Source organism: Helicobacter pylori (assembly GCF_011175115.1).
GTDB lineage: Bacteria > Campylobacterota > Campylobacteria > Campylobacterales > Helicobacteraceae > Helicobacter > Helicobacter pylori_DF.
Genome location: NZ_SHOW01000004.1, coordinates 55125 through 112795, shown reverse-complemented (window position 1 = coordinate 112795; position 57671 = coordinate 55125). Strand labels below are relative to the sequence as shown.

The following is a 57671-nucleotide window of genomic DNA, read 5'->3' as shown; positions in this document are numbered from 1 at the left end:
CATTTTAATATCAGGCAAGCCTTCAATCTCCAAAATACGCCCGTTAAAGACATTGATTTTACCCTTTTTCTCCACCGTGAGTAACCCTTTTTTAATGGCATAATAAGGGATCGCATTCACTAAATCCCTTAAAGTAATCCCAGGATTCATTTCCCCTTTAAAACGCACTAACACCGATTCTGGCATGTTCAAGGGCATCGTGCCTGTAACCGCTGCAAAAGCGACTAACCCGCTCCCTGCCGGGAAACTAATGCCTAAAGGGAAACGGGTGTGGCTATCCCCCCCTGTGCCTAAAGTGTCAGGCAATCCCATGCGATTCAGCCATGTATGGATCACGCCATCGCCCGGATGCAACGCCACACCGCCTCTTTGAGTGATAAAGCTGGGCAAGGTTGCATGCAAACTCACATCGCTAGGCTTTGGGTAAGCGGCGGTATGGCAAAAACTCTGCAACACAAAAGGCGCATCAAATTTCAAACTCGCCAATTCTTTAACCTCATCTCTAGTCATCGCCCCTGTGGTGTCTTGACTGCCCACGGTGGTAACCTTTGGCTCACAATAAGCGCCAGGTAAGATCCCTTTTACCCCACAAGCATGGCCTACAATTTTTTGGGCTAAAGTGTAGCCTTTAGCGTCGCTTTTAGGAGCGGATGGCTTTTTAAACGCTTCAGATTCGCCTAGCCCTAAAAATTTACGCGCTTTATTCGTCAAACCCCTACCAATGATTAAAGGGATACGCCCAGAAGCCCTGACTTCATCTAACAAAGTTTCAGGCTCTAGCTTAAAGGTGCTAACCACCTTATCGTTCAGCGTGATTTCGCCTTTATAAGGGTAGATTTTAATCAAATCGCCCTCTTTTAGATCCTTAACATCAGCCACAATAGGTAACGCTCCGCTATCTTCACAAGTCGCAAAGAAAATCGGAGCGATCACCCCCCCAATCACAATGCCTCCACTCCTTTTATTAGGCACAAAAGGAATGTCCTTACCAAAATGCCACATGATAGAGTTTGTCGCGCTTTTTCTAGAGCTTCCTGTGCCAACCACATCGCCCACATACGCCACAGGAACGCCTTTAGTTTTAATGGCTTTTATGCGTTGTTCGTAATTTTCAATCCGGTTTTTTAGCATGGCTTTGGCGTGTAAAGGAATATCGCTTCGTGTGAAAGCGTCGCTCGCTGGGCTTAAATCATCGGTATTGGTTTCGCCATCAATCTTAAACACGCACGCTTCAATGCATTCATTCAAAGGCTCTTTATTCAAAAACCATTCGGCATTCGCCCAAGACTCTAGCACTTCTTTAGCCAGAGCGTTAGTTTTGCTCATTGCAGCGATTTTATCAAACGATCCATAGACTAAAAGAGTGGTTTTTAAAGCTTTCGCGCTCTCTTTAGCGATGTTTTTGTCTTGACTTTCTAAGCCCACAATCAAAGGCTCTACATTATACCCCCCAAGCATCGTGCCTAAAAGAGTAGTCGCTTCTAAAGCACTAATATGTGCACATTCTAGTTTTTTTTGAGACAATTGGGCTAAAAATTCCGCTTTCACTTTCGCCCCCTCATCAACCCCAGGGCTTACCCTGTGAATGAGTAATTCTTTAGCGAAAGCGGCGTTTGTAGGATCTTTCATTAAAATTTCAACGACGGCTTCCACTTGTTTATCGTTTAAGGGGAGTGGCGGGATATTCTCACTTTCTCTTTCTAAAACGCTTTTTTTATAATCTTCTAAAAAATCTTTCATCATTTCTCCTTATTAAATAGCATTATTTGCTAATGCTCTAATCATTTGCTCCATGATAACAAAACTCTTTTTACTTTTAGTTAAGTTGTAAGAAATTTTAGCTACCATGCGATACAAAAAAGGATTTTAAGTGCGTTTTGGTAAAATTGATTATTTGAACATGCTCCCTTTTGATGTGTTTATCAAATCCTACCCCACCCCTTGTTATTTCAAACAATTCTTACGGCTTAAAAAAACTTACCCCTCCAAACTCAATGAGAGTTTTTTATTCAGGCGCATTGATGCGGGGTTTATTTCTTCTATCGCTGGCTATCCATTCGCTCTTTGTTCTTATTCTTTAGGCATTGTCGCTTATAAGGAAGTTTTAAGCGTGCTGGTTGTAAATAGAGAAAACGCTTTTGACAAAGAAAGCGCTTCTTCAAACGCCCTCTCTAAAGCGCTAGGGTTAAAAGGCGAAGTGCTAATCGGCAATAAAGCGTTGCAATTTTACTATTCCAACCCCAAAAAAGATTTTATAGATTTAGCCGCTCTGTGGTATGAAAAAAAACGCTTGCCGTTTGTTTTTGGGCGTTTGTGTTACCATAAAAACAAGGATTTTTACAAGCGTTTGTCTTTAGCCTTCAAACGTCAAAAAACAAAAATCCCTTACTACATCCTTAAAGAAGCCGCTTTAAAAACCAACTTGAAACGCCAAGACATTCTAAATTACTTGCAAAAAATTTACTACACTTTAGGCAAAAAAGAACAATTAGGCCTTAAAGCGTTCTATCGTGAATTGTTGTTCAAACGCATCCAAAAACCCAAGCGTTTTTAGTGATTCGCTGAGAATGTAGGCTTAAAATTTAGAAAGGGTGTTTTTAAGCAAGATTAGGTTACAATCAAAAGTTTTATTATATGGATTAAGAGGATTAAGAAGGGATCATGCAAGCAAAGATAAAAAACAAACGGGTTTTGGTGAAATTTTCTGGGGAAGCGTTAGCTGGGGACAACCAGTTTGGGATTGACATTCATGTGTTAGATCACATCGCTAAAGAGATCAAAAGTTTAGTAGAAAACGCTATTGAAGTGGGTATTGTGATTGGTGGAGGCAATATCATTAGGGGGGTTAGCGCGGCTCAAGGGGGGATTATCAGGCGCACCAGTGGGGATTATATGGGCATGTTAGCCACCGTGATTAATGCAGTAGCCATGCAAGAAGCTTTAGAGCATATCGGCTTAGACACAAGAGTGCAAAGCGCGATTGAAATCAAAGAGATTTGTGAAAGTTACATTTACAGAAAAGCGATCAGGCATTTAGAAAAGGGTAGGGTGGTGATTTTTGGCGCAGGCACGGGAAACCCGTTTTTCACTACGGATACGGCTGCCACTTTAAGAGCGATTGAAATTGGATCGGATTTAATCATTAAAGCGACTAAAGTGGATGGCATTTACGACAAAGACCCTAACAGGTTTAAAGACGCTAAAAAATTAGACACTTTAAGCTATAACGATGCCTTGATAGGGGATATTGAAGTGATGGACGATACCGCTATTTCTTTAGCTAAAGACAATAAGCTCCCCATTGTGGTGTGTAACATGTTCAAAAAAGGGAATTTATTGCAAGTGATCAAGCACCAACAAGGCGTATTTTCTATGGTAAAATAAGCCCTTTAAAATTGGATAGAACTCTAAAATAAAAGGATCAGTTTGAAAAAAGAGAGAACAGAGAGTTTAGTCGCTCAAGCCTTAAAAAATATTGGGAACGACCGCTACATGCTAGATAATTTAGTTTTCGCTCGTGTGAAGCAATTAAACGCCGGAGCCAAAACTTTAGTGAATATGGACCCTAAACGCCATAAATTAGTGGATATTGCTATTAGAGAAATCGCTGAAGGGAAAATTGATATAGACAGGATAGATGAACGAAATTGATAAATCCGTTGATATCGGATTCTTACGGATTTTGGATGTCATTAAAAAAGTTACGACCCCAAAGGGCGGCATTGAAATCTTAAGGACTTTAATTGATTTCACGCCCAAAATTGAAAACGCCCTAAATTTAGCGGCCAAAAGCCATAAGGGGCAGTATAGAAAAAGCGGCGAGCCTTATATTGTCCATCCTATTTGTGTGGCAAGCTTGGTAGCGTTTTGTGGGGGCGATGAGGCGATGGTGTGTGCTGCACTTTTGCATGATGTGGTAGAAGACACGCCCTGTAAAATTGAAACGATTGAGCAAGAATTTGGGCAAGATGTGGCTAATTTAGTGGATGCACTCACTAAAATCACTGAAATCAGGAAAGAAGAGTTAGGGGTGAGCTCTCAAGATCCCAGAATGGTGGTTTCAGCGCTCACTTTTAGAAAGATCCTAATTAGCGCGATACAAGATCCAAGAGCCTTAGTGGTAAAGATTAGCGACAGGTTGCACAACATGCTCACCTTAGACGCCTTGTCTCACGACAAACAAGTGCGTATTTCTAAAGAAACTCTAGCGGTGTATGCCCCCATAGCGAGCCGATTGGGCATGTCTTCAATCAAAAATGAATTAGAAGACAAGAGCTTTTATTATATTTATCCAGAAGAGTATAAAAATATCAAGGAATATTTGCACAAAAACAAGCAGTCTTTACTCTTAAAGCTCAACGCTTTTGCGAGCAAGTTAGAAAAAAAACTTTTTGATAGCGGGTTTAGCCATTCGGATTTTAAACTCGTTACAAGGGTGAAACGCCCTTATTCTATCTATCTTAAGATGCAACGAAAGGGCGCGGTTAATATTGATGAAATTTTGGACTTGTTAGCCATTAGGATTTTATTGAAAAACCCGATTGATTGCTATAAAGTTTTAGGGATTATCCATTTGAATTTCAAACCCATTGTTTCTCGTTTTAAAGATTACATCGCTTTACCCAAAGAAAATGGCTATAAGACCATACACACGACCATTTTTGATGAATCTTCTGTTTATGAGGTGCAGATTCGCACCTTTGATATGCATATGGGGGCGGAGTATGGTAATTCAGCCCACTGGAAGTATAAAGCTGGGGGCGTGGATAATGACGATCATCATGAGGGCATGAGGTGGTTGCAAAATTTTAAATACCATGACAGCGACTTGAAAAACGACCCTAAGGAATTTTACGAACTCGCTAAGAACGATTTGTATCGTGAAGACATTGTCGTTTTTTCGCCCCATGGGGACACTTACACCTTACCGGTAGGAGCGATTGCTTTAGATTTTGCTTACATGGTGCATAGCGATTTAGGCGATAAAGCCACGGACGCTTATATCAATAGTAAAAAAGCCTTACTCAATCAAGAATTAAGGAGTGGGGATGTGGTTAAAATCGTTAAAGGCGATAAAGTAATACCTCGTTTCATTTGGATGGATCAGCTTAAAACTTCTAAGGCTAAAAACCATTTGCGTATCCAAAGAAGAAACCGCTTGAAAGAAATTGACACTAAGAGCATGATCAATATCTTAGCGACTTTTTTTGGGCGCTCTGTTTTTGAAGATGTGGATTTGAAAGATTATAAAAACTTTGAAGAAAAATTAACAGATTGTGGGGTGGAAACCACCTTAACAGAAGCGATGAAAAGCTTTGAAAATTTAACCAAACTCACTGAAGAAATTGAAAATAAGGTGTTTTCTTTAAAAGAAGATGCGATTTTAGAATACCAAGAGATGAGTTTATGGACTCGAGGTTTAAGGTATTTGGGTTTTAAAACCAGCGTTTTGAATTTTTTAACCCCAAACCGGCAGTGGCAGTGTAAGGAATTAGAACATTTTAGCGTTTGTTCAAGCAACGCTTTAGAGATCAAACAGGTGTTGTTGAATGATTGTTGTTATCCTAAATATGGCGATGAAATCATTGCGATTGTAACGGATTTAAAAGATCCAAAAGCGATCGCACACCATAAATTTTGCAAAAAAGCGATGGCGGAAGTGGATGCTAAAGTGCCGATGGTTCATATAGAATGGCACAAGCGGGATCGAACGATTTATAAAATGATGTTTTATTTAGGCGAAAAAAAGTCGGTTTTAGCAAGTTTATTGACTTTTTTAAACAGGAATGAATGCAATATTGTGGGCGTGTCTTACTTAGGCTATAAAGACAAGTATTCTAGCCATTGTGAAGTGAGTTTTGAAATAGCCACGGATAAGGCGGATTGGATGAGGGCTTTAATCAATCGCAAATATCAAGATAGGATTGTAGAATTATCCAGTCTGGATGATGCTTATGAATTATAATAAGCCCTAATTAAGGAATGAATATGGAACAAAAAATCGCTATCGCCTTAAAAGAGATCGCTAGAGGCGCTAATGAAATCATTGGATTAGAATATATTGAAAAATTGGTGAGAAAATATTACGAAACCAATGAACGCTTTATCGTTAAGGCCGGGTTTGATCCTACCGCTCCAGATTTGCATTTAGGGCATACGGTATTGATCCAAAAATTAGCTTTATTGCAGCGATATGGGGCTAGGGTTAAGTTTTTGATTGGGGATTTTACCGCTATGATAGGCGATCCTACAGGGAAAAATGAAACCAGAAAGCCCTTAAACCGGGAGCAAGTCTTAGAAAACGCTAAAACTTATGAAGAGCAAATCTATAAAATTTTAGATCAAAAACACACCGAAGTGTGCTTTAATTCCACTTGGTTGGATGTTTTAGGCGCAAAGGGCATGATAGAATTGTGTGCGAAGTTTTCAGTCGCTAGAATGCTAGAAAGGGACGATTTTGCTAAACGCTATAAAGAAAACCGCCCCATTAGCATCGTGGAATTTTTATACCCTTTGTTGCAAGGCTATGATTCAGTGGCGATGGGTGCGGATATTGAGCTTGGGGGCAATGATCAAAAGTTTAATTTGCTGGTGGGGCGCTTTTTGCAACGGGCTTACGGCTTGAATAAAGAGCAGGCTATCATCACCATGCCTTTATTAGAGGGGCTTGATGGGGTGCAAAAAATGAGTAAAAGCTTGGGGAATTATGTGGGGATCACTGAAGAGCCTAATGCGATGTTTGGGAAGATCATGAGCGTGAGCGATGATCTCATGTGGCGTTACTACACCCTTTTGAGCGCTAAGACTTTAGAAGAAATTGAAGACTTAAAACATGGTATTTTAAACCAAACCTTACACCCTAAAGCCGTTAAAGAAGATCTCGCTAGTGAAATCGTGGCTCGTTATTATAACAATGATCAAGCATTCAAGGCTAAAGAGCAATTTTCTAAAGTGTTTAGCGCAAACCTTTTGCCTGAAATTTTATCAGAGAGCGATTTTGATGAGGGGGTTGGGATTTTAGACGTTTTAAAACAGATTGGCTTTTGCCCATCCACTTCACAAGCCAGGCGCGATATTCAAGGAGGAGGGGTAAAGATTAATCAAGAAGTGATAAAAGATGAGAGTTATCGTTTTGTTAAAGGAAATTATGTTATACAGCTTGGTAAGAAAAGATTTATGAAATTAAATATTAACTAATATTAAGGAAAGAGCTATGGTATCAACACTCAAACCGCTAAAAATCGGTAAGCACACCATAAAATTCCCCATTTTTCAAGGGGGCATGGGTGTGGGGATTAGCTGGGATGAACTAGCTGGAAATGTTGCCAAAGAAGGGGCTTTAGGAGTGATTTCAGCCGTAGGGACTGGTTATTATAAAAACATGCGTTTTGTAGAAAGGATTGTGGCTAAAAAACCCTTTGAAGCCTTGAATTTTTACTCCAAAAAAGCGTTGAATGAGATTTTTGCAAACGCTAGGAAGATTTGCGGGAACAACCCTTTAGGAGCGAATATTTTATACGCTATCAATGACTATGGCCGTGTTTTAAGGGACTCTTGTGAGGCGGGGGCGAATATTATCATTACAGGGGCTGGTTTGCCCACTAACATGCCTGAATTCGCTAAGGATTTTAGCGATGTGGCGCTCATCCCTATCATTTCTTCAGCGAAGGCTTTAAAAATCCTTTGTAAAAGATGGAGCGATCGCTATAAAAGGATCCCGGACGCATTCATTGTGGAAGGGCCTTTGAGCGGGGGGCATCAGGGCTTTAAATACGAAGATTGTTTCAAAGAAGAATTCCGATTAGAAAACTTAGTGCCTAAAGTCGTGGAAGCTTCTAAAGAATGGGGGAATATCCCTATCATCGCCGCTGGGGGGATTTGGGATAGGAAGGATATAGACACCATGTTAAGCCTTGGAGCGAGTGGGGTGCAGATGGCGACTCGTTTTTTAGGCACGAAAGAATGCGACGCTAAAGCGTATGCCGATCTTTTGCCCACGCTCAAAAAAGAAGATATTTTACTCATTAAATCGCCTGTAGGCTATCCGGCTAGGGCTATTAATACGGGGGTGATCAAGCGCATTGAAGAGGGTAATGCGCCCAAAATCGCATGCGTGAGCAATTGTGTAGCGCCTTGTAACAGGGGTGAAGAGGCTAAAAAGGTGGGCTATTGTATCGCTGATGGTTTGGGGCGCAGTTATTTAGGGAACAGAGAAGAGGGGCTTTATTTTACTGGGGCTAATGGCTATAGAGTGGATAAGATTATCAGCGTGCATGAATTGATTAAAGAGCTTACAGAGGGTTAATTTGTAGTGCTTGTGAGGTTAGGGGTTGTTGCATGTCTTTTTTGGTTGCATTTTGCTTATGCGACAACCCTTAAAATTATCAATATTGTGCCTTTTGGCTCTAGCAGTGTCAAAATCTCGTTCAATCAAGAAATTAAAAAATTCAAAGAAGTTCCGCTCAAAAATTTCAAGAGCTATTTGGAATTAGAAGCCGTTTTAACCATTCCTAAAAAGCATTACCAATTTTCCAAGCAATCTTTCATTACGATCGCGCAATTTAGCCCTAAATTAGCGCGAGTGGTTATCGGCTACGCTCCTAAGATGACTTATGAGATTAAAATCCTTAAAGACAAGCTCTATGTTTCTATCGTGGAGAAAAAGCCCTTAATTAGGCATCAAATGGCGCCAAAACCACCCAAACACCATGCACCCAAACACCAGACGCTAAAACCAGCCCCTAAACCCATTAAAAAAGAGACTAAAGAGAAAACAACTAAGCATGCACATTCAAAGCATGCGCACTCTCCATTGAACGAAAGGAGCGCTAAAAAAGAAATTCCTAAAAAAGAAGCAGAAAATGATAATAAGAACCCAATTTTTATAATAGAAAAAAATGATACTTTCATCAAAACCAAACGCAAAAAACACAAAAAGATCGTTTTAGACGCCGGGCATGGGGGGAAAGATTGCGGGGCGATGAGCGCGAATTTAGTGTGTGAAAAAGACATTGTTTTAGAAGTGGTGAAGTTTTTGCATAAAGAGCTTAAAAAAAGAGGTTATAGCGTTTTATTGACAAGGGATAAGGACATTTATATTGATTTAGTGGGGCGCACGGAATTAGCCAACAAAAAAAGCGCGGATTTATTCATCTCAGTGCATGCCAATTCCATCCCCAAACGCTCCACCTCTAACGCTCATGGCATAGAAACTTATTTTTTATCCACCGCAAGGAGCGAAAGGGCTAGGAAAGTGGCTGAGCAAGAAAATAAAGACGATGTGAATTTGATGGATTATTTTTCTAAAAGCTTGCTTTTAAATTCATTAAACACGCAGCGATTGATTGTTTCTAACAAACTGGCGATTGATGTGCAATACGGCATGCTCCAAAGTGTCCGCAAAAATTACCCTGATGTGGTGGATGGGGGCGTGAGAGAGGGGCCTTTTTGGGTGTTGGCCGGGGCTTTAATGCCTTCAATTTTAATAGAAATTGGTTATAATTCCCATGCGATAGAATCTAAACGCATCCAAAGCAAACCGTATCAAAAAATCTTGGCTAAGGGCATTGCTGATGGCATTGATAGTTTCTTCAGCAAGAATGATTAGGCAATGATTAGGTTGTAGATGAATTTTTATCAAAAAATACACACGCATAAAGTCGTTTTTTCTTCATTGTTTTTTTTGTTGTTTTTGTTCAATGTGGAAACTTTGTTGTTTTCGCATTTTAGCGATGATTTTTCCCAATTGTTTTTTTTGTTTGAAAACCATGTTTATGATTTCATTATCAAATTAGATTACTTGGGGCTAATAGGCGTTTCTTCAATTTATTTGCTTGCGCTTATTCTAAAGCCTTTCACCCTCACGCGCCAAAAATGCGCTTGTATAGGGATATTATGCCTTTCTTTTTACGCTTGGAATTTTCCTGTTAAACATTCTCTAATCGTGCTTTATCTTTTCTATTTTGCACTGTTAGGGACTTTATTGTGGCGTTTTTTAGGGGCTAGCATGAAGCAATCTTTCTTGCCCTCTATGAATATTTGCATCGTGTGGGTTTTTGCTTCTTCTTTACAGAGCTTTAGATTTTTAAGCGTGTCTGATTGCGTGGATTTTTCGCTTTTTATACTCGCTCTTTTTTTATTGATACTGGTTTTAATCTATCACAAACGCCTTTTTGGGCTGTATGAATACGCTAACACGCTTATTTTGATCGTGGGGCTTAGCGTGGTGGTGCTGTGTTCTAGCATGTTCATTCAAACTAAAGAATATTATGGCATGCGGTTGGGTTTTTATTTTTTAGGCTTGTTAGGGTGGCTTTTAGAATATGTGCATAACACTTTAAGGCGTTTGGAGCATAAGATTTAAAGGCTTGGCTCTCATTCAATAGGGATTGTTAAAGTTTTTTGGTTGAGTATCCTTGATTGAGTGTCTTTTTGGGGCTTAAAAGCGGTTTTACAAAAATCTTAAAGAGGTTTGATGATCTTTTGTTTTTGGCGTTCTTGCTCTAGTTTAGCCACTTGAGCGAAGACAATCGCCACCGCTTCAAACAATTCTTCTGGTATGGTGGCGTTTAATTTCACGTCTCTATAAAGCTCTCTGGCGAGCGTTTTATTTTCTATAATTTCTATATCATGCTCTCTAGCGATACCCTTAATCCTAATGGCTAAATAATCCGTGCCTTTAGCCACCACCACAGGCACAGGGTGTTCTTCATCAAATTTGAGAGCGACGGCGTAATGGGTGGGGTTAGTAACCACAACATTAGCTTTAGGGATTTCTTGCATCATTTTATTCGTGGCGTTTTTTACCATCATTTGGCGGATTTTGGCTTTGATCTCTGGGTTTCCTTCTTGCTGTTTGTATTCGTCTTTAACTTCTTGTTTAGTCATTTTTAAAGAGTTAGTGTATTGGCGGCGCTTGATCACTAAATCTATAAAAGCCAAGACAAAAAATAAAAATAAAAGCGAAGAAATGAGCCATAACGCCTTGCTTTTAAACCACAATAACTGGCCTTGCAAATTCAAAAGAGCCGCATGGTTTAATTCCCCTAAAAACAAGGAAAAGATAAAAAACCCCAGGAAAAAAGCTAAAAAAACTTTTAAAGTGATCAAACTCCCATCAAGGAGCTTTTTTAAAGAAAAAAGGTTTTTGACGCCATTGATAGGGTTGATTTTAGAAAATTTAGGCTCAATGACTTTAGGGGCAAAGAGCCAGCCAAATTGCAAGACATTAGATAAAAACGCCACCACCACTAAAATGATTAAAACAGGTAAAAGCAATAAAAAAGTGTCTTTAGCCAGTTGGTTAAACAGCTTTTGAACGCTTTCTTTATTAAAATCTAGGGAAAAATCTTTCACTACATGGCGATACATCTCGCTAAAGCCATCCACCCACCATATAAAAAAAACAAAAATACTGAGTAATCCAGCTAATAACCCTAAAAACCCCACCACTTCCATGCTTTTAGGCACATTGCCTTCTTCTCTGGCTTTTTGGATTTTTTTCGCGCTAGGGAGTTCGGTCTTTTCTTCTTCAGCCATTTGATCCCTCTTTTAAAATTTGAACGGCTAATTCATAGTCTTTTAGGGTGTTGAGGTTTAAAAACTCTTCTTCTTTATCAAAATGGATAGCGGTTGAAGAGGCGTTTTTGATAAGATCGCTCAAGCGATAATTTTGCGTTTTAAGAGCGTAATTAAGGGCGTTAAGGATACTTTGATGCCACAAAGAAATCAAATAATGTTCTTTTGTGGGGCTTTTAGCATAGACTACGCTAAAGTTTTGAATCCCACAAAGAGCCTTAATGCTTTCAAAGGACACTAAAGGCGTATCTATGGCGATAAAAAAAATATAAGGGGTTTGCAGCGTTAAAAAAGCGTTATGAATGCCAAAAAGGGGTGAAAAAAGGCCGCTCTCTTTTTCTAAAAGATAGGGAGCGTTTAATGCGTAAGATTTTTTCGCGCTGATAATGACTTGTTTGAAAAGTTTTAAAAGGCGCGAGTATTGGTATTCTAAAAGGCTAGGATACGATTTTAAAGGCATGAGAGCCTTATTGATTTGAATATTACTGATGATGAAACGAGAGCTTTTGCCCCCAGCCAGTAAAACGCAAGGAATGTTATCAATGATAGGGTTTTTCAAAAGATCTATCCTTGTTTAATGTTGTTAAGTCATTGTTTTATTATGTTACACTAAAAGCTTAAATAAAGGGCATAAGGGATAAAGGGAGTGTTAGTAGATAGTTTTAATAGGGTTATTGACTATATTAGGGTTTCTGTAACCAAACAATGTAATTTCAGGTGTCAGTATTGCATGCCTACCACGCCATTAGATTTTTTTGATGATGAAGAATTATTGCCTTTGGATAATGTTTTAGAATTTCTTAAAATCGCCATTGATGAAGGCGTTAAAAAAATTAGAATCACCGGTGGGGAGCCACTATTACGCAAAGGATTAGATGAATTTATCGCCAAACTGCACGCTTACAATAAAGAAGTGGCGTTAGTTTTAAGCACTAATGGTTTTTTACTCAAAAAAATGGCTAAGGATTTAAAAAATGCCGGGTTATCCCGAGTGAATGTTTCATTGGATTCTTTAAAAAGCGATAGGGTTTTAAAAATCTCTCAAAAAGACGCTCTTAAAAATACGCTAGAAGGGATTGAAGAGTCCTTGAAAGTGGGTTTAAAACTCAAATTAAACATGGTTGTGATAAAAAGCGTTAATGATGATGAAATCTTAGAGCTTTTAGAATACGCAAAAAATAGGCATATCCAAATCCGCTACATTGAATTTATGGAAAACACGCATGCTAAAAGTTTGGTTAAAGGCCTGAAAGAGCGAGAAATTTTAGATTTGATCGCTCAAAAATATCAAATCATTGCGACAGAAAAACCTAAACAAGGGTCTTCTAAAATCTACACGCTAGAAAATGGCTATCAATTTGGCATTATCGCTCCGCATAGTGATGATTTTTGCCAATCTTGCAATCGTATCCGTTTGGCTTCTGATGGCAAGATCTGCCCATGTTTATACTATCAAGACGCCATAGACGCTAAAGAGGCGATTATAAATAAAGATACAAAAATGATGAAAAGGCTTTTAAAACAATCTGTCATCAATAAACCAGAAAAAAACATGTGGAATGATAAAAACAGCGAAACTCCCACAAGGGCGTTTTACTACACAGGGGGGTAGGGAAAATATTTATTATTTTAAACCTTTGATAGATTAGAAGAGATCTCAAAAAGGAAGATAAACCCTAACTATATTAAACAAAATATCAACCAACAGGCGGGGTATTCTGCTGAAATCAAAGAGCAAGCCCGTGTTAATGCGCATAATATCCTTGCAAAAAAAGGGGAAAGGATAGTGCAGTATGATGATCTTTTTAGCGAGAAAAAGGCTCAGGTTAAAAAGCTTTTCCCAAACTATGCCACGCCCAGTAAGAACCACGAAATCGTGGATTATATCAGTGTGGATGAAAAGGGGAATGTCATTCCTGGCACGGCTGTGCAGAGTAAATTTGTGGGCAGAAATGGTGAGGAGTGTTTTAAAAAACTCTTATCTAAAGACTATGAAAAATACTTTGAAAACGGTGCGAAGATGAAAATCGCTAGGAATCATTATGGGGATTTTCAAAGAGCGGTCAATACTAGGATCAAGAGCCTAGAATCTCAAATCGCTAAACAAAAGGGGCTTGGTGATTTTCAAAAAGCCGCTCATTTAGAGGAAAAACTCCAAAAATGCAAAACAATCAAAGCCCATACAAGGCCTGCGAGCGCCACTAAAGGAGAGGCGATTGAAGCCAGATTGAACCCAAAACTCTCCACTGCCAAAGATGTTGCCAGCGTTTCGCATCAAGCAGGAATGAACGCCGCACAAACCGGTGCGTGGATAGGTGGTGGGGTCTCACTCGTAACGAATGTTTATGAATGTGTCGCAAATGGAAAGGATCCTATAAAAGCGCTCAAGCACACTGCCATTGCAACCCTAAAGGGTGGAGCGCTTAGTTATGGTAGCGCGTTTGCAAGCTCCTCTTTGGGAGGTTGGATGCAAAGCAGCACTAATAGAATCATCCAAAGCCTTGGCAAAGGCTCAGCACCTGCGATGATTGTGGGTGCTTGTGTGGCAAATGCTACGGTTTTAACTCGCTATTTTTCTGGAAAGATTGATAAAACAGAGCTTCTTAAACAGCTTGGGAAAGCCAACACCACTCTTATAAGTAGTGGGGCTATGGCAGTTGCTGGGCAAGCGCTCATCCCCATTCCTGTGGTTGGAGCGTTGATTGGGGGTTTTGTGGGTGCAGCGTTGAGTGAAACTTTTTTTAACGCTTTTCTAAAGGCTCGAGAAGAGGTTAAATTGGCGCGCCAAAGGCGTATTGAGATTGAAAGAGAATGCCGTGAAATCATCAAGCTGTTAGAGGCGTATCAAAATCAATTTAAGGAGGTGTTTGAGCGGTATTTTCATGAAACCACCAAGTTTTTCAATCAGAATTTTGATGAGCTTGAGCGGGCGCTTTATGCAGGCGATGCGGATTTGGCCATAGGAGTCAATAATAAGATCCAAGAAAGACTAGGCCAAAAGCCGTTGTTTAATAATACCCAAGAATTTTGGGAATTGATTACCAGTAATAAAGACATAAGAATGTAAAGGAGAAAAACATGCCATTACCATTCATTTTAGGAGGGCTAGCCCTAGCGGCAGCAGGATACGGAGTCAAAAAAGGGATTGATGCAAAGGATACTAACGACAAAGCCAAAGACCTACTCAAAAAAGCAGAGGAACTGTTAGAAGAGGCAAAAAAGAGGGTTGAGCTTGCGGAGTCTGATTGTAAAAATGCTTTTATGAGATTTGGCGAGAAAAAACTCCATGTTTTAAGCCATACGGTTTCAAACTTTTTGGATCACTTCCACCAATTGAAGGGTCATGAGTTTGTCATCAGTAATATTGATATGCAAAATATTCAAGAGCAAGTCTTAGAAGCGCTAAATATTGTCAATAAGTATAAAGAGATGGGCTTGTTGGATCTTTCTAGTTTGGGTGGCGTGGGTGCAGTTGGAGTTCTTGCCACTTATGGTGCATACACTAGTATAAATGCGGCGGTTGGTAGCACGGTGCTGTCTCATATTGGTGGCGCTCTTGCTTGGATGAGTGGTGGGGCGATTTCTTTGGGAGGTGGGTTGGCTGCTGGGAGTATGGCGTTGATTGGAGGGGTTGGTGCTGCACCCGTGATCGCTATCTTGGGGGCTTTTAGCGCTTCTAAAATGGAAAAAAAGCTAGAAAACGCCAAGGCTTATTGCTCTCAAGTTGAAAAAGCCGCCAAAAAAGCGGATGTGGTGATTGATAATCTCCAAGCCGTTAGGAAAATGGCAGATCTTTTCACCAGGCAAATCACAAAATTTGATGCGCTGTTTTTCTCGCTTTCTCAAGAGGCCATCGCCACGATGAAAAAACATAACTACGATATTTCTCGTTACAATCAAAAAGAAAAAGATCAACTCTGCGTTACCGTTTCAACGCTCTTTAGTTTGAGCACTTTTTTGAAAGCGCCTATCATGGACAAACACCAAAAACTTAATAAAAAAGCACAAAACGCCCTCAATCTCATGCAAAATCAGATAAATGCCCTCCAATCAAAAAGGTCTTGAAAACCTGTGAAAAGGGATCGCTTGGGGGCTTGAAAGATGAAGGGCTTAAAGGTGAGAATATAAAAAGATGAAAGGATCACAAGAAAATCCTGATCGTTTCCCTTGCACCTCTTGTGGGCTTTGCTGTAAAAATATCGCTGGGATTATTGAGCTTATTGAGTTTGATGCTGGCAATGGGGTGTGCAAGTTTTTGGATTTAGAAACGAATCTGTGCAAGATTTATGAATCGCGCCCGTTAATTTGCAGGATTGATGAAGCGCACAAAAAGCTTTAAGCTTTATTCCCATATTCCGCTGAAGGAATTTTATGCCAAAAACGCAGAGGTTTGTAACGCTTTGCAAGAAGCGAATCATATGGATAAGAGCTTTAGGGTTATTATTGCAAAATAACATAGTTTTTAGAAATTTAGCTAACGATCGCTATGGCTTGCAAAAATATCTGATTAAAATCAGTTAAAAATGAGAAAATAAAGCTAAATTAACCATTTTGCCCCTCAATTTTGAGCCAAAAATTAAGCGAATTACCCCTTATAAAAATACTAAAAAGCCGTTTTTTATAATCAATAATAAAAAAGCTTGAAAAAACAAGCGGTAGCTTTTAAAAAAGCGGTCTTTTGGAGTTAGTGGGGTTAGGGGTTTTTAATTTATTGTTCCACAAACACCGCATCAACCAAATCTTCTATAAAGCGTTCTTCATCAAAAGCGATCAAATCGTCTTCTTTTTCGCCCATTCCTAAATAAAGAATGGGTAATTTCAACTCATACAGCACGCTTAAAATCGCTCCGCCTTTAGAAGTGCCATCAAGCTTAGTCATAATCACGCCATCTAGCACCAAAGTCTCATGGAAAATTTTCGCTTGCGTGAGCCCAGAACTCCCTTGCGTGCCGTCTAAAATAAGGAATTTATAAAAGGGGGCGTCTTTTAAAACTTTAGAGCAAGTGCGTGCGATTTTAGAAAGCTCGTTTTTAAGGTTGGTCTGGTTGTGTAACCTCCCAGCGGTGTCTATAAAAACTTCATCTATATTTTTAGCGATCGCGCTTTCTATGGTGTTATAAGCTAAAGAGCTTGGATCGCTCCCTTCTTTAGCACTAATGACTTGAATGTTAAGCTTTTCGCCCCATAGTTGGAGCTGTTTGACTGCGGCCGCTCTAAAGGTATCGCCTGCCCCAAGAAGCGTTTTTTTATGCTGTTTTAAAGAGAGCTTGGCTAATTTAGCGATCGTTGTGGTTTTACCCGCCCCATTAACCCCCACGATCAAGTGCACTAAGGGTTTTGTGGTGATGGTTTTTAAGCGTGTTTTATCATAATAGCTTTCCCCACGCACGAAACGCAACAAAGCGACTTCTAATTGCTTGGGCGTAACTAAATCGCCTAAATGATTTAACAAGCTCTCTATCAAATCGTATTGGATGTCAAAGCCAATCAAAATTTCTTCTAACTCCTCTTTAGGAACGCTTTGGCGTTTTTTTTCTTTAGCCTCTTCTTTAACCTCTTCACCCTTAATTTTATTGACAATTTTTTTGAAAAAATTAAACATGGTTTTTTAATCCTTTAAATTGGAAATATCAAATTGGAGCATTTCTATTGGCACGATCCCCTGATACATTTTAATCAATTGGTGTTTGTAATATAAGAGCATGTTAAAAGAATGGTTTAAAGAGTCAAGCTTTAAATGATCAAAAAGAGCGGTATCTTTAGGGTTTAAAATCATAAAATCAGCTTGAGAATGCGTATTAAAGTCTTTGATTTCATCGCTTGAATAGGGTTTATTGAGTAAAATAAGCACCCTCAAACGATCTTTAAAAGTTTTTTTTAAGATGTTAAAGCTGGGGGTGTAATCTTTTAAAAAATTATCTAAAGCGCTTAAAACTAATAGGGTAGGGGTGTTAGAATCCGGGCTGATATTTAGAGAATCTAAATCGCCTGTGATGGTGTATTCTTGGTTATTCAAATCCATAGCGGTGTAGGTTTTAGGGCTATCTTGTTGGGTGGTATTGTTTTGAGAATCTTGAGATTTTTGAGAATTTTTACAAGCGCTAAAACCCAACAAAACGATCAAAACCAGCGCGATAAAACGCAAAAAATAAGCCTTAATTCTCATTATAAACACATCCTTAAGAATAATAAAATGGTAACTAATAACCTAAAATTATACTATAATGTAAGTCTAAAATTTAAGGATTATAACCATTAAAACGATTTTTAGAGATTTTTGTAAAGAACGCTTGAAAAGGGCTAAACCAACCAAAAATAAAGCAGTCAGGGATAAACTGGCTTGCAAGCTTTTATTTTTGAAACTCAAAGATTATCAAAATATTTTATTGTATAGCCCATTAGGGCATGAGCTTGACATTAGGTCTTTGATTTTGAAGTTAAGACAAAAAAATAAGCGCGTGTGGTTGCCTAAAAGCATCAAAAAAGGTGCTAATTTTTCTAAAGAGGGTTTCACTATCGCGCCCTTTAGGTTGCCCTTAAGGCGTTTGGGGTGGTTTGATGAGCCGAGCTTGTCGCACTATTATAAGCGGGAATTAGATTGTATTGTCGTGCCGATTTTAGGGATGGATACAAGCTTTAGGCGCGTGGGTTTTGGGCTAGGCATGTATGATAGGAGTTTGCCCCAATTATTCAAAAGGCGGCTAAAACGCCCCTTAATCGTGTTTGTGAGTAGGGAATTAGCTCTAGCTAATGGTGTTCTTACAAACGCTTATGACATTGAAGCGGATCTTTATATGAATGCTCGTATCGTTATGAAGAATAATAAAAGGAAACATTATGAGCAGCGGGTTAATTTATATTTCATTAGAAGTCTTAGTAGCGTGTTTGATTACCGCTCTAATCATGTATTATGTGATGAAAAAGATTTATTATGCTAGAGGGCAAACCATTTTAAAAGGCGCTTCAGCTAAAGCCAAATTAATGGAGTTTCAAGCGAAATCTTTTGTGGAAGCTGAAGAGATACGCATGAAAAGCCGAGAATGCAAATTGCAGAAACAATACGAAAACAAAAATTTGCAACTTCAAACCCATTTTGAAAAAAAAGAAGCGCATTTGAAGCATTTAGAAGCGCAGCACAAAGAATTTGTAAGAGATGAAAAACGCTATTTGGAAAAAGAAAAACAAGAGCTTGAAAAAGAACGCCAAATTTTAGAACAAGAAAAAGAAAATTTTAAAAAACAGCGTGCTATTTGTAAAGAAGCTCAAGCCAAAGCGCTAGACGCGATGCTCAATTACATGGCTTACACCAAAGATGAAATTAAAAACATGATCTTAGAGCAATTAGAAGAGGAACTAGAAGCGCAAAAAAGCGCCTTAATTAGGCGCTATGAAAAAGAAGCCAAAGAAGGGGGTAAGAAAAAATCGTATGCCATTTTAGCGGAAGCGACAGCCCGTTTTGCGGGCGATTATGCGACAGAGAATTTAACAAGCCGTATCGCTTTGCCTTGCTCAGATTATGTGGGTCGTGTGATAGGCAAAGACGGGAAAAATATTGAAGCGTTTAAAAAGGTCAGCGGGGTGGATATAGAATTTAGCGAAGACAGCAGCGAATTGTGTTTGTCCAGTTTCAATCTTTATCGGCGTGAAGTGGCGAGTGAGACGCTTAAAATTTTAATAGAAGACGGCCGTATCCAGCCTAACAGGATTGAAGAGGTTTATCACAGAGTCGCGCGCAACATGGAAAAAGAACTGCTTTTTGAAGGAGAGAGCGTGGTGCTAGAATTAGAGCTTGGGGCTATGGAAGATGAGCTTAAAATTTTAATAGGCAAAATGCGTTACCGCTCTAGTTTTGGGCAAAACGCTTTACAGCATTCTAAAGAAGTCGCTTTTTTAGCCGGCTTGATTGCAGAGCAGCTTGGAGGGGATAAAAAACTCGCTAGAAGAGCGGGTATTTTGCATGATATTGGTAAAGCGCTCACCCAAGAGCTTGGGAGGGACCATGTGAATTTAGGGGTTGAGGTGTGCAAGCGCCATAAAGAAGATCCGGTCGTGATCAATGCGATTTATGCCCACCATGGGCATGAAGAGATCATGAGCGTGGAGTGTGCGAGCGTGTGTGCGGCTGATGCGCTTTCTGCAGGGCGTCCGGGTGCTAGGAGAAAGAGCGATGAAGAATACGCTAAACGCATGCAAGCTTTAGAAGAGATCGCGTTAGAATTTGATGGGGTGGAAAAGGCGTATGCGATGGAGAGCGGGCGAGAACTGAGAGTGATTGTCAAATCCAACCAAGTCAGGGACAATCAAGTGCCTATTATTGCCAGAAAGATCGCTAAGAGGATAGAAGAGAGCGCTCAGTATGTGGGCGAAGTGGGCGTGCAAGTGGTGCGAGAAAATCGTTTCAAAACGACCGCTACGCTCAAGCAATGATTAAGCCTTTTTCCCGCACCTTTTCCATATGCCTTTAGAAAAAACCTTATAGTAGATGAATGAGCGCAAAAAAGTTTCTGATGCGATCACTACAAAAATAAATTCCACCTTAAAATGATAGATTAAAAGCAAGTAAATAGGCATGATCCTTAACCCCCATAAGCTTAGGGTGTTAATGTATAGTGAGACTTTAGAAATGCCAGCCCCCCTAAAAACTCCATCTAACACAAAATACCCAATTAAGGGGGCTTGAGAGAGACCCACAGCGATCAAATAAGAGCGCGCCACTTCCAAAACTTCTCCATCTTGAGAAAAAAGGCTCGCAAATTCTTTGGCGAATAAGACTAAAATAACCCCTAAAACCCCCATTAAACCCATAGAGATTTTTAAAATCAAATGCGCGTATTCTGTGGCGATCTTTGGCTTGTTCGCCCCTAAATTTTGCCCTGTTAAAACCATCGCTGCGATCATAAACCCAAATCCGGGCATGAACGAAAAGGTTTCCACCCTGATGCCTATTTGCATGCCCGCTAACACCTTATCCCCATAGCTCGCTACAAATTTGGATAAGAGGATTAAAGAAAACAAGCTCAATAAACGCTCAAACCCGGCCGGCCAACCCACTCTAAACATGGTTTTTAAAAAAGAAAAATGAAAGGTTATTTTGAATTTTAAAGGGATTTTTTTGATTTGTATCCAAAGACTAAGCGCGAGTAATTCCCAATAAGAGACAACCACATTCGCTAAAGCAGAGCCTTCAATCCCCATTTCTTTAAAACCAAAATCCCCAAAAATCAAGGCTTGATTCAAGAAAATGCATGCGATGACCATGATGATTTTGACAATAAAGGGGGTTAGGGTGTCTGAAAAACTAGCGAGCGCTGAAACTAAAACATTTTTTAAAAAAATACTCGGTAGCGCGATAACTAAGACTTCTAAATAATCTTGCGTCAATTGGCGTGAAGGATCTTGTAATTGCATCCAATTCAAAAAAGGCTCAATCAAAAAATAAGAAACAATCAGCACGCCCAAACAGATCACAAACGCCCCTATAAAAATACTAGAAAAGGCGTGATTGATTTGAGCAAAATCCCTAGCTCCCACAAGCCTTGAAAGAATGGCGTTAGTGCCGGTGTATAAAATCGTATTGATGCCATAAAAAAGCATCAAAAATTGCAAGCCCACCCCTAAAGCCACAATGTGATGGTGCGAAATCTTACCCACAAAAAAAACCGAGAGCGCGACCACCAGCACATCTAAAAAGGCATTGACCCCAGAGGGTAAGGCTAAAGAAAAGATTTTCTTAACTTGATAGATTAGCCTAATAGTAACGCTCCAACCACCCCAAAAACAATCAAAGGGAGGTTATAGACTAAAAAAGTCGGCACGCATGTGTCATAGATATGATTGTGTTGGTTGTCTGCGTTAAGCCCGCAAGTAGGCCCCATGGTGCTATCGCTAGCCGGTGAGCCTGCATCGCCTAAAGCTGCGGCTATGCCAATGAGTAAAATCATAGATTCCGTGCTAAAACCTAATTTCGCGCATAAAGGAACATAAAACACAGCGATGATAGGAATAGTGCCAAAAGAAGTCCCTATCCCCATAGTGATAAAAAGCCCTGCAACAAGCATTAAAAAAGCCCCTAAAAACTTCCCTTGGATCACGCTTGTGATCGCATTCACTAAGCCATCTATCGCATGCACTTTTTGCAACACTTCCCCAAACCCGCTAGCCACTAACATCACAAAAGCGATAAACGCCATCATCTTCACGCTATCGTCCATTAAAGAGTCTGTTTCTTTAAACTTAATGCCACGGCCTAATAAGATGATCGCTAACGCTAAAAAGGCGGCTAAGGGCATCGAATCGGTGGCTAATTGGATCACAAACGCCACGACAATCCCTATAAAAGTCAAATAGTCATGGTAGTTTAATTGAAGCGAGGCGTAATCTTCTATATTAAAAGATTTTTCTTGGTAGTGTCTGGGTTTTTTGTATAGCGTTAATACCGCTAAAAATAGCCCAGCAACCATCGCTAACCCCGCTATCCACATCACTCCTGTGATTTGCGCTATGGTGGTGCTAACGCCATTAGCTTTCAATTGCTCTAAAATGGTGGTTTGAAAAATCAAGCCAAACCCTACAGGAAGCACCAAGTAGGGGGCTTGCAAGCCAAAGGTTAAAGCGCAAGCGACCGCTCTTCTATCCAATTCTAGCCGGTTCATCAAATGCAAAAGAGGGGGGATTAAAATAGGGATAAAAGCGATATGCACCGGCACTAAATTTTGCGAAAAACATGCGATGAAAGCGATCAAAAAGCAAAAAGTGGATCGCTTGTAATCCATTAAGCCTATTAATTTGCTCAAAGCGACTTTAATGAGGTTGCTTTTAGCGATCGCTACCGCTAAAGCCCCTAAAAGGATGTAGCTTAAAGCGATGTTTAAATTGCCTTTCATGCCGTCTATCATCACGTTAAAACTCTCTGTGATCCCAAGCCCTCCCATAAGCCCTGCTATGAGAGTCGCGCTAATCATAGAAAGCATGACATTGAGCCTTAAAAGGCTAAGAACGCACATGCAAATGATGGCCACAAAGGCAGGATTGCTCCATACAGAGCTATTTTCTAGCATTTTTGCTCCTTGTTAAAATAAAGATACCGCGCAAAAATGATAGAATTTTTGCGCTTGTTTAGCGCAAAAAACCGCATCTACCATGTCAATCCTTTCTAAAATAATCTCTAATCCCTATAGCGTTTCAGCAAATCGTTATAAAAATCAATACGCCTGTCTCTTAAAAATGGCCACATTCGGCGCACTTCTTCGGTGCGTTCTAAATCAATTTCCGCATACAAAATTTCTTCTTTATCGCTCGCTTTAGCCAAGAACTCGCCTAAAGCCCCCACCACAAAACTAGAGCCAAAAAAAGTAATGCCCCCCTTAATCGCCCCACTAGAATCTAACTCCACGCCCACTCTGTTAGTCGCAATCAAAGGCAAGCCATTAGCGATCGCATGCCCTCTTTGGATCGTCTCCCATGCGTTTTGCTGACGCTTTTTTTCTTCATTAGAATCTTCTTCTAAAAACCCTATCGCACTAGGGTAGATTAAAATTTCTGCCCCTTTTAAAGCCATAATTCTAGCCGCCTCAGGATACCACTGATCCCAACACACCATAAGCCCTAATTTCCCCACGCTTGTAATAATAGGCTCAAAGCCCAAATCCCCCGGCGTGAAATAAAATTTTTCATAAAACCCCGGATCATCAGGGATGTGCATTTTGCGATACACTCCAGCGATTGAGCCATTTTTTTCAAACACAACCGCGCTGTTGTGATACAACCCTTTAGCACGTTTTTCAAACAAAGAAGCGATAAGCACCACTTGAAATTTTTGAGCTAAAGCGCTAAAAAAAGCCTTATCTTCTTCAAAATACTCGCCCAAATCAAAAAATTTAGGGTTCTCGCTCTGGCAAAAATAACTATAAGGGTTCAATTCTTGCAACACCACTAAATTGGTTTTAGGGTGTTTTTTTAGCGCTTGTTCAAGCAAGTTGGCTGTATGCTCTATAGTCTTTTTTCTAGAGCCGCAATAAGCATGCTGGAGGATGCTTGCGCAAATCATTTTTCACTCTTCTTCATAATCAGAGTTATAATCTTCATAATCGTCATCATCATAGACATTCTTATAATCATTATACTCTTCATCTTCTTCTTCAAAGCCCTCTAATTCTTCTTCTTCAAAATCTTCCAATTCGTCTTCGTAATCTTTCATTCCACTGCCCTTCATTTTTGATAATATCTTGCACGACTTCACTCGCTATTTGCAAACCAAAACTCGCCGTAACCGCATTAAAACTCCCAAGCTCTATGCAATGCGGGACTTCAGGGCTAAAAACCACTTTAAAATCCCCTTTAAAACGGCGTTTTTTTAAAAAATCCCTAAATTTACGCCCGAATTTATCGCCATAGCTTTCCCACACGCTCCTTACTTGGATGTGTTTAGGGTTCAAGCGTTTCGCGCTCCCCATAGAGCTGATAAACTTCCCGTAAGCGAAATTTTGACACTTTATCGCCAAGCTTGTTTTAATAGGCAAATCGTCCATGCAATCTAAAATGTAATCATAATCTCTAAAATTAAATGAATTTAAAAACGCTTCATCTATGCGATAATTCAAAGCTTGAATGCCCTTATAGAGATCCTGCAACACCAACACTTTAGATTCTCCTATCCTTTCTGATCCAATCTGGCGGTTTTGATTGGTAACATCAAACACATCTTTATCAATGATAGTGATTTGCCCTATCCCCACACGATACAAAGCGTCTAGCGCAAAGCCCCCAACACCCCCCACACCACAGATCAAAACCCTTTGTTGGCGGATTTTTTCAAAATCGTTTTTAAACAACCACCTTATGCGCGTGAATCTATCTATGGGTTCGGACAATCTTTAGCCTTCAATAAAAATAGTGCTTTTATTGTATCGTAGTTTAAAAAATCTAAGACAAAAATTTTTGAATCTTCTTAGCCTTATGCATTTGTAATTGCAGTTCTTCTTTTTCTTTTTCTAATAGTTCAATGCTTTGGGCTATCATTTCCTTAAGGCTTAAAAGCGTGTCTAAATCCAAGCTTTTTATTTGCTCTAAAGAAAGGCACTCTATCAATGAAAAGGCTTGCTTAGAATCTTTTTTAACAAGAGCGATTTTAAAGGAATCTAATAACGCATTAGGCGAGTTCATCTGAATGGATTTCCCTCCATGCTTCTAGTAACCCCCTAGCCACATTCAACACCAAATCAATCTTACTCGCATCATTTTCCACATTGGCCTGCGTTAAAACTTTGATTTGATGGGTGTATAAGCCTGTAAGATACACCGCCACTTCCCCCCCTTTTTCATAATCTAAAATATTCAACAACTCCGTGAAAATATCCGTAACCCTGTTAATATAATAGATTTTCTTTTCAATGTCTTCATTTTCAATACAGCGTTTGGCTTGCGAAGAAAATCTTAAAATCCCTTCATAAAGCATTTCAATGAGTTTTGCCGGGGACTCCACACTCACTCGGTTATGCTGGTAGGCTTGATAAGCGTTAGCGTATTGCATAATGTTCCTTTATCCTTTAAGATTGATGACTCTCTGTTTTTTTTAATTCTTTTTAGCCGCTGCTTGATCGATCATCATTTGCACGGAATTGAATTTTTGATTGGCTTTAGAAATTTGGCTATCATAAGCGGCAAAGCGCTCCGCCATGATGTTGTAGCGGGTTTTTAAAAGCTCTTGAGCGTTTTCTTTGTCTTTAGTCAGGCTTTTAGCGTCTCTGTCTAGGGAATCTTCATAAATCTTTAATTTAGCGCTCCCTCCGTCTATGAGATTAGCGATAACTTGATTGAATTTAGAAAAAATGCCCTCTTGGTGGATTTCTCTGCCCCCCATATCCTTGCTATCGCTCCCATAGAAAAAATCTTGAGTCGCTTTAGGATTAGAATTTAATGCACTACTCAATTTAGCCTCATCCAAACTCATCACGCCTTTATCGTCTAAACTAAGCCCGTATTTCATCAAGCTTTCCACCCCATTATCCGTATGCACGCTATAAGAAAACACGTTATTAAGAGAGGATCTAATGGCGCGAATATCGCCCACGCCGTTAAAAATCCCAGCGATTTTAGTGTCAGCGTCATAGCGCGTGTCTTCATCTAATTTAGGGATAAGCTCATTATAGGCTTTGACAAATTCCTTAAGGCTGTCTATAATGGCTTGATTGTCTCTGCTCACGCTGATAATGGCAGGCTTATTAGGCTCTGTGGTTTGCTCTAAAGTGATATTAACCCCGCTGATCACATCATTGACCTCATTAGTGGGGCGCGTGATGCTTACCCCGTTATAAGTGAATTGTGAATCGCTCGCTTTTTGCAAATTCTTAGACATAAAAAGCGTGTTTTGTGAAGCTTCATAAGATTGCACCATGCCAGCGCTCAAACCCAAATCCTTCAAACTATTCTTGCCTAAAGCGTCCTCGCCCTTAATGGTGAGCATTCCGGTTTTAGAATTGATCACAAGCTTGCCTTCGGCGTTTTTAAACACATTCAAGCCTTCTTTGGAATTGATCGCTTGAATGATAGCGTCTGTGTTTTGCTCGCTAGTGTTGCTCTCTTTGGTTAAGGCTTTTAAATCCAGTTTTTGGCCATTCAAACTAACCACCCCTTCTAATTTACCCTCTTTTATGGTACGAGAGCTTTTTAACAAATCGCTTTCTTGGGTGGTGGTTTGCAAAAACCCAAGCTCTTTAGCCTTACTCCCTTTAACTTCAATGTTTCCTCCACGCCTATCATTAATGATTAAAGATTCCCCCCCATGAAGAGTGTCTATGGAAATATCCCCATTAGCGATCAAGTCTTTAAAATTAGGGTCGTTTTCTAAAGCCTGCTCCATCGCTTTTTGGATCGCTGTGTTTTTTTGTTTGATAGAAGCGCTTTCAGGGAGCTCTAGCATGATAGGGACTTCATGCATGTTCCCATCAGCCCCCTTTAAATTCAAACTCAATTCGCTTTTCCCGTCTCCATCAAGCCCTAAAGAAAGGGCGTTTTTGTTAGTGAGCGTGGATTGGAGGTGTGAGCCAAAATAGACTCGGTTGTCTTCGCCGGTGTTTTTAGTGTTCACCATTAATTGGTAGGGGTCATTCCCTCCTGTTTTCATCACAATGCCCATCACTTCGCCATTGGTAGCGTCCGTGATGCTTTGAGCCACATCGCCTAAAGTCATTCCTGCTTTAATATCAACGGCGTAATCCTTGTTTTGCGTGTAAAATTTGAGCGTGGTATCCACTTGGCTAAAAATATCATCTCTTGAAGAAAATTTCGCCCCTAATTCGTTAATATCGCCTTGCGCTAAATTTTGCACATCCACTTTAATGTCTTGAATAGGCACGCCAGCCCCCACGCTCGCGCTCAACGCATCGCCTGTAACATTGCTTTTTCGGCTGATATAAGTGGAATAATCTGAAAGCGTTTTAACCGGGCCTTTTAGAGATGAAAGGAGTGTTTTAATTTCCACAAGGGCTTTTTGTTTTTCAACATTTTGCTCCATTTTCTTGTCTAGGGGGGCGATTAAAGCTTTTTCATCAGCGTCCTTAAGCTTGTCAATCACATCGTAATTCAAAACCTTACTGCCAAGCCCCAATGAGCTTAATGAACCTATTGCCATGTTTTACCTCTAATGTTTAGCCTCTTTTATCAAAGATAATGCCTATCACATCGCGCATTCTTTGCATAAGCTCCACGGCTTCTTTAGAGGGTATTTCTCTTATCACCTTATCCCCATTAGCGTCTTTGACTGAAACCACTAACCCTTTGATCGTATCGTTATAACTGAAATTAATATCCGTGCCAATGCGTTTCATTTCTTCATTCAGACGCTCGCTCAATAATTCTAGCTTGGGTTTGTATTGATCAGGGTCTATCGTTGTCTTAGATTCATCTATGGCGTTTGTAGCATTTGTGCGACTGATCTCTTTTGTAGGGGTTGTTTGAACGCTTGCATGAGATGCGGGAATCCCAATCCCTTGAACTTCATTGACCATAAAAACCTCCAAATTTTTCCATACCTATAAATGTAACTATTTCTTTGTTTGTCAAATTCTTTAGCTAATATCGGCAAAAAGACGATTTGTTAAATCTTAATTGCGCGCGATGAGTTCTAAGGGGTTGATGTGTTTTTCTTTCATGGTTACTTCAAAGCCCAAGCGTTGCTCAATGCGCCCTAAAACATAGCCTTTTTGGATGCGCATGCCGCTTTTAATGGTGGGGGCGATTTTATCCAATTGAGAATAAATCGTGCGGATGCCGTTTTTATGCTCAATGATAACGACTTTTTTAAGCATGTTGATTTCTTTAGCGAACACGATTTTCCCGTCTAAAACATTACGCACCAAAGCGTTTGGGGTTTTTGACACTAGCGTGATAGACTCGCTAAAAATTTTTAAATTATAAACCGGGTCAATATAGGGGCCAAATTTTTGCACCACTTCATAATCGTTCAAGGGAGCGATCGTTTTTGGCCCGTTATAGCTCGTGGTGTTGATATTTTGATAAGAGCTAGCCACTTGTTTGACTTCTAAGGCTTGAGAAGATTTTTTCAAACTGACCCTCTCTTCATTTTCTCTATTTTGTTTGATGATATTCAAGCGTTTTAAAAGAGCGTTTAAATTCTGGCGCTCTTTCTCTAAAAGGGTTAGCCGTTGGTTATAGATCGCGTAATCTTTTTGCATGCTCAAAATGAGCTTATTTTGTTCGGTTTGCAAGGATTTTAAGGTTGATTCACGAGTTTTTTGCTCATCTATGACAGAGGAGATTTTTTGAATGCTGTTTTTGACTTTTAAAGCTTGCACATTGAGTTCTCTTTCTTCTTGGCTTAATTGCGACATTTTAGACAGAGTGCTTTGGTGCAAGTTTTCAAACGCCACTTGTAAAATCACATCATTAGAAGAGGCTAAATTCTGCCCCTTTAGGGCTTGTGAAAAAAGAAAATCCTCTAAAAGCGTATCAAACACCCTCTTTTGTAAAAATGATCGCTGTTTTTGCAAATGATCTAAAGACTTGCGGTAGTTGGTTAGGACTTTTTCTTGAGCCAAACTTTCGTTACGATTTTTTTCAAGACTCTTTTTTAAGGCGACCATTTGGTGCTCAATTTCCGCTTTTTGAAGCTCTTTAGAGCGGATCGCTTCGCCTAAAGAACTCAAACGGCTGTTCAGTTGGTTTTTTTCTTCATGGGTTTTTTTTAAAAGGGTTTCTTTGTGTTGGATGTCTTTAGCAATATCGCTCACTTTTTGCGTGTTAGCTGATAGTAAGGTAGCTAATAAAAATATTCCTAATTTATACATGTCTAGTCCTCCAAGCTACAAGTAAAATAGAAACAAATGAGACCACAAGGCTAAAAAGCAGTCCCCATAAAAAATGGTTTAAAACAAACGCGCCTCCTATAATACCCAAAGTATCCATCGTTTTTTCAAAACCTTTTTGCGAAGTGATATAAAGCATGAACATGGGGGCTAAAAAACTAGCGATTAGAGAATCTATTAAAGCTATTTTATACAAAAACCCGTTTTTAAAAGACACCGAAGCCCCTAATAAATCCATGATCTCTAACCTCTCATGGTATTGATAGATCCAGATGCGGACTTGCTTGAACATCAATAAAACCGATAAAACAAAAACCACTAACGCAAAGATATAGACCGCTGCTTTAATAAAACTCAAGAGATCATACACTTGCATGTAAGTTTTGGCAAAGACTTCAACTTTTTGAACGCCAGGGATTTTGAGTAATTTTTCTTTAATGTTTTCTAAACGCTCTTGAGTGGGGAATGTGGAAAGTTGTAAAGAATAAAAAAAGGGTAAATTTTTTTTTAATTCCTTAAGCCCGTCTGTGCCTAAAGTTTTTTGAAGAGGCTCTAAAGAATAATTAGGATCAATTTCTTTTAACGCTACAATCTCGTTAAAATTTTGACGCAACAATTCCAAGCCTAATTTTTGCGTGCTGGCCAACACGACTGAATAATCTTCAATCAATTTTTTTTCTTTCTGTTCGATCGCTTGATTGATAAACAACACACACTCCAAGCTAAACAATAACGCTACTAGGGGAATGATAAAGGCTAAATGCTTTTTAAGAGTATTCATAAACTTCCCCCTCTTCTATGTAAAATTTTCGGTGATAAGCGCTAAAATTTTTAGGGAATTTGTGCGTAACCACCACGATCGTAGCGTTTAATTGCGTGTTCATGCCCCTTAACAGGCTCCAGATTTTATCGCTAGAATAATCGTCTAAATTCCCAGTAGGTTCATCGGCTAAAATGAGTTCAGGGCAGTTCGCCATAGCCCTAGCCATAGCCACTCGCTGTTGTTCGCCCCCACTGAGCTCTTTAGGGTAGCGGTTGGCCTTATGGCGTAAATCAATATGCCCTAAAAGTTTTTCTAGCTGCAAGTGGCATTCTTCTTTTTTGATTCCGCAAATGATCATCGGTAGTTTGATGTTTTGTTCAATCGTGTAATCTTGGATCAATTTATAATCTTGGAAAACCACGCCAATATTTTTACGCAAATCTAAAATCGTTGCTTTTGAAGCGTTGTTCATGTTGATATTGCAAACTTCTAACTTGCCGCTAAAAAGTTTTAAATCCCCATAAAACGAACGCAAAAGCGTGCTTTTACCGCTCCCGCTAGGCCCTGAAATGAACACAAAATCCTTGCGTTTGATGCGTAAATTAGCATGCTTAATGACCGGTTCGTTTTGCTGGTATTGTAAGCATAGATTGTTCGCTGCGATGATCACACTCATCCAATTCCCTTTTGGCTTAGGATATTTTGAAGCAAAAGATGCGCTTTGTGGTTGTTTAAGGTTTTTAAGGGGCTTTTATTGAGGTAAAAAATCTGATTTTCTGCCAATAAAACAAACAAACGCACAGGCCAATCAAAATCCCCCATGCTCAATTCCACTAAAAAATCCCCTTTATTTTCATAAATATTACAAACATGCACAAAATACCCCTCTTGGATGATTTTTGGGGTTTTTAAAATCGCTCCAACGCTTTCTTTATCAATTGTTATTGTATCAAAAGAAAAATCAAATGCATGGTCATCAAAAGGGGTTTCATTTAATTCTAAAGAATAAATTCTTAAATCATAAATATCTTTTTTGAGTTTATTCCAACGCGCTTCATACTTGCTAACCACCGGGATTTGAGCGTTTTTTTTGATTTCTATCTCGCATTGAAAATTTTTTAGGGCTAATTTTAGGCTGTCTTCAAAATAAAGGCTATCATCGGTTCGTAATTCCAAAAACCCTCTAGACTTTAAAACCCTTAAAGCTTCGTTTAAAAATTTTTCGCTTAGCACCCGGCGGTGTTTTTTATCATTCCATGGCACAGGGAAATGCACAAAAATTTTCTCGCACCTGTGATTTGGCATGCTTTCTAAAACCAAACGGCCATCGCCTTGCAAGATGTGCAGATTTTTTAAATCCAGCAATTCAATTTGCTTTAACGCTTGCGCGATGGATGGGGTGTAAATCTCTATCCCTAAGCATGTTTTAGTGGGGTTGTTTTTGGCTAATTCTATCAAATGCCTCCCGCTCCCAAAACCAATTTCGGCTAAAATAGGGGCTTGATTTTTTTGAATAAAGTCTTCAAAAGTTCCTAAATCAAGGGCTTTTTTTCCGCTCGCATGTTTAGAATTTTCTTGCAAATTATGCGAAATGACCTCAAAAGATTGCGAATAAATCCTTAAAGCTTGTTTTAAAATTTCTCGTTTTAAGGGCGTTGCTTTTTCGCTTTTGATTAAAAAATCACTCGCTCGCCGGATTTTTTGCAATAAAAAAATGTGATCCTTAAAACTCGCATACACACAGCTTTTAGTGGGGTTTTTTAAGCTTAAAAATTCCTTATGAAAACAAAAATCCCCTTCAATTAAGGGGTATTCTAAAGGCTTGGAGTCTAGCTTGGCTAAAAAATGGGGCATTAAAACCCTTTTAGCGCTCTAAAAACAAACGCACTTCTTTGCTGGGGTGCGACTCTAATCCATCCTTATCCACGCTCACCACTTGATAGCGGTAAGCCACGCCCACTTTCATGTCCTTATCCACGAACTGGTTTTTGGTGATATTCCCAAAACGCAAAGGGGTTTTAGAATTGGCTTCAAAACGATACACCGCATAAGTGGCTATTTTAGCGCTTGGGTTATTTTCCCATTGAATGAGGGCTGAAGAGTCTTGAATAGTCCCTTTAGTGATGATAGGGGCTTCGGGCCTATCAGCAGTTTCACCCATTGCAGGATCTTTGGGTAATGCCCCTTCAAGATGCGTTTTATCAAGGGCGACGACTTTGTAATAACGAGTGAGGTTGTCTTTTTCTATTTTATCCACATAGGAAGTGTTGGTGGTTTGAGCGATGAATTTGTATTTATCGTTGCGATTATTGGAAGCGTAAATGCGATAAGCTATCACATCTTCTTCAGGGGATTTATCCCAACTCAATTCAATGTGTCGGGTGAGGTTTTGGCTCACTCTAACATTAGCGATTTCTTTGGGTAAATCTTTGGTTTTCCCTTCTACTATGATGCTAGGCCTGGATTTATCCCCCATGAAATTTTCGGCGATGACTTGGTAGCGGTATTTTTTTCCATCTTCTAAATCTTTATCAAAAAACTCCACAAACAAGCGGTTCCTAACAGCCCCTACGCTAACAAATTTGCCGTCTTTATTCTGCCTTTGGATGATGTATTTAGAAACGCTGGGATTTGGGTGCGGGCTCCAAAAGACTTTCACGCTTTTAGGGTATTCAAGGCTTGCAAACACGCTTTCTACGGGATTAATAAAAGAGGTTTTCACTAAAATGGGTTCTGAAAGTTTAGAGATTTTATCGCCCTTGTAAGTAGCGAGCTGGTAAGTGTAGGAACTCTCTGTTTCTAGCCCCTCATCATAATAATGGGTCGCATAAGGGTTTTTAATCGTGGCGATTTTTTTAAGTTTGGAGTCTTTTTTCAAACGATACAAAATAAACCCATCAATATCATAAGTATCAGCGATTTTAGGCCATTCAAAACCCACTGAACTCACATCATTAATGGTTTTAACAGAATGGACCACTGGGAGCTTAGTGTCTATATTTTCTTGATTGTTAAGGGCTGAAAAAGTATGATTCCTGGTAGAAGAACATCCTATAAAAACCGCTAATACCACACTACTTTGCAATAAAAGCGTGAAGTATTTTTTCTTCATCCAAGACCTCATCTAAATTCTCCTTGTCAAAAACTTTTTTAAGATATTCTAACATATCCTTTAATAGGGGAACTTTAAAGCGCAGTTTTTGCTCGCTTCTAGGGTGTTTGAACTCTATCAAATAGGCATGCAGCATGATTCTTATTTCTTCTTTAGAAAGCGCCCCATTAAGCCCGTAAAGGTTATCGCCGATGATGTGTCTGTTCAAATATTCTAAATGCGCTCTGATCTGGTGCGTGCGCCCGGTGAATAGTTTAGCCCCTATCAAATCCATGCCATTTTGAGAAGTCAGCAAGCTAGTAAATTCGCTTTTAGAATAGCGGCTTTTTTCTTTTTTAGCCGCTTTGAGCGCTATCATTTTTAAGCGGTTATTAGGGTTTCTTGTCAAATAGCATTCCACGCTCATTTTTTCTTCTTTTAAGGGCGTTGAAAGCAAGGCGATATAGTAGCGTCCCATTGTTTTGGTTTTGAGTTGCTCGCTCAAACGAACATGGGTAAAATTGTTTTTAGCGATGACAATCCCTCCGCTCGTATCCTTATCCAAACGATGCACAATCCCATAGCGCTCTTTTGAGCCTAGATTGGAAAGCTCGTAATTTTGAGATTTTAACCAATCCACTAAAGTAGGCTCTTTCACGCTTGGGGCTTTATGGACGACTAGATTGGGAGGCTTATTCAACACTAACAAATCTTCATCTTCAAAAATGACTTCTATTTCTAAATCAAGCTCTTTTTTTAAGGGTTTGGGCGCGATTTTGGGCGTTAAAAGCGTGATTTCATCGCCCTCTTTTAAGGCTAACCCCCCTTTTTTGACCTCCTTTTTTTGACAAAACACCAGCCCCTCTTTAATCAAATTCAACACTTGGTTTTTAGAAATTCGCAATTCTTTGGCTAGAAATTCATCAATGCGTTTGTAATGGGTAGGGGCGGTGAAAACTTTTTGCATTCAAACTCTTTTTTGCATTTTTAAAAACCATTATTCTACTCAAAACCTTAAAAAAATCCTATTTCATTATTTTAATACGTTATAATCGGTGTGCCAACATTTTGTGGCTCAAATCATTTTAAAAGGGGTTCTAATAGCATGACGGGCATGATAAACTGAACGGCGTTTTGCGTGGCTTTTTAGGCGACTCATTCACGCTTGATGGGAAAGAGGGAGGATTGAACATGAGCAAGATGCTTGAACACATCAAAAAAGAAAAACCCAAGATGAATGTTTTGCTCATGGGGGCTACTGGGGTGGGTAAAAGCTCGCTCATTAACGCTCTATTTGGTAAAGAAATCGCTAAAGCAGGCGTAGGAAAGCCTATCACTCAGCATCTTGAAAAATACATTGATGAACAGAAGGACTTGATTTTGTGGGACACTAAAGGCATTGAAGCTACAGATTACCACAACACCATGCAAAGCATTAAAAAAGAAATGGAAGATTCTTTTAAAACGCTTAGCGAAAAAGAAGCCATTGATGTGGCGTATTTGTGCGTTAAAGAGACTTCTGGTAGGGTTCAAGAGAGAGAGAGTTATTAAGCTTCGCTAAAAATTGGAATATCCCAACGATTGTCGTTTTCACAAACACTCAAGCCGAAGCCGGCGAGGCGTTTGTCCAAGAATCTAAAGGGATCATAGACGAAGAATGGGGGTTTAAAGGTTTTGTCAGAGCTTATGTGAGGGTCAATTCCGTTGCCTTTTCATTTAGGGGGTTGGAAGTCCCTGTTGAAGGTTTAGAAGAATTGGTAGATGAAACGAAAAAATACCTTTCAGACGCTGAAAAAAATAAGAGAAGGCATTTTTTGAGTATTCAAAAAGTTAAGATTCAAGAAAGAAAACAGGCCATGATAGAGGAATGTAAAACCATTATCCATGTTGCATCAGGAGCAGCAGGAGCGGCTGGGCTTATCCCCATACCCTTTAGCGATGCGCTCGCTATCGCACCCATTCAAGCGGGGATGATTTATAAAATGAATGACGCTTTTGGAATGGATTTGGATAAATCTGTGGGCGCGAGTTTGGTCGCAGGGTTGTTAGGCGTAACCGCTGTCGCGCAAGTGGGGAGGACGCTCGTTAATGGTTTCCTTAAATTCATTCCTGTTGTGGGGAGTGTTGCAGGGGGCGCAACCGCTACCGTTATCACAGAAGGCATTGGGTTTGCGTATTTGAAAGTGCTAGAAAAGTGCTTTAATGATGAAACAGGCGAAGTGAATTTGCCTGGTGAAGTTGACATGATAACCTCTCTCTTTAAGGAGAATTATCTCAACTTGGATACAATCAAAAAATTAACGCAATAAGATTAGGGGTTATGAAAAACGCATGGCATTAGACAAAAGGATTTGGATGCATTTTGATCTTTTGCCTTTCGTGTTTATCATCCCCTTGCTTGCGGTTTCTTTTTTGTTGATTTTTGAGAGCAGTGCGGTTTTGAGCTTGAAGCAAGGGGTTTATTATGCGATAGGGTTTCTTCTCTTTTGGGTAGTGTTTTTTATCCCTTTTAGGAAGCTCGATCGGTGGCTCTTTGCGCTTTATTGGGCGTGCGTGATTTTATTAGCGTTAGTGGACTTTATGGGGTCTAGCAAGCTTGGGGCGCAGCGATGGCTAGTCATTCCTTTCACTTCTATCACCTTACAGCCCAGCGAACCCGTGAAAATCGCTATCCTTTTGTTATTGGCGCATTTGATTAAAATAAACCCGCCCCCTTTTAAGGGCTATGATTGGGGCATGTTTTTAAAGCTTAGTTTTTACATTTGCTTACCGGCGGCTTTGATTTTAAAACAGCCTGATTTAGGCACGGCCCTCATTGTTTTAATCATGGGTTTTGGGATTTTGTTGATCGTGGGTTTAAGGACTAGGGTGTGGCTCCCTCTTTTAATCGCTTTAATAGTGGCTTCGCCTATCGCTTATCATTTCTTGCATGATTACCAAAAAAAGCGCATCGCAGACTTTCTTTCTGAAAAGCCTAATTACCATGTCATGCAATCCATTATCGCTATAGGATCGGGCGGGTTTTTAGGCAAATCCAAAGAAGCCTCCACCCAAACCAAATTCAAATTCTTGCCTATCGCAACGAGCGATTTTATCTTCGCCTACTTCGTGGAGCGTTTCGGGTTTTTAGGGGCTATATTGCTTTTTGCGATTTATATAGGCTTGAGTTTGCATTTATTTTTTTATCTGTTTGAGAGCAACAGCGATTGGTTTTTAAAGATTGTAGCCCTTGGGATTTCTATTTTAATCTTTGTTTATTCCAGCGTGAATATCGCCATGACTTTAGGGTTAGCCCCTGTTGTGGGGATTCCCTTGCCTTTATTCAGCTATGGGGGGAGCAGTTTTATCACTTTTATGATCCTGTTTGCAATCCTAGAAAACTTGCTTGCTTTTCGCTATATTTTTGGATACAATAGCAAACCATCCTTTGGGAATTTTGGATTCTTAGCTCAGCTGGTCAGAGCGCTCGGCTCATAACCGATTGGTCGTAGGTTCAAGTCCTACAGAATCCACCACTCCCATTTTTTTATTCCTTTTTTAAGTGAAAAGCGATTGGACGCTTTCGTTATGATAAATCCTTCTGATCACTTCCGCAAATAAGGACGCTACGCTTAAGGTGGTGATTTTATCGCATTTTTGAACTAAAGGGATAGAGTTAGTTACCACCACTTCATCTAACGCGCTTTCTTTAATGCGCTTGATCGCATTCCCGCTCAAAACCGCATGCGTGCCTAACGCCATGACAGAAGTTGCCCCTTGCTCTTTTAAAGCCAAAGCGGCTTTACAGATCGTGCCTGCGGTATCAATCATGTCATCCACTAAAATCACATCGCGCTCCTTGGCTGAGCCGATAATATTCATCACTTCGCTTTCATTAGCTTTTTCACGGCGCTTATCCACGATGATTAAATCCAACCCCATTTGATTAGCGAAATACCTAGCTCTTGTAACCCCACCCACATCAGGGCTGGCGATTATAGGGTTTTTGAGCGCTTTAGAGCGGATATAGTCTCTAAAAACGATAGATCCGTATAAATTATCCACCGGCACATCAAAAAAGCCTTGGATTTGCCCGGCATGCAAATCCATCGTAATGATCCTTTCAATCCCCACTTCTTCCATCAAATTAGCGACCATTTTAGCCGTGATAGGCACTCGTGGAGCCGCTTTTCTGTCCTGTCTGGCATAGCCAAAATACGGCAACACCGCTGTGATAGAATTGGCCGAACTGCGCCTTAAGGCATCTACCATGACTAACAATTCCATTAAATTGTCATTGACAGGCACGCAAGTAGGCTGGATAATAAAAATATCCTTACCGCGCACCGATTCGCTGATTTGGATATTGATTTCGCCATCGCTGAATTTGCCTATCACCGCTTTGGATAAGGGAATGCCTAAATGCTTTGACACTTCTTTACCAAATGCAGGGTGAGCGCTCCCTGAAAAAATCTTAAACCCACGCATCTTTGTCTTAAACCCACGCGCCTTCATCGCTTACACTCCCTAAAATGAATTAAAATCAATTGTAGCGCACCCAAACTAAAAGCGTTTGTTTTCAACCAAGCTCCTTTTCTAATAAGTTTTTTAAGGTAAGATAGGTTTCATTTAAATCAATCCCACACACCCTAGTTTGAGCGATAACGCTTATAAAATTGCTATCGCCTAAAAACCTAGGCACTAAATGCATGTGCAAATGCTCAGGGATTCCTGCTCCGGCACTTCTGTGCAAATTCAAACCTAAATTGATCCCTTGAGCGCCATAAGCATACAACGCTTTTAACGCTTTAGGCGCTAATATATTCATGTTGAGCCAAGTATTCAGCTCTAAAAGTTCAACGCTCGCTTGATGCGCATGGGGAATGATCAACAAATGCCCTGGGTTATAAGGGTAGGCGTTCATCACAACAAAGAGATCGCTATTTCTATAAAGCACTCTGTTTTCTGAATCTTTTGTAGGGTTTTGAGAAATTTCACAAAAGACACAACTCTTATCTTTCTCTTTCAAATAACTTTCGCGCCAAGGAGCGTATAAATGTTGCATGTTTATTTCCTAAATGTAATTAGGGGCGTCATTAGCGAATAAAATCAAATCGCCTTGAATCGTGGTGGCTTGTAAGATATTTTCCAATTGCGCCTTATCCTTAAGTAAGATTTTTTGGGGGGTTTTTAATTGGGAAGCAATCGTTTTGGAATTCAACTCCCCTGTGATGATAGCGACATCAAAAACCTCATCTATTTTTTGCGCTAAAGTTTCATTACTTTCTATATCGCTTTCCACTAATCCCGGTGTTACAATGACCTTACGCCCTTCATACAAACTCGCTAAACGAATGCCCTCTAACATGCCCTTTAAATTCCCATTAAAGCTATCGTCTATAATGATTTTTTGATTCACTTCCAAAAGTTGCAAACGATGGGCAATGGGGTTGAGTTCTAAAACAAGCCGTTTGATCCTTTCTGTTTCTAAGCCTAAATGCTTAGCGATTAAAATGGCTGAAGCGATATTATAAGCGTTGAATTTGCCTAAAACCTTCGTTTCAAAGCTTTCCCAAACGCTACCTATAAGCATTTCAAAAGAAGTGCCTTTTAAAGTGGATTGGATGTTTTTAACCAGACTAGAAACATCTATTAAAGGGCTGTCTTTTGTGGCATAGGGCTTGATTTTTTCTACAGAGTAACAAAAGGCTTTTTCTAAGCGTTTGGAATCCAATAATTCCGCTTTAGTCTCGCAAATATTTTCTAAAGTTTTAAAGTATTCTAAATGCTGTTCGCCCACTTCTGCGACCACGGCAAGGTGCGGTTCAATGAGACGGGTGATTTCTTTAATATCGCCCTTATTCCTTGCCCCGGCTTCAGCGATATAGATTTCACTCCTATCGTCTAAATTCTGGTTAATATCGTTCGCAATGCCTAAAAGGGTATTGACGCTTTTGGGGCTTGCATGCGCGTTGAATTGGGTTTGTAAGATTTGATGCAAGAAATTTTTAGTGCTGGTTTTCCCAAAGCTTCCGGTAATGGCGATGACTTTTAAATTCTTTAAAGAGGCGATTTTATCTTTAGCGGTTTGCAAATACCGCTTGGATAAGACTTTTTCAAAGATTAAAGAAGCGCTTAAAACAAATATGAACAAACACAAATAGCCTAGCGCGAGCGAAATCCCATTCAAAGGGACTAATTCTGTATTTAAGATTTCATGCAAGATTAAAAAGAGTAATAAGAAAATAAAAAAGCGCTTCACCCTTGGCGTGAAAACTAAAGGCTTGTCGTTGCGTTTGGCCCAAACAATGAGCATGGGTATTTGAATAACGCCGCAAAAGAAATCAAAAACAAACGGCATTTTGAAAGCATACGACAGGATAAACACCCCTAAAGGCAATAAAAAATAAATCCCATGCCAGTGCATCTTGTGGTGTTTGGTTAAGATCCTAAACACGCTGTAATGATACCATTGCAATAAAGTCATTATATAATAGCCAAGCCCTGTTATAAAGAGCCAACGAAACGCTAAATTCAGCCAACTAAGACTTTGCATGATGATATTTCTCCACTAGTTTTTCAATCTCTTTTGCTTGGTTTAAAAAAAAGAAATGATCCCCTTCTAAAACGAATAACGCGCTTCTTTTCAATAAGGTTTGCATTTTTTGAGCGGAGCTTAAGGGGGTTGCTTTATCATCTTTACCCCAAAATAATAAAACTTCTTTCTCGCATCGTTTGAAATGATCGCTAAAGTCTTCGCTAACTACTTTTTTAAAGGTTTCATACATCGCTTGATTAAGCCCCATAGCGTCCTTACTCCTCAAAAACCCTAAATTCAAGCCTAATTTTTTAACGATTTTAGCTAAAAGGATTTTACAACGCACTTTTAAGGGTTTTGGCTCTAAGATCCCTGCACTGCTCAATAAAACAATGCGTTCGTTTTCACACAAGATCGCTACTTTCCCTCCAAAGCTATGCCCAAAAACGACATGCGCTTTTTTATCCACGCTTTTTAAGAATAAATTGATGATATTAGCATAATCTTTAGTTTCTAAGACTTTTTCATCGTTAGGGCTTTGATTGAAGCCGGGCAAATCCACATACAAATGGTTGTAATTTAAAAAACAGCCTTGAAACGCTTGTTGCATGATTTCTTTAGAGCTCCCCCAGCCATGCAAAAACAAGGCGTTTAAAGGGCTATGGTGGTCTATAAAAGTGTAGGAAATGTCAAAAACGCTATCCAAATAAGCGATACTGCGTTTGGCCATTACTTATTCTTTTGGATTTGCAACAAATAAGAGTTTTTGATTTGGATTTTAGGGGTTTTGGGTAATGATTGCGCTAAATTTTCTAGCGTTGTTTTAAAATCATCAAACAAATAATTGGCCAAACTGCCAGGGATGGGGTTGATTTCATTAAGATACACTTCATTTTCTATGACAAAAAAATCGCAACGAATGAGCGCGCCATCAAACAAATCGTTATAGAGTTTTTTAAAATTTTCTTTCAATTGTTCTTCTAGGGCACTAGAAAGATTCGCTTTAGGGGCTTTATTGCGTGAAAAATCCAAATATTTTTGTTTGAAATCTAAAAATTCCTGTTTGTTAGGCTCTTCAATATAGGAAAAATAAAAATCCTTTTTGATCTTACAGCCGGCTAAATTGTATTCTTTCACTCCCTGAATGAAAGGCTCTATTAAGACCTCTTTAGAATATTCAAATGCGCCGTCTAAAGCGTAAATCAATTCTTTTTCTTCTTTCACAACGCTCACCCCTAAAGAGCTCCCGGCATTGCTAGGCTTGATTATGAAAGGAAAATTAAAGTTAATCAAATTTAGGGCGTTAGCACGGTTTTTTTCATTCAAAAGAACATGATCTAAAGCCTTTACCCCTAAGTCTTTGGCGTAAAGCTTGGTTAAATATTTGTTATAACTCAACACGCTCGCTTCAATCCTAGGGCCTATAAAAGCGATACGATAAAATTCTAACAAACTCGCTAATTTCCCGTCTTCGCCATCGCCCCCATGCACAAGGTTGATCACTAAAGGCAGTTCTATAATCTTAGCACCTAAAAACGAGTTTTTGAGCAAGCCATTATGCGTAAGGATTAGGGGGGGTAATTTTTTTTCTTTGATTTGAGCGAAGTATTTTGAATGCATGTTTAATTCTTCAATCAAATAAAAATAGTGGTTTTCATCTAAAAAAATAAAATATTTAATCCTATCTTTTAACACCCCTTTAAGCGCGATCGCGCTCACAATACTGATTTCATGCTCAAAACTCGCCCCACCAAATAAAACGCAAAACTCCACGATCAAACTCCCTAAAAACGATTGCAATCAAGTCTATCTATTTTACCTAAAAAAAGGCTTTTGAATTTTCTTAAAATTAAAACTTAATGTTAAAAAATCCCAAAATATTGATGACTAACAACACGCTCAATCCGGCTAAAACCCCGGCCAAAGCGTCATCAGCCACCACCCCTAAACCCCCTTTAACTTCTTTATCTATTTTGCCAATGAGTGAGGGCTTAGTAATATCATAGATCCTAAAAAAGATAAAACTCAAGATCACACCCGCTAACGATAGCCCGCTAATCGCCATCGCAAGCCACATGCCCACTAATTCGTCTATCACAATGTAAGAGCTGTCATGCCTCTTAGTCTCTTCTTCTTCCTTGTCTATTTGAGTAATAGCGATAAGCCCAATAAAAACCGCCCCTAAAAACAAAGTGTTAGCCGAAAAAGCTAAAACGGGCAAGCCTAATAACAACGCCACCAAACTCCCTATCGTTCCAGGAGCTTTTTTGGAATACCCGCTAAAAAAAAGGGTTAGAAAACACGCGCGAAGACTAAATTTATCCAATCATTGCCTTAAATTCTTTTTAAATCATGGCATTTTAGCATTTTATTTGCATTAAAAAGCGATTTTTTTAAACAATAAGGCTTAATTTTAAGCGCGTTTTAGTATGATACCTTTTAAATTCTCTCAAAAATTAAAGGTTAATTTTAAAATGTTGCTTTTCACTCCAGGCCCTGTAGCCATTAGCGAAGAGATGCGCTCAAGCTTTTCTCAGCCAATGCCCCACCACCGCACCAAAGATTTTGAAAAGATTTTCCAAAGCGTGCGAGAAAATCTTAAAAAAATGACCGGTTTAGAAGAAGTTTTGCTTTTAAGCAGCAGCGGGACGGGGGCTATGGAAGCGAGCGTTCTTTCCTTGTGTCAAAAAGAGTTGCTTTTTGTTAATGCGGGCAAGTTTGGCGAAAGGTTTGGCAAGATCGCTAAAGCCCATTTTATCAAAGCCCATGAATTAGTTTATGAATGGGACACACCGGCTCAAGTGGATAAAATATTAAACGCGCTTAAAGCCAACCCTAACATTGATGCATTTTGCATTCAAGCATGCGAGTCTAGTGGAGGGTTACGACACCCTGTAGAAAAAATCGCTCAAGCCATTAAAGAAACTAACCCAAATGTTTTTGTGATAGTAGATGCGATCACCGCTTTAGGGGTTGAGCCTTTAGAAATAACGCATGTTGATGCGCTCATTGGAGGGAGTCAAAAAGCGTTCATGCTGCCTCCTGCGATGAGCTTAGTCGCATTGAGCCAAAAGGCGATTGATCGCATAGAAGAACGCAATGTGGGGTTTTATTTCAATTTGAATAGCGAATTGAAAAACCAAAGGAATAACACCACAAGCTACACCGCTCCTATTTTACACACTTTAGGGTTGCAACGCTATTTTGAATTAGTGCAGAATTTAGGGGGCTTTGAAGCGCTCTATCAAGAGACTAAACGAGTCGCTTTAGCCACTCAAAAAGCCGTTTTAGCGCTCGGTTTAAAGATTTTCCCTAAAAGCCCGAGCTTGAGCATGACAACGATTGTTAATGAGCATGCCAAAGAATTGAGAAACCTTTTGAAAGAAAAATACCAGGTGCAATTTGCGGGCGGTCAAGAGCCTTATAAAGACGCGCTCATTCGCATCAACCACATGGGGATCATTCCTGTTTATAAAAGCACTTACGCTTTAAACGCCCTAGAATTAGCCTTAAACGATTTGGATTTAAGAAAATTTGACGGTGCAGCGAATACAACCTTTTTGAAGCAATATTATGAAATTTAAGGATCACAATGCATTATTCTTATGAAGCCTTTTTGAAAGACAGCCTAGAGTTAGTAAAACAAGTGGAGCGAATTTGTGGTATCCCAGAAGCCCTTGTGTGCGTGATGCGAGGGGGCATGACTTTAGCGCATTTTTTGAGTTTGCACTGGGATTTAAGGGAAGTTTATGGCATCAATGCGATTTCTTATGACACCACCAAGCAACAAAACGCCCTAAAAATTGAAAATATCCCCACGATCAAAGATCATTTAAAAACCATTTTAGTGGTAGATGAAATCGTAGATAGCGGTAATTCTTTAGAAGCGGTGCTTAAAGTGTTGCAAGACAAACACCCTGATAAAAAGTTTTATAGCGCGAGTTTGTTCCAAAAAACAAGCGCGAAATACAAAGCCGATGCGTTTTTAAAAGACGCTCCTGAATGGATTGATTTCTTTTGGGAAGTGGATTTGAAAAACTTAAAAAGCCATTAACATGCAAGTTAAAGAAAACAAACAACTCTGCCTGATCTCATTAGGTTGCTCTAAAAACTTGGTGGATTCAGAGGTGATGTTAGGCAAGCTTTATAACTACACGCTCACTGATGACGCTAAAAACGCCGATGTGATTTTGATCAACACTTGCGGGTTTATTGAAAGCGCCAAACAAGAGAGTATCCAAACCATTCTCAACGCCGCTAAAGACAAAAAAGAGGGAGCGATTTTGATTGCGAGCGGGTGCTTGAGCGAGCGCTATAAAGATGAAATCAAAGAATTGATCCCTGAAGTGGATATTTTTACCGGCGTGGGGGATTATGACAAGATTGATATTTTAATCGCTAAAAAACAAAACCAGTTCAGCGAGCAAGTGTTTTTAAGCGAGCATTATAACGCGCGCATTATCACGGGATCGAGCGTGCATGCTTACGTTAAAATTTCTGAGGGCTGTAACCAAAAATGCTCTTTTTGTGCTATCCCTAGCTTTAAAGGGAAATTGCAAAGCAGGGAATTAGACTTCATTTTAAAAGAAGTGGAAGATTTGGCTCTTAAAGGCTATAAGGATATGACTTTTATCGCTCAAGATTCTAGCTCGTTTTTATACGATAAGGGGCAAAAAGACGGCTTGATCCAGCTCATTAGAGTGATTGACAAACAGCAAGCCTTAAAGAGCGCGCGTATTTTATACCTCTACCCCTCTAGCACCACTTTAGAGCTGATTGGCGCGATTGAAGACTCGCTTATTTTTCAAAATTATTTTGACATGCCCATCCAGCATATCAGTGATTCCATGCTTAAAAAGATGCGGCGCAACTCCAGCCAAGCGCACCATTTAAAGCTTTTAGATGCCATGAAACAGGTTAAGGAAAGCTTTATAAGAAGCACGATCATTGTAGGGCATCCGGAAGAAAATGAGGGCGAATTTGAAGAATTGAGCGCGTTTTTAGACGAGTTTCAGTTTGATAGATTGAATATTTTTGCTTTCAGCGCGGAAGAAAACACGCATGCCTATTCTTTGGAGAAAGTGCCTAAAAAAATCATTAACGCCCGCATTAAAGCCTTGAATAAAATCGCTTTAAAACACCAAAACCATTCTTTTAAGGCTTTGTTGAATAAGCCCATTAAGGCGTTAGTGGAACATAAAGAGGGCGAGTATTTTTACAAAGCTAGGGATCTCAGGTGGGCGCCTGAAGTGGATGGGGAAATTTTAATCAATGACAGCGCCTTAACCACCCCTTTACAACCCGGGCATTACACGATTGTGCCTAGCGCGTTTAAAGACAATATCTTACTCGCTAAGGTTTTAAGCCCTTTTTAAAAGCTAGTCATAAGGCTGAAAGCGCGTCTAGAGCGCACCTTGAGCGTGGGGGTTTGCGTTTTTTTTGTTAAAATGCGCAAGAAAAATCCGCTTGAGGCATGCAAAATGAAAAACATTTATCTTGGCATAGAAAAGAACATTAAAGATCTTCAAAGTATTTTTAAAAACGCTGATGACAAAGATGAAAAACTGAAGCGATTCAACCAAGAAGCGTTGGAGGTATTCCAACAATTAGAACTTAAAAGTTTAAAAGAGCTTGAAAGCTTGAAAAATAATGAAGAGTGGGAAAATTTTACCATTGCTTTTTATGGGGAAACCGGTGTGGGGAAATCAACCCTTATTGAATGTTTGAGGATGTTTTTTAAAGAACGAAGCAAAATGGATCAACAAGAGCGCTTCAGGCGGCTCTATGCAGAGAAAAATCATAGAGGTAGCGGGCATGCTCTTTTGGAGCTAGAAAAATTCCAAGATGGAGCGATTATAGGCGATGGGATGAGTGATTTCACTTTAAAAACACAATCTTATTCTTTCCAATACAACCATCAAAATTTTGTTTTGCTGGATGTGCCAGGGATAGAAGGCGACGAACAAAAAGTGATTGATCAGATTTCTAACGCAACGCAAAAAGCCCATGCTATTTTTTATGTTACCAAAACGCCTAATCCTCCGCAAAAAGGAGAAGAAGGGAAAAGGGGGACGATTGAAAAAATCCAAAAACAGCTTGCTTCGCAAACAGAGGTATGGACGATTTTCAACAAACCGATTAATAGCCCAAGAGCCTTAAAAGATGAACTTGTTAATGAAAGCGAAAAAGAAAGTTTAAAAATTTTAAATAAAGAGATGAAAAACATTTTAGGCAAACACTACATGGGCTATAAAGCAGTGAGCGCTCAAGCGGCTTTTTATGGCCTCTCACAGGCTTTGATCCCAGAGACTGATTTTGATAAAAAGAAACAAAAATTTTTAAAAGATTTTAAAGCAGAAGAATTATTATATCAATCCCATTTCAAACCATTAGTAGAATTTATAGCCGAAGAGCTTCTTAAAAACTCGCACGCCAAAATCATTCAATCAAACTGCAATAAAGCCTTAAAAGTGGTAGAAGAATTACAAAAAGCGATCGAAATTACGATTGAAAAACGGATCGATCCAGGGATTAAAGAAACACAAGAACACCAATAAGAAGCTCGCTTTAATTTGGATCGTTCTAAAGAAAAATTTATATCAGATTTGAAAAATTCAGCGCTCGACGAAATCGATCAATTCAAATTTGGTATTGGCGAAATAATGGAAGAGCGTATTGAAAAAGGTGTTGAAGATGAGGAATGTAAAGAAATTTTTAAAAATGAACTCATTCAAGGAATTGAAACATTGCATGAAAACATAAAACGGCGGTTCAAAGAATGCGGAGAAAGATTTGATGAACAGATAAAAGAAGATATTGAACGATTTAAAGAAAGAATTAAAGATTCTCTAGCAATGTTAAAGTGCATCGGTATTGATGAAACAAAATTAGCCACTTCAATAGGAGGTTTGGGTTTGCTTGGGATATTTAACGCTTGGAATCCTATGGGTTGGCTTGCTCTGACCGCAGGGATTATTACAGGATTAGTTGGAATAGCCAGATCAATCTGGAACCTTTTTAGTTCAAGACATAAAAGATCCCAACAAAGAAAAGAAATGAATAAGAATTTAGATAAAGCTTGTGAAAAAATTGCAGAGGCTGTGAAAAGCCGACTTGAAAGTCGCAAAAAAGACATACGGGAAAAGATTAAAAAACTCAAAGCCAATCTTAGACCTGTTGATAATTACGAACGCATGAAAAGACAATTGAAAGAAGCCCATGAAAGATTAGGATACATCTCTAATAGTATCCATCTAATAATATCAAAACAAGGAGCATGCAATGAAGAATGAAACGCTAGAACAATTTAAAAAAAATCAAAAGAGGAATCAAGAAAATCTTAAAAAATTGCTTGATTTTGTCCATGCTGGGGAAGAATACGGAATCAAGGTTGAAGAGTCTCTCAAAGACAAGATCCATAATGCGATGGAAAATGTTGCCGATCAAAAACTGAAAGTGGCGTTGGTGGGAGGTTTTTCTGAAGGGAAAACATCCATAGCGGCAGCTTGGATCGAGCGGTTGGACAAAGAGAGCATGAATATAGACCATCAAGAATCCAGCGATGAAGTTAAAATCTATGACATTGATAATGAAATTGAGCTGGTTGACACCCCGGGACTATTCGGGTTTAAAGAAAAAATAACCGATAGCGGTAAAATAGAACGCTATAAAGATATTACGAAAAAATATATCAGCGAAGCCCATCTCATTTTATACGCGCTCAACCCGTCAAACCCTATCAAAGAAAGCCATAAGGACGATTTGAACTGGTTGTTCAGGACACTCAATCTTTTATCCAGGACGATATTTGTCATCAGCCGTTTTGATGAAGAAGCGGATATTGAAGATGAAGAAGATTACAATAAAAGATTTAAGATCAAAAAAGAAAACATTCAAAACCGACTGAATGAGCTGATTTCTTTAAGCGAAGAAGAAAAAGAGGGTTTGATTATTGTCGCTGTTGCGGCAAACCCTTTTGATTTGGGGGTGGAACACTGGCTAAAGCATAAAGAAAAGTTTCAAAAACTCTCACACATCAAAGCCTTGCAAGACGCGACTCAAAAAAAGATTAAAGAAAATGGCGGGAAATTAACCATTACAGAAGAAGCTAAAAAAAGCGTCATTCAAGATGTTATCTATAGGCAAATGCCGCCCGCAAAACAAGCGTTGCAAGATATTAATAGAGAAATGGAATATTTGAATAGAATGATTGAAAAAAGGCGAAAGGATCTTCAAAATTTAAATAATGAAATTTCTCAAGCCCGCATTCATTTAAGAGAATTTATAACGAGGTATTTTAGCGGTCTCATCGCTCAAGTTTCTGGCACCAGCCTAGAAACCTTTAATGATTTTGTTATTAGAGAAATAGGCGATGAAGGTATCATTATAGACACAAGAGTCCAAAATGAATTTGAAAGGCAAACGCAAGGGATTGTAAATGAAATCTCTAAAATTGAAACTGGTTTTAACGCCGATATGAGTTTTTTTGAAAAGCATGCCGGAGCATTGGGGAAAATTGGAATCAAACTTTTAGAACAAAGCGGTTTTATCAATGCAACTAGCATCAAAGCGGCTAGAGACGCACTAGTGGCTGGGGGAAAATTTGTAGGCATAGATTTGGCTTTGAAATTCAAACCTTGGGGCGCTGTCAAATTGGCAAGCAATTTGAACAAAGCTTTACCGCTTATCGGTCTTGCTATTGAAGCATGGGATTTTTGGAAAGAAAGCCAAAAAATAGAAAAACTTGAAAAAGCTAAAGAAGAAATGAAATCTAATTTTAACAATCAAAAACAAGAAATCTTGGATCTCATCAACGATGAAACCAGATTCAAACAAACATGTTTCCCAATGGCGTTGAAACTGGAAGAAACAATTCAAGAATGCGAAGAGAATGTTAAAAAAACGCAAGAGTGCGTTCAAGGACTGGAAAAATGGATTCAAACTGGCGAAGATTTTATAGAAGTTGAGCCTAAAAGAGGCATGAACTGAATTTGTGTTAAAATACCGAATGCGCCAACGCTAGAACGCTTGCTAGTTTTTGGTTAGTAAGCGGTGTTTTAAATCTTTTAAAGGAAAGGCGATGTTTTCTAAAATTTGCCCAACTCTTAAGCTTTTAAACGCGTTTAAAAGCTCTTTATTCAAACGCATTTCAAGCCCTGTGCAAACCACTCGCATTGCCAATATGGTTTTGGATATAAAAAACGCTCTTGAGGGCGAAAACGATCCATCAAACAAGGCGGGCAAGACTTTGGATTTGATCGTGGGTTTTAAGAAAGAATACCCACAGGATTTTGACGAATTGTTTGAAATTTTAAAAGAACTCATCCAAGAATACGAGCAAAATCCTGACGAGATCAAACAAAACCTCAAAGAAATCCTAAAATAAGACAAGGCATGAACCACCTTTTAATCCTTTATAACCCTTACTATCAAAAAGATGTCATCCAACAACATTTAAGCGTTTTACAAGAAAAATCCCAAGTGGGCTTTGGTAAAATCCGATCAAAGCTCAACGATCAAGAAAAGCACGACTCCTTAGAAGAGATTTACAAAGCCACCAATGAAGAAAATTTTTTGCAGCTTTTTTTGACCGATTACGCTAATTTATTTGCCGCTAAGGTGATAAAGGTTTCTAAAGAGATTGATGAGGGTTTGATTCCTAGCTATTATAAAGAAAAAAATTTGGAAGTGGAAGACTTTTTTGTTATCAGCGATTTAAGGGAATTAGTCAGGGAAGATTTTAGCCTTTTAAGGGATCAATTTTTAGCCAATTTCATCGCCCCAAACAACCACACTTACGCCATTTATGGGAATAATTATGTTTATCCTTTGCCGGTGAGGTTAAAAGAAGAGCGTTCTTATTTTTTAGGCGATGAAAAGCATTATCTGAGCGTGTATAAAAGTAAAGAATATTTAACCATGCAAGAAAATTTCATGCGTTTTGTTTTTGGCAAAAGGCTTTTTTACCTCTTACACCCTGACAGCATCAATAACATCATCCATGCAGAATTAGAGCTTTTGCAAAGCGAAAACGATCTTTTGAATGATTTTACCAGCATCATCGTCAAATACACCAAAACCTTAGAATACGAAATTTATCTTTTTGCTAAACAAGTTCTTTTAAGGGCTTGCGAAAAAGATCCCAGCCTTTATGATTTAGCTTATAAAGTCCAAGGAAAATCTTTGATACTTGAAGATTTTTTCACTCAAAAGCCTAATTTTGGGAGCGTTAAATTTTTACTCAGACACGAAAAAGTCCAATACCATTTAGAAGAAAACTTAAAAAGATTCATCAATTATCCTTTTTCAAGAAGCCTAAGCCTCATTCAAAACATCCGCAACGAAGCCGTTCATCAAAAAGCTCTAGGTTTGAATGAAGTGGAAAAAATAAGGAATGAAATTTTAGGCATAGAAGACGCGAGCTTACTCAAAGGCGTTTTAACCCACAAGGAAACTTCATAAAAGCGCAACCCATTCAGCATGCGTTTAGCACCGATTTGACAGCGCGAGATTTTAAAAATTATTTAGAGCCTTTAAGAGAGAGTCAAAATTTATTGGGTTTTTCAGGTGGGTTGGATTCCACTTGCTTGTTTCATCTTTTAGTTGGAGAAAACATCGCTTTTGACATCGCTTTAGTGGATTATAACACGCAAAAACAACGCCTTGAAATCATCCAACACGCTCAAAAACTCGCCCAAACGCACCATAAAAAATGCTATATCCATTACGCCCCAAAAATCGCGCGCAATTTTGAAATGCAAGCGAGAAAGATCCGTTATGACTTTTTTGAAACCCTAATCAAAGAGCATTCTTACAAACATTTGATTTTAGCGCACCACTTGAATGACAGGCTGGAATGGTTTTTGATGCAATTAAGCAAGGGTGCTGGACTGAATACGCTTTTAAGCTTTCAAGCCTATGAAAAAAGAGGGTTTTATGCGATTGTTCGCCCCTTGCTCTACACCCCTAAAGACACCCTTAAAACGCTCGCTAAAAATTTGAAATTTTTTGAAGATGATTCTAATTCTTCTTTAAAATTCAAACGCAATTTTTTCAGGAAACATTACGCTAACACCTTGATGCAACATTATTCTAAGGGCATTATCCAAAGTTTTAAATTTTTGGATCAAGAAAAAGAGCGGCTTTATCCTTTGATTCCCGTTTCACAAAGGCATGGGATCACTTTTTTTAAGCATTCGCAAAATGCGCTGTTTATGGTGGATAAAATCTTAAAGCAAAAGGGGTATGTGTTGAGCTTCTCTCAAAAAGAAGAAATCAAACGCCATTTTTTTAGCCTAGAAATCGCTCAAAAATTCATCATTGAGAGCGATAAAGAGCATGTATTTATCGCCCTTAAACCCCCAAAAACTTTAAGCATGCCAAAGGATTTTAAAGACAGGGCTAGGAGATTGAATATCCCCAAACGCTTACGGCCTGTTTTATACGCAGAGTTTTTAAAACAACCAACGCATGATTTTTTAACCCGTTTTAAACAAAGTTTAATGGATCTATAAAAGAGCTTCATTTTAATCAAGCGCTAAGTTTTAAAGCGCTTTTTAACCTTGATTGTGTCAAAATACAGCAAAAACTTTAATATGAGAGCGGATGGACTTTAAAAATAAAAAATGGCTTTTTCTAGCCCCTCTAGCAGGTTATACGGATTTGCCTTTCAGGAGCGTGGTGAAAAAATTTGGCGTGGATGTTACCACAAGCGAAATGGTGAGCTCACATTCGTTGGTGTATGCGTTTGATAAAACTTCTAAAATGTTAGAAAAATCCCCTTTAGAAGATCATTTCATGGCGCAAATTTCAGGCTCTAAAGAAAGCGTAGTCAAAGAAGCGGTGGAGAAAATCAACGCTTTAGATCATGTGAGTGGGATTGATTTTAATTGCGGTTGTCCTGCCCCTAAAGTGGCTAATCATGGTAACGGGAGTGGATTGTTAAAGGATTTAAACCACTTGGTGAAGATTTTAAAAGTGATTAGAGAAAACACCAATAAAAAGATCACAAGCGTGAAAGTGCGTTTAGGCTTTGAAAAGAAAATCCCTAAAGAAATCGCTCATGCCTTAAATGACGCGCCGGTGGATTATGTGGTGGTGCATGGGAGGACACGAAGCGATAGGTATCAAAAAGACAAAATAGATTATGAAAGCATCGCCTTAATGAAAGGGATTTTAAAAAAGCCTGTGATAGCCAATGGCGAAATTGACAGCGTGAAAAAGGCCTTTGAAGTCTTGCAAATCACGCAAGCGGATGGGCTAATGATAGGGCGAGCAGCCTTAAGAGCCCCATGGATATTTTGGCAAATCAGAAACAACACCACAAAATTGCCCGCAGTCGTGAAAAAGGATCTGGTTTTAGAACATTTTGATAAAATGGTGGAGTTTTATGGGGATAGGGGGGTGGTTATGTTTAGGAAAAACTTGCATGCTTATGCTAAGGGCGAAATGCAAGCGAGCGCGTTTCGTAACTGCGTCAATACCCTTACAGAAATAAAGAGCATGCGAGAGAGCATAGAGGAATTTTTTAATCAAGAAACGTTGCAAAGTGAAGTGCCATTATGGGTAGAATTGAATCAAAAAAGCGTTTGAAAGCGTTCATTTTTTTAGCGAGTTTGGGGGTTTTGTGGGGCAATGCCGCTGAAAAAACGCCTTTTTTTAAAACGAAAAACCACATTTATTTGGGTTTCAGGCTAGGCACAGGGGCTAACACGCGCACGAGCATGTGGCAACAAGCCTATAAAGACAACCCCACTTGCCCTAGCAGCGTGTGCTATGGCGAGAAACTAGAAGCCCATTATAAGGGGGGTAAAAATTTGTCTTATACCGGGCAAATAGGCGATGAAATAGCCATAGATAAATACCATATTTTAGGCTTAAGGGTGTGGGGGGATATAGAATACGCTAAAGCGCAATTGGGTCAAAAAGTGGGGGGTAACACCCTTTTATCCCAAGCGAATTATAACCCAAGCGCGATTAAAACCTATGATCCTATTTCAAACGCTCAAGGCCCTTTAGTTTTGCAAAAAACCCCAAACCCCCAAGATTTCCTTTTCAATAACGGGCATTTCATGGCGTTTGGTTTGAACGTGAATGTGTTTGTTAATCTCCCTATAGACACCCTTTTAAAACTCGCTTTAAAAACGGAAAAAATGCTGTTTTTTAAAATAGGCGTGTTTGGTGGGGGTGGGGTGGAATACGCAATCTTGTGGAGTCCTCAATATCAAAACCAAAACACCCATCAAGACGATAAATTTTTTGCCGCGGGTGGGGGGTTTTTTGTGAATTTTGGAGGCTCTTTGTATATAGGCAAACACAACCGCTTCAATGTGGGGCTTAAAATCCCTTATTACAGCTTGAGCGCGCAAAGTTGGAAAAACTTCGGCTTTAGCAATGTGTGGCAGCAACAAACGATCCGACAAAACTTCAGCGTTTTTAGGAATAAAGAAGTTTTTGTCAGCTATGCGTTTTTGTTTTAGTGTGGCTTCGTTCTCATTAAACACTGATGATAAAATTCAAAAGATGATTTTATCGTTACAAAATTCAACACTTCAAAGATAAATAGGTTAAAATACTCCAAAATCTTTTTTTTTTTTTTTTTGAAATCCAATAAATTTATAGTAAAATTAGGTTCATTGTAAATATATTATCACTCCATGATATTCTTACAACAAAAACATTACTTTAAGGAACATTTTATGAAAAAAACCTTTTTACTCTCTCTCTCTCTCGCTTCATCGCTCTTAAACGCTGAAGACAACGGCTTTTTTGTGAGCGCGGGCTATCAAATCGGCGAAGCGGTGCAAATGGTCAAAAACACCGGCGAATTGAAAAACTTGAACGAAAAATACGAGCAATTAAACCAGTATTTAAATCAAGTGGCTTCGTTGAAGCAAAGCATTCAAAACGCCAACAACATTGAGCTGGTCAATAGCTCTTTAAACGATTTAAAAAGCTTTACCAACAACAACTACAACAGCACCACCCAATCGCCCATCTTTAACGCCGTGCAAGCCGTTATCACTTCGGTATTGGGTTTTTGGAGTCTTTATGCGGGGAACTACTTCACTTTTTTTGTGGGTAGTAGGAATCACGCCGCTAGCGTTCAGGGTAACCCTCCTTTTTCAACGATTATTAACAACTGCTCAGGAATTGAAAACTGTGCGATGAATGAAACCACTTATAATGAGATGAAAAAACTCGCTGAAAGCCTCCAAGCAGCCCAACAAAACGCTACCACTAAAGCGAACAATCTTTGCGCTTTATCCGGATGCGCCACAACAGACTCAACATCAAACCAACCAAACTCAACCGTAAGCAGCGCTCTTGAAACCGCGCAAAAGCTCATGGATTTAATCGCAAACACTAAGACGGCTATGATGTGGAAAAATATCGTCATCAGTGGCGTTTCAAACGCGTCCGGCGCTATCGATTCCACTGGCTACCCAACGCAATACGCGGTGTTTAACAACATCAAAGCGATGATACCTATCTTGCAACAAGCGGTTACGCTTTCTCAAAGTAACCACACATTATCTGCTAGTTTGCAAGCTCAAGCTACAGGATCTCAAACAAACCCCAAATTCGCTAAAGACATCTACAATCTCGCTCAAAACCAAAAGCAAGTCATCTCTTACGCTCAAGACATTTTCAACCTCTTTAGTTCTATCCCTAAAGATCAGTATCGCTATTTAGAGAAAGCCTACTTGAAAATACCCAATTTGGGTAAAACGCCTACTAACCCTTACAGACAGGAGGTGAATTTAAACCAAGAAGTTCAAACGATTAAAAACAACGTGAGTTATTATGGTAATCGGATTGATTCGGCTTTAAGCGTGGCTAGAGATGTTTATAACCTAAAATCCAATCAAGCAAACATTGTAACAGCCTATAGCAACGCCAATAATCTAAGCCAAGAGATTTCTAAACTCCCCTATAACCAAGTCAATACAAAAGACATTATCACACTACCTTACGATCAAAACGCTCCGGCAGCGGGCCAATACAACTACCAAATCAACCCAGAGCAGCAATCCAATCTTTCTCAAGCTTTAGCGGCGATGAGCAATAACCCCTTTAAAAAAGTGGGCATGATCAGCTCTCAAAACAATAACGGCGCTTTGAACGGGCTTGGCGTGCAAGTGGGCTATAAGCAATTCTTTGGCGAAAGCAAAAGATGGGGATTAAGGTATTACGGCTTTTTTGATTACAACCACGGCTATATCAAATCCAGCTTTTTTAATTCATCTTCTGATATATGGACTTATGGCGGTGGGAGCGATTTGTTAGTGAATATTATCAACGATAGCATCACAAGAAAGAACAACAAGCTCTCCGTGGGTCTTTTTGGAGGCATCCAACTGGCAGGAACGACATGGCTTAATTCTCAATATGTGAATTTGACAGCGTTCAATAACCCTTATAGCGCGAAAGTCAATACCTCTAATTTCCAATTCTTGTTCAATTTGGGTTTGAGAACCAATCTCGCTACAGCTAAGAAAAAAGACAGCGAACATTCCGCGCAACATGGCATTGAACTAGGCATTAAAATCCCCACCATTAACACCAATTACTATTCTTTTTTAGGCACTAAGCTAGAATACCGAAGGCTTTATAGCGTGTACCTCAATTATGTGTTCGCTTATTAATGCTTTAAACCCTCTTTTTTAAGGGGGGTTTAGAAAAAAGCACAACATCAAGCTTTTTATCGTTGATGATGAAATCTACAAAACCAACGGCGCGACAACAAACCCTAACGCCACGCTCAAAAACACGACTAAAACCCCAGGGATCAAAAACGCATGATCAAACACATAACGGCCCATTTTAGTGGTGCCGGTGTTATCCATAGCGATCGCTCCTAGTAAAGTGGGGTAAGTGGGTAACACAAACAACGCCGAAACGCTCGCAAAAGAAGCCACGATAATATACAAATGCTCGGTATGGTTAGCGCTAATGCCTAAGGCGGTGATCACGCTTGGGATGAGCGCTTTAGAGGTGGCAGCCTGCGAATACAAAAGCATGGAAGCCAAAAAGAGCGCTACGGCTAATAAAAACGGGTAATCAGCGATCAAAAAAGAAGCGTATCGCTTGATTTCATCTATATGATTGCTCACAAAAGTATCGCCCAACCACGCCACGCCTAACACGCACACGCACGCTTGCATGCCGGATTTAAACACGCTTGAATGAGCGATTTCATTAGCGTTAATTTTGCAAAAAAGCACAATTAAAGTTGCCACGCTCAACATGAAAGACACGATCGCTTGATCTCTGCCTAAAACCACCGGGCTAACAAAAGCGATATTTTTAGAAATCGCGCTCGCATAAAAAACGATCGCTACAACCCCACCGATAAAAATCCATAGCGATAATTTCGCGCTTTTTGAGCTTTCTTTTTCTTCTTTGATTTTAGGGGGCGAAATTTTTCCCGCTTTCAAGTGCTCTAAATAATGCGGATCACTGTCTAACTTTAAATTAGTAAAACCCATAATAAACGCCGTGAGCATGCATGCTAAAAAAGTCGTAGGGATCCAAACCATTAAAAGGGTGAGGTAATTTGCCCCTAAAGGCTCTAAAATACCGCTCATAAACACCACCGCTGCGCTCACCGGGCTTGCAGTAATACCCACTTGACTGGAGACCACAGCTAAGCTTAAAGGCGCTTTGGGTTTGATGTTTTGGCTCTGGCTCACTTCCACAATCACTGGGATCAAGGAAAAAACCGTATGTCCAGTGCCCGCTAGTATCGTTAAAAAATACGCCACGCTTGGCGCGAGGTAGTTGATTTGTTTGGGGTGTTTCCTTAAAATTTTTTCAGCGATTTTGACTAAGTAATCCAAGCCCCCCGCTTTTTGCATGGCACTAATAGCGCTAATGACTGCCATGATGATTAAAATCACATCAAAAGGGATTTTGCCCGGATTTAGCCCCAAAAATAAGCATAAAATAAGCACGCCCAAGCCCCCCGCATAGCCCACTCCCAAGCCCCCTAGCCTTGCCCCTAAAAAAAGCGAAAAAAGTAACACGATAATTTGAAAAAAGGCATCCACAACTAACCCTTTTTAAATTTATTTTTAACGATGTTTTACTATACTATAAAATCTTTTAAATTTCAAAAGGTAGTCTATAATGAGAATGTTTTTGAAATTTTTGATTCTTTTACTTTGTTTGAAAGGGCAAGTTATGGCTCAAAATTTACCCACCATTGCTTTATTAGCGACAGGGGGGACGATTGCAGGGAGTGGCGTTGATGCGAGCTTGGGTAGTTATAAGAGCGGTGAGTTGGGTGTCAAAGAGCTTCTTAAGGCTATCCCTAGTCTCAACAAGATTGCTCGCATTCAAGGGGAGCAGGTTTCTAATATCGGCTCACAAGACATGAATGAAGAAATATGGTTCAAGCTCGCTAAACGCGCCCAAGAGTTGCTAGACGATAGCCGTATTCAAGGCGTTATCATCACGCATGGCACGGACACTTTAGAAGAGAGCGCGTATTTTTTAAACCTGGTTTTACACTCCACAAAACCGGTCGTGCTAGTGGGAGCGATGCGTAACGCTTCTTCTTTGAGCGCGGATGGTGCTTTGAATTTGTATAACGCGCTGAGCGTAGCGATCGATGAAAAAAGCGCGAATAAGGGCGTGCTAGTGGTGATGGATGATAGTATTTTTAGCGCTAGAGAAGCGATTAAAACGCACACCACCCACACTTCCACCTTTAAAGCCTTAAATAGCGGTGCGATAGGGAGCGTGTATTACGGCAAGGCGCGCTATTACATGCAGCCTTTAAGAAAGCACACGATAGAGAGCGAATTTTCCCTTTTAGAGCTAAAAACCCCCTTGCCTAAAGTGGATATTATTTACACGCATGCCGGCATGACCCCCGACTTATTCCAAGCGAGCCTAAACTCGCATGCAAAAGGCGTTGTGATAGCCGGGGTGGGTAATGGGAATGTGAGCGTTGGGTTTTTAAAAGCGATGCAAGAAGCGAGCCAAATGGGGGTGGTTATCGTTCGTTCTAGCAGGGTAGGCAGCGGTGAGGTTACTTCAGGTGAGATTGATGACAAAGCTTATGGCTTTATCACAAGCGATAATTTAAACCCTCAAAAAGCCAGGGTGCTTTTACAACTCGCTTTAACTAAAACGAATGATAAGGCAAAAATCCAAGAAATGTTTGAAGAGTATTGAAACGATTCTCTTAGATCACCCAATTATCAAAGATAATTGGGTGATTTGGTTTATTTTGTTTTTGACTTTATTTTCATCAAATATTGATAACTATCAAAATAGATTTGATGAAGCTCCCCCTATTTTAAAAAGGAGATTTTTTAATAAGCGAACACATAATTGAGGTACACGCTATAAAGCCTTCGGTATTCTAGCTTAGTGCCTAAAAAAGAATAGTAA

General features: G+C 39.4%; 53 protein-coding genes, 1 tRNA gene and 3 pseudogenes (1 of these 57 only partly in view). 30 read left to right on the top strand and 27 right to left on the bottom strand.

All coding sequences use genetic code 11. The features are described 5' to 3' along the window. On the bottom strand, nucleotides 1-1740 hold the 5' portion of the coding sequence (acnB, locus tag EXS92_RS05565) for a bifunctional aconitate hydratase 2/2-methylisocitrate dehydratase (protein WP_165515813.1). Its footprint begins 819 nt before the window's first position; only the first 1740 of its 2559 coding nucleotides appear in the window; the start codon lies at nucleotides 1738-1740; its stop codon lies beyond the left edge, outside the window. Nucleotides 1741-1870: 130 nt separating this feature from the next. On the opposite strand from acnB, the gene EXS92_RS05560 reads away from it, so the two are divergent. The 8 genes from EXS92_RS05560 (at nucleotide 1871) to EXS92_RS05525 (ending at nucleotide 10363) form a co-directional block, all read left to right on the top strand. Continuing rightward, a complete protein-coding gene (locus tag EXS92_RS05560; protein ID WP_165508276.1) occupies nucleotides 1871-2554 on the top strand; it encodes an MqnA/MqnD/SBP family protein in 684 nt (227 codons plus the stop codon). A gap of 107 nt (nucleotides 2555-2661) precedes the next feature. After that, on the top strand, nucleotides 2662-3384 hold the full coding sequence (gene pyrH, locus EXS92_RS05555; protein ID WP_097556033.1) for a UMP kinase: 723 nt from the start codon (nucleotides 2662-2664) through the stop codon (nucleotides 3382-3384). Nucleotides 3385-3426: 42 nt separating this feature from the next. Continuing rightward, a complete protein-coding gene (locus EXS92_RS05550; protein WP_000712202.1) occupies nucleotides 3427-3651 on the top strand; it encodes a DNA-directed RNA polymerase subunit omega in 225 nt (74 codons plus the stop codon). Further along, complete coding sequence (locus EXS92_RS05545) at nucleotides 3638-5965, top strand: RelA/SpoT family protein (protein WP_165515812.1); 2328 nt, start codon at nucleotides 3638-3640, stop codon at nucleotides 5963-5965. Before EXS92_RS05550 ends, EXS92_RS05545 begins: the two co-directional genes overlap by 14 nt. A 23-nt stretch (nucleotides 5966-5988) precedes the next feature. Continuing rightward, complete coding sequence (tyrS, locus tag EXS92_RS05540) at nucleotides 5989-7197, top strand: tyrosine--tRNA ligase (protein WP_165515811.1); 1209 nt, start codon at nucleotides 5989-5991, stop codon at nucleotides 7195-7197. Nucleotides 7198-7213: 16 nt separating this feature from the next. After that, complete coding sequence (gene fabX / locus EXS92_RS05535; protein WP_000255243.1) at nucleotides 7214-8305, top strand: decanoate oxidase/trans-2-decenoyl-[acyl-carrier protein] isomerase FabX; 1092 nt, start codon at nucleotides 7214-7216, stop codon at nucleotides 8303-8305. 6 nt (nucleotides 8306-8311) lie between these two features. Then, a complete protein-coding gene (locus EXS92_RS05530) occupies nucleotides 8312-9607 on the top strand; it encodes an N-acetylmuramoyl-L-alanine amidase (protein ID WP_165515810.1) in 1296 nt (431 codons plus the stop codon). An 18-nt stretch (nucleotides 9608-9625) separates the two neighbouring features. Beyond that, nucleotides 9626-10363, top strand: a complete 738-nt coding sequence (locus tag EXS92_RS05525; RefSeq protein WP_165515809.1) for a hypothetical protein — start codon at nucleotides 9626-9628, stop codon at nucleotides 10361-10363. Between the two features lie 98 nt (nucleotides 10364-10461). Here the strand turns inward: EXS92_RS05525 and flhB are convergent, their stop codons facing one another. Together flhB and mobA are read right to left on the bottom strand one after the other, a co-directional pair. After that, nucleotides 10462-11538 carry a flagellar biosynthesis protein FlhB gene (gene flhB, locus EXS92_RS05520; protein WP_165515808.1) on the bottom strand — a complete coding sequence of 359 codons (1077 nt, stop codon included), beginning with the start codon at nucleotides 11536-11538 and terminating at the stop codon, nucleotides 10462-10464. Continuing rightward, nucleotides 11531-12136, bottom strand: coding sequence for a molybdenum cofactor guanylyltransferase MobA (gene mobA, locus EXS92_RS05515; protein ID WP_165515807.1), 606 nt, complete (start codon nucleotides 12134-12136; stop codon nucleotides 11531-11533). Before mobA ends, flhB begins: the two co-directional genes overlap by 8 nt. An 87-nt stretch (nucleotides 12137-12223) precedes the next feature. Between mobA and moaA the strand changes: the two genes are divergently transcribed. The 4 genes and pseudogenes from moaA to EXS92_RS05495 all read left to right on the top strand — a co-directional run bounded on the left by moaA (nucleotide 12224) and on the right by EXS92_RS05495 (nucleotide 16031). Beyond that, complete coding sequence (moaA, locus tag EXS92_RS05510) at nucleotides 12224-13189, top strand: GTP 3',8-cyclase MoaA (RefSeq protein ID WP_165515806.1); 966 nt, start codon at nucleotides 12224-12226, stop codon at nucleotides 13187-13189. A gap of 24 nt (nucleotides 13190-13213) precedes the next feature. Beyond that, nucleotides 13214-14644, top strand: a pseudogene (locus EXS92_RS05505) (hypothetical protein); the annotation flags it as partial. 11 nt (nucleotides 14645-14655) lie between these two features. Beyond that, nucleotides 14656-15642: an interferon alpha-inducible IFI6/IFI27 family protein gene (locus tag EXS92_RS05500; RefSeq protein ID WP_165515805.1), complete on the top strand. Its 987-nt coding sequence runs from the start codon at nucleotides 14656-14658 to the stop codon at nucleotides 15640-15642. Nucleotides 15643-15709: 67 nt separating this feature from the next. After that, a pseudogene (locus tag EXS92_RS05495) lies at nucleotides 15710-16031 on the top strand (YkgJ family cysteine cluster protein). 254 nt (nucleotides 16032-16285) lie between these two features. Here the strand turns inward: EXS92_RS05495 and ftsY are convergent. Both ftsY and EXS92_RS05485 read right to left on the bottom strand, forming a co-directional pair. Then, entirely contained in the window at nucleotides 16286-17179 is an 894-nt protein-coding gene (gene ftsY, locus EXS92_RS05490) for a signal recognition particle-docking protein FtsY (protein WP_165515804.1), read from the bottom strand. A gap of 6 nt (nucleotides 17180-17185) precedes the next feature. Then, a complete protein-coding gene (locus EXS92_RS05485) occupies nucleotides 17186-17743 on the bottom strand; it encodes a hypothetical protein (RefSeq protein ID WP_165511416.1) in 558 nt (185 codons plus the stop codon). A 97-nt stretch (nucleotides 17744-17840) separates the two neighbouring features. Between EXS92_RS05485 and EXS92_RS05480 the strand changes: the two genes are divergently transcribed. Both EXS92_RS05480 and rny read left to right on the top strand, forming a co-directional pair. Beyond that, the gene (locus EXS92_RS05480; protein WP_341848054.1) at nucleotides 17841-18515 is read left to right on the top strand and encodes a 5-formyltetrahydrofolate cyclo-ligase; all 675 of its coding nucleotides are present in this window, start codon (nucleotides 17841-17843) and stop codon (nucleotides 18513-18515) included. After that, on the top strand, nucleotides 18493-20004 hold the full coding sequence (rny, locus tag EXS92_RS05475; protein WP_242673988.1) for a ribonuclease Y: 1512 nt from the start codon (nucleotides 18493-18495) through the stop codon (nucleotides 20002-20004). The genes EXS92_RS05480 and rny overlap by 23 nt, the downstream gene beginning before the upstream one ends. On the opposite strand, the gene EXS92_RS05470 is transcribed toward rny, so the two are convergent. The 15 genes from EXS92_RS05470 to EXS92_RS05400 form a co-directional block, all read right to left on the bottom strand. After that, the gene (locus tag EXS92_RS05470) at nucleotides 20005-21321 is read right to left on the bottom strand and encodes an MATE family efflux transporter (protein WP_341848053.1); all 1317 of its coding nucleotides are present in this window, start codon (nucleotides 21319-21321) and stop codon (nucleotides 20005-20007) included. Then, nucleotides 21321-22634 (bottom strand): Na+/H+ antiporter family protein, encoded by a 1314-nt coding sequence (locus EXS92_RS05465; protein WP_165515802.1) that lies wholly within the window; start codon nucleotides 22632-22634, stop codon nucleotides 21321-21323. The genes EXS92_RS05470 and EXS92_RS05465 overlap by 1 nt, the downstream gene beginning before the upstream one ends. Nucleotides 22635-22741: 107 nt before the next feature. Continuing rightward, the gene (locus tag EXS92_RS05460; RefSeq protein WP_165515801.1) at nucleotides 22742-23623 is read right to left on the bottom strand and encodes a carbon-nitrogen hydrolase; all 882 of its coding nucleotides are present in this window, start codon (nucleotides 23621-23623) and stop codon (nucleotides 22742-22744) included. A gap of 3 nt (nucleotides 23624-23626) precedes the next feature. Then, a complete protein-coding gene (locus tag EXS92_RS05455; protein ID WP_000656207.1) occupies nucleotides 23627-23773 on the bottom strand; it encodes a hypothetical protein in 147 nt (48 codons plus the stop codon). Then, nucleotides 23739-24446 (bottom strand): tRNA threonylcarbamoyladenosine dehydratase, encoded by a 708-nt coding sequence (locus EXS92_RS05450; RefSeq protein WP_165515800.1) that lies wholly within the window; start codon nucleotides 24444-24446, stop codon nucleotides 23739-23741. The genes EXS92_RS05455 and EXS92_RS05450 overlap by 35 nt, the downstream gene beginning before the upstream one ends. 52 nt (nucleotides 24447-24498) lie before the next feature. Next, entirely contained in the window at nucleotides 24499-24738 is a 240-nt protein-coding gene (locus EXS92_RS05445) for a hypothetical protein (RefSeq protein WP_165515799.1), read from the bottom strand. Then, on the bottom strand, nucleotides 24725-25105 hold the full coding sequence (fliS, locus tag EXS92_RS05440) for a flagellar export chaperone FliS (RefSeq protein WP_001199081.1): 381 nt from the start codon (nucleotides 25103-25105) through the stop codon (nucleotides 24725-24727). Before fliS ends, EXS92_RS05445 begins: the two co-directional genes overlap by 14 nt. A 42-nt stretch (nucleotides 25106-25147) precedes the next feature. Further along, a complete protein-coding gene (fliD, locus tag EXS92_RS05435; RefSeq protein ID WP_165515798.1) occupies nucleotides 25148-27205 on the bottom strand; it encodes a flagellar filament capping protein FliD in 2058 nt (685 codons plus the stop codon). 16 nt (nucleotides 27206-27221) lie between these two features. Continuing rightward, on the bottom strand, nucleotides 27222-27581 hold the full coding sequence (locus EXS92_RS05430; RefSeq protein WP_000245924.1) for a FlaG family protein: 360 nt from the start codon (nucleotides 27579-27581) through the stop codon (nucleotides 27222-27224). 96 nt (nucleotides 27582-27677) lie between these two features. Further along, nucleotides 27678-28880 carry a murein hydrolase activator EnvC family protein gene (locus EXS92_RS05425; protein ID WP_165515797.1) on the bottom strand — a complete coding sequence of 401 codons (1203 nt, stop codon included), beginning with the start codon at nucleotides 28878-28880 and terminating at the stop codon, nucleotides 27678-27680. Beyond that, nucleotides 28873-29679: an FtsX-like permease family protein gene (locus EXS92_RS05420; protein WP_165515796.1), complete on the bottom strand. Its 807-nt coding sequence runs from the start codon at nucleotides 29677-29679 to the stop codon at nucleotides 28873-28875. Before EXS92_RS05420 ends, EXS92_RS05425 begins: the two co-directional genes overlap by 8 nt. Further along, nucleotides 29666-30337 (bottom strand): ABC transporter ATP-binding protein, encoded by a 672-nt coding sequence (locus EXS92_RS05415; protein ID WP_165515795.1) that lies wholly within the window; start codon nucleotides 30335-30337, stop codon nucleotides 29666-29668. The genes EXS92_RS05420 and EXS92_RS05415 overlap by 14 nt, the downstream gene beginning before the upstream one ends. After that, the gene (gene trmB, locus EXS92_RS05410) at nucleotides 30334-31515 is read right to left on the bottom strand and encodes a tRNA (guanosine(46)-N7)-methyltransferase TrmB (protein ID WP_165515794.1); all 1182 of its coding nucleotides are present in this window, start codon (nucleotides 31513-31515) and stop codon (nucleotides 30334-30336) included. Before trmB ends, EXS92_RS05415 begins: the two co-directional genes overlap by 4 nt. A 10-nt stretch (nucleotides 31516-31525) precedes the next feature. Then, nucleotides 31526-32773, bottom strand: coding sequence for a fibronectin type III domain-containing protein (locus tag EXS92_RS05405; protein WP_165515826.1), 1248 nt, complete (start codon nucleotides 32771-32773; stop codon nucleotides 31526-31528). Next, a complete protein-coding gene (locus tag EXS92_RS05400; protein WP_165508258.1) occupies nucleotides 32736-33719 on the bottom strand; it encodes an RluA family pseudouridine synthase in 984 nt (327 codons plus the stop codon). The genes EXS92_RS05405 and EXS92_RS05400 overlap by 38 nt, the downstream gene beginning before the upstream one ends. 155 nt (nucleotides 33720-33874) lie before the next feature. Here EXS92_RS05400 and EXS92_RS05395 point away from each other — a divergent pair, with 155 nt between their 5' ends. From EXS92_RS05395 to EXS92_RS05380, 4 genes are all read left to right on the top strand, one after another. Further along, nucleotides 33875-34303: a GTPase gene (locus EXS92_RS05395; protein WP_165515824.1), complete on the top strand. Its 429-nt coding sequence runs from the start codon at nucleotides 33875-33877 to the stop codon at nucleotides 34301-34303. A 173-nt stretch (nucleotides 34304-34476) separates the two neighbouring features. Beyond that, entirely contained in the window at nucleotides 34477-35061 is a 585-nt protein-coding gene (locus tag EXS92_RS05390; protein WP_242673987.1) for a YcjF family protein, read from the top strand. Nucleotides 35062-35083: 22 nt separating this feature from the next. Beyond that, nucleotides 35084-36229, top strand: a complete 1146-nt coding sequence (locus EXS92_RS05385) for an FtsW/RodA/SpoVE family cell cycle protein (protein ID WP_165515823.1) — start codon at nucleotides 35084-35086, stop codon at nucleotides 36227-36229. Further along, nucleotides 36191-36267, top strand: a tRNA-Ile gene (locus EXS92_RS05380). The genes EXS92_RS05385 and EXS92_RS05380 overlap by 39 nt, the downstream gene beginning before the upstream one ends. A gap of 22 nt (nucleotides 36268-36289) precedes the next feature. Here EXS92_RS05380 and EXS92_RS05375 read toward each other — a convergent pair. From EXS92_RS05375 to EXS92_RS05350, 6 genes are all read right to left on the bottom strand, one after another. Further along, on the bottom strand, nucleotides 36290-37246 hold the full coding sequence (locus EXS92_RS05375) for a ribose-phosphate pyrophosphokinase (RefSeq protein ID WP_278248648.1): 957 nt from the start codon (nucleotides 37244-37246) through the stop codon (nucleotides 36290-36292). A 64-nt stretch (nucleotides 37247-37310) separates the two neighbouring features. Further along, on the bottom strand, nucleotides 37311-37796 hold the full coding sequence (locus EXS92_RS05370; RefSeq protein ID WP_096468261.1) for an HIT family protein: 486 nt from the start codon (nucleotides 37794-37796) through the stop codon (nucleotides 37311-37313). 9 nt (nucleotides 37797-37805) lie between these two features. Beyond that, a complete protein-coding gene (locus EXS92_RS05365; RefSeq protein ID WP_165515792.1) occupies nucleotides 37806-39287 on the bottom strand; it encodes a Mur ligase family protein in 1482 nt (493 codons plus the stop codon). Next, a complete protein-coding gene (gene estV, locus EXS92_RS05360; RefSeq protein ID WP_165515791.1) occupies nucleotides 39274-39999 on the bottom strand; it encodes a lipase EstV in 726 nt (241 codons plus the stop codon). The genes EXS92_RS05365 and estV overlap by 14 nt, the downstream gene beginning before the upstream one ends. Beyond that, on the bottom strand, nucleotides 39999-41042 hold the full coding sequence (locus EXS92_RS05355) for a D-alanine--D-alanine ligase (RefSeq protein ID WP_165515822.1): 1044 nt from the start codon (nucleotides 41040-41042) through the stop codon (nucleotides 39999-40001). Before EXS92_RS05355 ends, estV begins: the two co-directional genes overlap by 1 nt. Nucleotides 41043-41118: 76 nt before the next feature. Continuing rightward, nucleotides 41119-41595 carry a phosphatidylglycerophosphatase A family protein gene (locus EXS92_RS05350; RefSeq protein ID WP_165515790.1) on the bottom strand — a complete coding sequence of 159 codons (477 nt, stop codon included), beginning with the start codon at nucleotides 41593-41595 and terminating at the stop codon, nucleotides 41119-41121. Nucleotides 41596-41743: 148 nt separating this feature from the next. Here EXS92_RS05350 and EXS92_RS05345 point away from each other — a divergent pair, with 148 nt between their 5' ends. The 11 genes and pseudogenes from EXS92_RS05345 to sabA all read left to right on the top strand — a co-directional run bounded on the left by EXS92_RS05345 (nucleotide 41744) and on the right by sabA (nucleotide 54916). After that, nucleotides 41744-42853: a pyridoxal-phosphate-dependent aminotransferase family protein gene (locus tag EXS92_RS05345; protein WP_165515789.1), complete on the top strand. Its 1110-nt coding sequence runs from the start codon at nucleotides 41744-41746 to the stop codon at nucleotides 42851-42853. 8 nt (nucleotides 42854-42861) lie between these two features. Continuing rightward, complete coding sequence (locus EXS92_RS05340) at nucleotides 42862-43323, top strand: phosphoribosyltransferase (RefSeq protein WP_165515788.1); 462 nt, start codon at nucleotides 42862-42864, stop codon at nucleotides 43321-43323. A gap of 1 nt (nucleotide 43324) precedes the next feature. After that, nucleotides 43325-44644, top strand: a complete 1320-nt coding sequence (gene rimO, locus EXS92_RS05335) for a 30S ribosomal protein S12 methylthiotransferase RimO (RefSeq protein ID WP_165515787.1) — start codon at nucleotides 43325-43327, stop codon at nucleotides 44642-44644. Nucleotides 44645-44749: 105 nt separating this feature from the next. Further along, nucleotides 44750-46561, top strand: a pseudogene (locus EXS92_RS05330) (GTPase). Next, nucleotides 46551-48257 carry a LeoA/HP0731 family dynamin-like GTPase gene (locus EXS92_RS05325; RefSeq protein ID WP_165515786.1) on the top strand — a complete coding sequence of 569 codons (1707 nt, stop codon included), beginning with the start codon at nucleotides 46551-46553 and terminating at the stop codon, nucleotides 48255-48257. Before EXS92_RS05330 ends, EXS92_RS05325 begins: the two are co-directional and overlap by 11 nt. A gap of 91 nt (nucleotides 48258-48348) precedes the next feature. Then, the gene (locus EXS92_RS05320) at nucleotides 48349-48654 is read left to right on the top strand and encodes a radical SAM protein (RefSeq protein ID WP_033585364.1); all 306 of its coding nucleotides are present in this window, start codon (nucleotides 48349-48351) and stop codon (nucleotides 48652-48654) included. Nucleotides 48655-48662: 8 nt separating this feature from the next. Further along, entirely contained in the window at nucleotides 48663-49730 is a 1068-nt protein-coding gene (locus EXS92_RS05315) for an HP0729 family protein (protein ID WP_165515785.1), read from the top strand. A gap of 35 nt (nucleotides 49731-49765) precedes the next feature. Beyond that, nucleotides 49766-50782 carry a tRNA lysidine(34) synthetase TilS gene (tilS, locus tag EXS92_RS05310; RefSeq protein WP_165515784.1) on the top strand — a complete coding sequence of 339 codons (1017 nt, stop codon included), beginning with the start codon at nucleotides 49766-49768 and terminating at the stop codon, nucleotides 50780-50782. Between the two features lie 91 nt (nucleotides 50783-50873). Then, nucleotides 50874-51860, top strand: a complete 987-nt coding sequence (locus tag EXS92_RS05305; protein ID WP_165515783.1) for a tRNA dihydrouridine synthase — start codon at nucleotides 50874-50876, stop codon at nucleotides 51858-51860. Further along, nucleotides 51830-52747 carry an outer membrane beta-barrel protein gene (locus tag EXS92_RS05300; protein WP_165515782.1) on the top strand — a complete coding sequence of 306 codons (918 nt, stop codon included), beginning with the start codon at nucleotides 51830-51832 and terminating at the stop codon, nucleotides 52745-52747. The genes EXS92_RS05305 and EXS92_RS05300 overlap by 31 nt, the downstream gene beginning before the upstream one ends. Before the next feature lie 219 nt (nucleotides 52748-52966). Continuing rightward, nucleotides 52967-54916, top strand: a complete 1950-nt coding sequence (sabA, locus tag EXS92_RS05295) for a Hop family adhesin SabA/HopD (RefSeq protein ID WP_207633384.1) — start codon at nucleotides 52967-52969, stop codon at nucleotides 54914-54916. A 75-nt stretch (nucleotides 54917-54991) separates the two neighbouring features. Here sabA and EXS92_RS05290 read toward each other — a convergent pair whose 3' ends face one another. After that, entirely contained in the window at nucleotides 54992-56320 is a 1329-nt protein-coding gene (locus EXS92_RS05290; protein WP_165515781.1) for an anaerobic C4-dicarboxylate transporter, read from the bottom strand. Between the two features lie 79 nt (nucleotides 56321-56399). Between EXS92_RS05290 and EXS92_RS05285 the strand changes: the two genes are divergently transcribed. Next, nucleotides 56400-57452: a type II asparaginase gene (locus tag EXS92_RS05285; protein ID WP_165515780.1), complete on the top strand. Its 1053-nt coding sequence runs from the start codon at nucleotides 56400-56402 to the stop codon at nucleotides 57450-57452. Nucleotides 57453-57671 lie beyond the last annotated feature (219 nt).

Coding starts and splice junctions, on each gene's coding strand:
- pyrH (WP_097556033.1), top strand. CDS start 2,662: ATGCAAGCAAAGATAAAAAACAAACGGGTTTTGGTGAAATTTTCTGGG.
- EXS92_RS05545 (WP_165515812.1), top strand. CDS start 3,638: ATGAACGAAATTGATAAATCCGTTGATATCGGATTCTTACGGATTTTG.
- tyrS (WP_165515811.1), top strand. CDS start 5,989: ATGGAACAAAAAATCGCTATCGCCTTAAAAGAGATCGCTAGAGGCGCT.
- fabX (WP_000255243.1), top strand. CDS start 7,214: ATGGTATCAACACTCAAACCGCTAAAAATCGGTAAGCACACCATAAAA.
- EXS92_RS05525 (WP_165515809.1), top strand. CDS start 9,626: ATGAATTTTTATCAAAAAATACACACGCATAAAGTCGTTTTTTCTTCA.
- flhB (WP_165515808.1), bottom strand. CDS start 11,538: ATGGCTGAAGAAGAAAAGACCGAACTCCCTAGCGCGAAAAAAATCCAA.
- EXS92_RS05500 (WP_165515805.1), top strand. CDS start 14,656: ATGCCATTACCATTCATTTTAGGAGGGCTAGCCCTAGCGGCAGCAGGA.
- ftsY (WP_165515804.1), bottom strand. CDS start 17,179: ATGTTTAATTTTTTCAAAAAAATTGTCAATAAAATTAAGGGTGAAGAG.
- EXS92_RS05485 (WP_165511416.1), bottom strand. CDS start 17,743: ATGAGAATTAAGGCTTATTTTTTGCGTTTTATCGCGCTGGTTTTGATC.
- rny (WP_242673988.1), top strand. CDS start 18,493: ATGAAAAAGATTTATTATGCTAGAGGGCAAACCATTTTAAAAGGCGCT.
- EXS92_RS05465 (WP_165515802.1), bottom strand. CDS start 22,634: ATGCTAGAAAATAGCTCTGTATGGAGCAATCCTGCCTTTGTGGCCATC.
- EXS92_RS05460 (WP_165515801.1), bottom strand. CDS start 23,623: ATGATTTGCGCAAGCATCCTCCAGCATGCTTATTGCGGCTCTAGAAAA.
- EXS92_RS05455 (WP_000656207.1), bottom strand. CDS start 23,773: ATGAAAGATTACGAAGACGAATTGGAAGATTTTGAAGAAGAAGAATTA.
- EXS92_RS05445 (WP_165515799.1), bottom strand. CDS start 24,738: ATGAACTCGCCTAATGCGTTATTAGATTCCTTTAAAATCGCTCTTGTT.
- fliS (WP_001199081.1), bottom strand. CDS start 25,105: ATGCAATACGCTAACGCTTATCAAGCCTACCAGCATAACCGAGTGAGT.
- fliD (WP_165515798.1), bottom strand. CDS start 27,205: ATGGCAATAGGTTCATTAAGCTCATTGGGGCTTGGCAGTAAGGTTTTG.
- EXS92_RS05430 (WP_000245924.1), bottom strand. CDS start 27,581: ATGGTCAATGAAGTTCAAGGGATTGGGATTCCCGCATCTCATGCAAGC.
- EXS92_RS05425 (WP_165515797.1), bottom strand. CDS start 28,880: ATGTATAAATTAGGAATATTTTTATTAGCTACCTTACTATCAGCTAAC.
- EXS92_RS05420 (WP_165515796.1), bottom strand. CDS start 29,679: ATGAATACTCTTAAAAAGCATTTAGCCTTTATCATTCCCCTAGTAGCG.
- EXS92_RS05415 (WP_165515795.1), bottom strand. CDS start 30,337: ATGAGTGTGATCATCGCAGCGAACAATCTATGCTTACAATACCAGCAA.
- trmB (WP_165515794.1), bottom strand. CDS start 31,515: ATGCCCCATTTTTTAGCCAAGCTAGACTCCAAGCCTTTAGAATACCCC.
- EXS92_RS05405 (WP_165515826.1), bottom strand. CDS start 32,773: ATGAAGAAAAAATACTTCACGCTTTTATTGCAAAGTAGTGTGGTATTA.
- EXS92_RS05400 (WP_165508258.1), bottom strand. CDS start 33,719: ATGCAAAAAGTTTTCACCGCCCCTACCCATTACAAACGCATTGATGAA.
- EXS92_RS05385 (WP_165515823.1), top strand. CDS start 35,084: ATGGCATTAGACAAAAGGATTTGGATGCATTTTGATCTTTTGCCTTTC.
- EXS92_RS05375 (WP_278248648.1), bottom strand. CDS start 37,246: ATGAAGGCGCGTGGGTTTAAGACAAAGATGCGTGGGTTTAAGATTTTT.
- EXS92_RS05370 (WP_096468261.1), bottom strand. CDS start 37,796: ATGCAACATTTATACGCTCCTTGGCGCGAAAGTTATTTGAAAGAGAAA.
- EXS92_RS05365 (WP_165515792.1), bottom strand. CDS start 39,287: ATGCAAAGTCTTAGTTGGCTGAATTTAGCGTTTCGTTGGCTCTTTATA.
- estV (WP_165515791.1), bottom strand. CDS start 39,999: ATGGCCAAACGCAGTATCGCTTATTTGGATAGCGTTTTTGACATTTCC.
- EXS92_RS05345 (WP_165515789.1), top strand. CDS start 41,744: ATGTTGCTTTTCACTCCAGGCCCTGTAGCCATTAGCGAAGAGATGCGC.
- EXS92_RS05340 (WP_165515788.1), top strand. CDS start 42,862: ATGCATTATTCTTATGAAGCCTTTTTGAAAGACAGCCTAGAGTTAGTA.
- rimO (WP_165515787.1), top strand. CDS start 43,325: ATGCAAGTTAAAGAAAACAAACAACTCTGCCTGATCTCATTAGGTTGC.
- EXS92_RS05325 (WP_165515786.1), top strand. CDS start 46,551: ATGAAGAATGAAACGCTAGAACAATTTAAAAAAAATCAAAAGAGGAAT.
- EXS92_RS05320 (WP_033585364.1), top strand. CDS start 48,349: ATGTTTTCTAAAATTTGCCCAACTCTTAAGCTTTTAAACGCGTTTAAA.
- EXS92_RS05315 (WP_165515785.1), top strand. CDS start 48,663: ATGAACCACCTTTTAATCCTTTATAACCCTTACTATCAAAAAGATGTC.
- EXS92_RS05305 (WP_165515783.1), top strand. CDS start 50,874: ATGGACTTTAAAAATAAAAAATGGCTTTTTCTAGCCCCTCTAGCAGGT.
- EXS92_RS05300 (WP_165515782.1), top strand. CDS start 51,830: ATGGGTAGAATTGAATCAAAAAAGCGTTTGAAAGCGTTCATTTTTTTA.
- sabA (WP_207633384.1), top strand. CDS start 52,967: ATGAAAAAAACCTTTTTACTCTCTCTCTCTCTCGCTTCATCGCTCTTA.
- EXS92_RS05285 (WP_165515780.1), top strand. CDS start 56,400: ATGAGAATGTTTTTGAAATTTTTGATTCTTTTACTTTGTTTGAAAGGG.